The 55,824-nt window shown below is 63.4% G+C and carries 57 protein-coding genes and 2 tRNA genes (2 of these 59 running past the window's edge); 14 read left to right on the plus strand and 45 right to left on the minus strand.

Annotated elements, in window-relative coordinates:
* Positions 1–337 carry the start of an FIST signal transduction protein gene (locus AB7A72_RS19640; RefSeq protein WP_369460899.1) on the minus strand. It extends 917 nt beyond the left edge of the window, so 337 of the gene's 1,254 nt are visible here — the first part of the coding sequence; it begins with the start codon at positions 335–337; its stop codon lies off the left edge, out of view.
* Between the two features lie 80 nt (positions 338–417).
* Positions 418–1,410, minus strand: coding sequence for a PhaM family polyhydroxyalkanoate granule multifunctional regulatory protein (locus AB7A72_RS19645; RefSeq protein WP_369460900.1), 993 nt, complete (start codon positions 1,408–1,410; stop codon positions 418–420).
* 154 nt (positions 1,411–1,564) lie between these two features.
* On the opposite strand from AB7A72_RS19645, the gene AB7A72_RS19650 reads away from it, so the two are divergent.
* Positions 1,565–1,978, plus strand: a complete 414-nt coding sequence (locus AB7A72_RS19650; protein ID WP_369460901.1) for a VOC family protein — start codon at positions 1,565–1,567, stop codon at positions 1,976–1,978.
* 158 nt (positions 1,979–2,136) lie between these two features.
* On the opposite strand, the gene AB7A72_RS19655 is transcribed toward AB7A72_RS19650, so the two are convergent.
* The 20 genes from AB7A72_RS19655 to AB7A72_RS19750 all read right to left on the minus strand — a co-directional run bounded on the left by AB7A72_RS19655 (position 2,137) and on the right by AB7A72_RS19750 (position 13,253).
* A tRNA-Met gene (locus AB7A72_RS19655) sits at positions 2,137–2,213 on the minus strand.
* 209 nt (positions 2,214–2,422) lie between these two features.
* Positions 2,423–2,499 (minus strand) — tRNA-Met (locus tag AB7A72_RS19660).
* 167 nt (positions 2,500–2,666) lie between these two features.
* The gene (gene rplQ / locus AB7A72_RS19665; RefSeq protein WP_021028321.1) at positions 2,667–3,053 is read right to left on the minus strand and encodes a 50S ribosomal protein L17; all 387 of its coding nucleotides are present in this window, start codon (positions 3,051–3,053) and stop codon (positions 2,667–2,669) included.
* A gap of 104 nt (positions 3,054–3,157) precedes the next feature.
* Positions 3,158–4,153: a DNA-directed RNA polymerase subunit alpha gene (locus AB7A72_RS19670; protein ID WP_021028320.1), complete on the minus strand. Its 996-nt coding sequence runs from the start codon at positions 4,151–4,153 to the stop codon at positions 3,158–3,160.
* Positions 4,154–4,272: 119 nt separating this feature from the next.
* Positions 4,273–4,896, minus strand: a complete 624-nt coding sequence (rpsD, locus tag AB7A72_RS19675; RefSeq protein WP_021028319.1) for a 30S ribosomal protein S4 — start codon at positions 4,894–4,896, stop codon at positions 4,273–4,275.
* 82 nt (positions 4,897–4,978) lie between these two features.
* Complete coding sequence (gene rpsK / locus AB7A72_RS19680) at positions 4,979–5,380, minus strand: 30S ribosomal protein S11 (RefSeq protein ID WP_021028318.1); 402 nt, start codon at positions 5,378–5,380, stop codon at positions 4,979–4,981.
* Between the two features lie 18 nt (positions 5,381–5,398).
* The gene (gene rpsM / locus AB7A72_RS19685; protein WP_239810520.1) at positions 5,399–5,764 is read right to left on the minus strand and encodes a 30S ribosomal protein S13; all 366 of its coding nucleotides are present in this window, start codon (positions 5,762–5,764) and stop codon (positions 5,399–5,401) included.
* A 22-nt stretch (positions 5,765–5,786) separates the two neighbouring features.
* Entirely contained in the window at positions 5,787–5,900 is a 114-nt protein-coding gene (gene rpmJ / locus AB7A72_RS19690) for a 50S ribosomal protein L36 (RefSeq protein ID WP_003050535.1), read from the minus strand.
* 93 nt (positions 5,901–5,993) lie between these two features.
* Positions 5,994–7,313, minus strand: coding sequence for a preprotein translocase subunit SecY (gene secY, locus AB7A72_RS19695; protein WP_239810519.1), 1,320 nt, complete (start codon positions 7,311–7,313; stop codon positions 5,994–5,996).
* Positions 7,314–7,334: 21 nt separating this feature from the next.
* Positions 7,335–7,766 (minus strand): 50S ribosomal protein L15, encoded by a 432-nt coding sequence (rplO, locus tag AB7A72_RS19700; protein ID WP_239810518.1) that lies wholly within the window; start codon positions 7,764–7,766, stop codon positions 7,335–7,337.
* An 11-nt stretch (positions 7,767–7,777) separates the two neighbouring features.
* Positions 7,778–7,960, minus strand: a complete 183-nt coding sequence (gene rpmD, locus AB7A72_RS19705) for a 50S ribosomal protein L30 (RefSeq protein WP_066475638.1) — start codon at positions 7,958–7,960, stop codon at positions 7,778–7,780.
* 11 nt (positions 7,961–7,971) lie between these two features.
* Positions 7,972–8,490, minus strand: a complete 519-nt coding sequence (gene rpsE / locus AB7A72_RS19710) for a 30S ribosomal protein S5 (RefSeq protein ID WP_239810517.1) — start codon at positions 8,488–8,490, stop codon at positions 7,972–7,974.
* A gap of 15 nt (positions 8,491–8,505) precedes the next feature.
* Positions 8,506–8,871 (minus strand): 50S ribosomal protein L18, encoded by a 366-nt coding sequence (gene rplR / locus AB7A72_RS19715; RefSeq protein ID WP_021028312.1) that lies wholly within the window; start codon positions 8,869–8,871, stop codon positions 8,506–8,508.
* Positions 8,872–8,882: 11 nt separating this feature from the next.
* Entirely contained in the window at positions 8,883–9,416 is a 534-nt protein-coding gene (gene rplF, locus AB7A72_RS19720; protein WP_027011216.1) for a 50S ribosomal protein L6, read from the minus strand.
* A gap of 26 nt (positions 9,417–9,442) precedes the next feature.
* A complete protein-coding gene (gene rpsH / locus AB7A72_RS19725) occupies positions 9,443–9,838 on the minus strand; it encodes a 30S ribosomal protein S8 (RefSeq protein WP_021028310.1) in 396 nt (131 codons plus the stop codon).
* Between the two features lie 18 nt (positions 9,839–9,856).
* Complete coding sequence (rpsN, locus tag AB7A72_RS19730) at positions 9,857–10,162, minus strand: 30S ribosomal protein S14 (protein WP_021028309.1); 306 nt, start codon at positions 10,160–10,162, stop codon at positions 9,857–9,859.
* Between the two features lie 8 nt (positions 10,163–10,170).
* Entirely contained in the window at positions 10,171–10,719 is a 549-nt protein-coding gene (rplE, locus tag AB7A72_RS19735; RefSeq protein WP_133855838.1) for a 50S ribosomal protein L5, read from the minus strand.
* 10 nt (positions 10,720–10,729) lie between these two features.
* A complete protein-coding gene (gene rplX, locus AB7A72_RS19740; RefSeq protein ID WP_133855839.1) occupies positions 10,730–11,047 on the minus strand; it encodes a 50S ribosomal protein L24 in 318 nt (105 codons plus the stop codon).
* A gap of 12 nt (positions 11,048–11,059) precedes the next feature.
* Complete coding sequence (gene rplN, locus AB7A72_RS19745) at positions 11,060–11,428, minus strand: 50S ribosomal protein L14 (RefSeq protein WP_027016133.1); 369 nt, start codon at positions 11,426–11,428, stop codon at positions 11,060–11,062.
* A gap of 226 nt (positions 11,429–11,654) precedes the next feature.
* On the minus strand, positions 11,655–13,253 hold the full coding sequence (locus tag AB7A72_RS19750; protein WP_369460902.1) for a glycerol-3-phosphate dehydrogenase/oxidase: 1,599 nt from the start codon (positions 13,251–13,253) through the stop codon (positions 11,655–11,657).
* 347 nt (positions 13,254–13,600) lie between these two features.
* Here AB7A72_RS19750 and AB7A72_RS19755 point away from each other — a divergent pair, with 347 nt between their 5' ends.
* Positions 13,601–14,374 (plus strand): DeoR/GlpR family DNA-binding transcription regulator, encoded by a 774-nt coding sequence (locus tag AB7A72_RS19755; RefSeq protein WP_239810515.1) that lies wholly within the window; start codon positions 13,601–13,603, stop codon positions 14,372–14,374.
* A gap of 67 nt (positions 14,375–14,441) precedes the next feature.
* Positions 14,442–15,935, plus strand: a complete 1,494-nt coding sequence (gene glpK, locus AB7A72_RS19760; RefSeq protein ID WP_239810514.1) for a glycerol kinase GlpK — start codon at positions 14,442–14,444, stop codon at positions 15,933–15,935.
* Between the two features lie 70 nt (positions 15,936–16,005).
* On the opposite strand, the gene aqpZ is transcribed toward glpK, so the two are convergent.
* Complete coding sequence (gene aqpZ, locus AB7A72_RS19765) at positions 16,006–16,707, minus strand: aquaporin Z (protein WP_239810513.1); 702 nt, start codon at positions 16,705–16,707, stop codon at positions 16,006–16,008.
* Positions 16,708–16,853: 146 nt separating this feature from the next.
* On the opposite strand from aqpZ, the gene AB7A72_RS19770 reads away from it, so the two are divergent.
* The 3 genes from AB7A72_RS19770 (at position 16,854) to AB7A72_RS19780 (ending at position 20,529) form a co-directional block, all read left to right on the plus strand.
* A complete protein-coding gene (locus AB7A72_RS19770; RefSeq protein WP_369460903.1) occupies positions 16,854–18,116 on the plus strand; it encodes an esterase-like activity of phytase family protein in 1,263 nt (420 codons plus the stop codon).
* 136 nt (positions 18,117–18,252) lie between these two features.
* Positions 18,253–19,086, plus strand: a complete 834-nt coding sequence (gene proC, locus AB7A72_RS19775; protein WP_312416895.1) for a pyrroline-5-carboxylate reductase — start codon at positions 18,253–18,255, stop codon at positions 19,084–19,086.
* Positions 19,087–19,248: 162 nt separating this feature from the next.
* A complete protein-coding gene (locus AB7A72_RS19780; protein WP_133855846.1) occupies positions 19,249–20,529 on the plus strand; it encodes an aspartate carbamoyltransferase in 1,281 nt (426 codons plus the stop codon).
* Between the two features lie 257 nt (positions 20,530–20,786).
* On the opposite strand, the gene AB7A72_RS19785 is transcribed toward AB7A72_RS19780, so the two are convergent.
* The 6 genes from AB7A72_RS19785 to AB7A72_RS19810 form a co-directional block, all read right to left on the minus strand.
* Positions 20,787–25,850 carry an ExeM/NucH family extracellular endonuclease gene (locus AB7A72_RS19785; protein ID WP_369460904.1) on the minus strand — a complete coding sequence of 1,688 codons (5,064 nt, stop codon included), beginning with the start codon at positions 25,848–25,850 and terminating at the stop codon, positions 20,787–20,789.
* A 118-nt stretch (positions 25,851–25,968) separates the two neighbouring features.
* Complete coding sequence (gene ubiA, locus AB7A72_RS19790) at positions 25,969–26,853, minus strand: 4-hydroxybenzoate octaprenyltransferase (RefSeq protein ID WP_312416890.1); 885 nt, start codon at positions 26,851–26,853, stop codon at positions 25,969–25,971.
* A 45-nt stretch (positions 26,854–26,898) separates the two neighbouring features.
* The gene (locus AB7A72_RS19795; RefSeq protein ID WP_369460905.1) at positions 26,899–27,819 is read right to left on the minus strand and encodes a phosphatase PAP2 family protein; all 921 of its coding nucleotides are present in this window, start codon (positions 27,817–27,819) and stop codon (positions 26,899–26,901) included.
* A gap of 74 nt (positions 27,820–27,893) precedes the next feature.
* Entirely contained in the window at positions 27,894–28,862 is a 969-nt protein-coding gene (locus AB7A72_RS19800) for a LysR substrate-binding domain-containing protein (protein WP_021028298.1), read from the minus strand.
* A gap of 501 nt (positions 28,863–29,363) precedes the next feature.
* Positions 29,364–31,553 (minus strand): ATP-dependent DNA helicase RecG, encoded by a 2,190-nt coding sequence (gene recG, locus AB7A72_RS19805; protein ID WP_312528947.1) that lies wholly within the window; start codon positions 31,551–31,553, stop codon positions 29,364–29,366.
* Between the two features lie 156 nt (positions 31,554–31,709).
* A complete protein-coding gene (locus AB7A72_RS19810; RefSeq protein WP_369460906.1) occupies positions 31,710–33,266 on the minus strand; it encodes an ABC transporter permease/substrate-binding protein in 1,557 nt (518 codons plus the stop codon).
* Positions 33,267–33,424: 158 nt separating this feature from the next.
* Here AB7A72_RS19810 and queA point away from each other — a divergent pair, with 158 nt between their 5' ends.
* Positions 33,425–34,570, plus strand: coding sequence for a tRNA preQ1(34) S-adenosylmethionine ribosyltransferase-isomerase QueA (gene queA, locus AB7A72_RS19815; RefSeq protein ID WP_369460907.1), 1,146 nt, complete (start codon positions 33,425–33,427; stop codon positions 34,568–34,570).
* Positions 34,571–34,667: 97 nt separating this feature from the next.
* On the opposite strand, the gene AB7A72_RS19820 is transcribed toward queA, so the two are convergent.
* The 4 genes from AB7A72_RS19820 to AB7A72_RS19835 are packed head-to-tail and all read right to left on the minus strand — an operon-like array spanning position 34,668 to position 38,466.
* Positions 34,668–35,423 carry an iron ABC transporter ATP-binding protein gene (locus AB7A72_RS19820; RefSeq protein ID WP_312416877.1) on the minus strand — a complete coding sequence of 252 codons (756 nt, stop codon included), beginning with the start codon at positions 35,421–35,423 and terminating at the stop codon, positions 34,668–34,670.
* A gap of 15 nt (positions 35,424–35,438) precedes the next feature.
* Positions 35,439–36,437, minus strand: a complete 999-nt coding sequence (locus AB7A72_RS19825) for an iron chelate uptake ABC transporter family permease subunit (RefSeq protein ID WP_407065006.1) — start codon at positions 36,435–36,437, stop codon at positions 35,439–35,441.
* Positions 36,438–36,447: 10 nt separating this feature from the next.
* The gene (locus AB7A72_RS19830) at positions 36,448–37,479 is read right to left on the minus strand and encodes an ABC transporter permease (protein WP_369460909.1); all 1,032 of its coding nucleotides are present in this window, start codon (positions 37,477–37,479) and stop codon (positions 36,448–36,450) included.
* 36 nt (positions 37,480–37,515) lie between these two features.
* Positions 37,516–38,466, minus strand: a complete 951-nt coding sequence (locus AB7A72_RS19835) for a siderophore ABC transporter substrate-binding protein (protein WP_312416872.1) — start codon at positions 38,464–38,466, stop codon at positions 37,516–37,518.
* A gap of 470 nt (positions 38,467–38,936) precedes the next feature.
* On the opposite strand from AB7A72_RS19835, the gene AB7A72_RS19840 reads away from it, so the two are divergent.
* On the plus strand, positions 38,937–39,881 hold the full coding sequence (locus AB7A72_RS19840; RefSeq protein WP_369460910.1) for a DMT family transporter: 945 nt from the start codon (positions 38,937–38,939) through the stop codon (positions 39,879–39,881).
* An 83-nt stretch (positions 39,882–39,964) separates the two neighbouring features.
* Here the strand turns inward: AB7A72_RS19840 and AB7A72_RS19845 are convergent, their stop codons facing one another.
* Both AB7A72_RS19845 and AB7A72_RS19850 read right to left on the minus strand, forming a co-directional pair.
* Entirely contained in the window at positions 39,965–41,566 is a 1,602-nt protein-coding gene (locus AB7A72_RS19845) for a gamma-glutamyltransferase family protein (protein WP_369460911.1), read from the minus strand.
* 74 nt (positions 41,567–41,640) lie between these two features.
* Complete coding sequence (locus AB7A72_RS19850) at positions 41,641–42,660, minus strand: Bug family tripartite tricarboxylate transporter substrate binding protein (protein WP_373450934.1); 1,020 nt, start codon at positions 42,658–42,660, stop codon at positions 41,641–41,643.
* A gap of 238 nt (positions 42,661–42,898) precedes the next feature.
* On the opposite strand from AB7A72_RS19850, the gene AB7A72_RS19855 reads away from it, so the two are divergent.
* On the plus strand, positions 42,899–43,828 hold the full coding sequence (locus tag AB7A72_RS19855; protein ID WP_369460912.1) for a LysR family transcriptional regulator: 930 nt from the start codon (positions 42,899–42,901) through the stop codon (positions 43,826–43,828).
* An 8-nt stretch (positions 43,829–43,836) separates the two neighbouring features.
* On the opposite strand, the gene AB7A72_RS19860 is transcribed toward AB7A72_RS19855, so the two are convergent.
* Positions 43,837–44,529 carry a uracil-DNA glycosylase gene (locus AB7A72_RS19860; RefSeq protein ID WP_239810502.1) on the minus strand — a complete coding sequence of 231 codons (693 nt, stop codon included), beginning with the start codon at positions 44,527–44,529 and terminating at the stop codon, positions 43,837–43,839.
* 34 nt (positions 44,530–44,563) lie between these two features.
* A complete protein-coding gene (locus AB7A72_RS19865; RefSeq protein ID WP_369460913.1) occupies positions 44,564–46,345 on the minus strand; it encodes an enterochelin esterase domain-containing protein in 1,782 nt (593 codons plus the stop codon).
* 175 nt (positions 46,346–46,520) lie between these two features.
* On the opposite strand from AB7A72_RS19865, the gene AB7A72_RS19870 reads away from it, so the two are divergent.
* Positions 46,521–46,913, plus strand: coding sequence for a YfeK family protein (locus AB7A72_RS19870; RefSeq protein ID WP_369460914.1), 393 nt, complete (start codon positions 46,521–46,523; stop codon positions 46,911–46,913).
* A gap of 40 nt (positions 46,914–46,953) precedes the next feature.
* On the opposite strand, the gene trpC is transcribed toward AB7A72_RS19870, so the two are convergent.
* The 8 genes from trpC to gph all read right to left on the minus strand — a co-directional run bounded on the left by trpC (position 46,954) and on the right by gph (position 53,301).
* On the minus strand, positions 46,954–47,754 hold the full coding sequence (gene trpC / locus AB7A72_RS19875) for an indole-3-glycerol phosphate synthase TrpC (RefSeq protein WP_239810494.1): 801 nt from the start codon (positions 47,752–47,754) through the stop codon (positions 46,954–46,956).
* A gap of 26 nt (positions 47,755–47,780) precedes the next feature.
* Positions 47,781–48,812, minus strand: a complete 1,032-nt coding sequence (trpD, locus tag AB7A72_RS19880; protein WP_239810493.1) for an anthranilate phosphoribosyltransferase — start codon at positions 48,810–48,812, stop codon at positions 47,781–47,783.
* A 23-nt stretch (positions 48,813–48,835) separates the two neighbouring features.
* The gene (locus AB7A72_RS19885; protein ID WP_369460915.1) at positions 48,836–49,495 is read right to left on the minus strand and encodes a LysE family translocator; all 660 of its coding nucleotides are present in this window, start codon (positions 49,493–49,495) and stop codon (positions 48,836–48,838) included.
* Entirely contained in the window at positions 49,495–50,067 is a 573-nt protein-coding gene (locus tag AB7A72_RS19890) for an anthranilate synthase component II (RefSeq protein ID WP_369460916.1), read from the minus strand. Before AB7A72_RS19890 ends, AB7A72_RS19885 begins: the two co-directional genes overlap by 1 nt.
* 2 nt (positions 50,068–50,069) lie before the next feature.
* The gene (locus tag AB7A72_RS19895) at positions 50,070–50,399 is read right to left on the minus strand and encodes a chorismate mutase (RefSeq protein WP_369460917.1); all 330 of its coding nucleotides are present in this window, start codon (positions 50,397–50,399) and stop codon (positions 50,070–50,072) included.
* Complete coding sequence (trpE, locus tag AB7A72_RS19900) at positions 50,396–51,895, minus strand: anthranilate synthase component I (protein WP_239810489.1); 1,500 nt, start codon at positions 51,893–51,895, stop codon at positions 50,396–50,398. The genes AB7A72_RS19895 and trpE overlap by 4 nt, the downstream gene beginning before the upstream one ends.
* A gap of 273 nt (positions 51,896–52,168) precedes the next feature.
* Positions 52,169–52,579: an adenosylmethionine decarboxylase gene (gene speD, locus AB7A72_RS19905; protein ID WP_369460918.1), complete on the minus strand. Its 411-nt coding sequence runs from the start codon at positions 52,577–52,579 to the stop codon at positions 52,169–52,171.
* Between the two features lie 11 nt (positions 52,580–52,590).
* Positions 52,591–53,301 carry a phosphoglycolate phosphatase gene (gph, locus tag AB7A72_RS19910; RefSeq protein WP_369460919.1) on the minus strand — a complete coding sequence of 237 codons (711 nt, stop codon included), beginning with the start codon at positions 53,299–53,301 and terminating at the stop codon, positions 52,591–52,593.
* Between the two features lie 137 nt (positions 53,302–53,438).
* Here gph and AB7A72_RS19915 point away from each other — a divergent pair, with 137 nt between their 5' ends.
* From AB7A72_RS19915 to AB7A72_RS19930, 4 genes are all read left to right on the plus strand, one after another.
* Positions 53,439–54,035: a GspH/FimT family pseudopilin gene (locus tag AB7A72_RS19915; protein ID WP_369460920.1), complete on the plus strand. Its 597-nt coding sequence runs from the start codon at positions 53,439–53,441 to the stop codon at positions 54,033–54,035.
* Between the two features lie 65 nt (positions 54,036–54,100).
* The gene (pilV, locus tag AB7A72_RS19920; RefSeq protein WP_239810485.1) at positions 54,101–54,730 is read left to right on the plus strand and encodes a type IV pilus modification protein PilV; all 630 of its coding nucleotides are present in this window, start codon (positions 54,101–54,103) and stop codon (positions 54,728–54,730) included.
* Positions 54,731–54,761: 31 nt separating this feature from the next.
* Positions 54,762–55,709 carry a PilW family protein gene (locus AB7A72_RS19925; RefSeq protein WP_369460921.1) on the plus strand — a complete coding sequence of 316 codons (948 nt, stop codon included), beginning with the start codon at positions 54,762–54,764 and terminating at the stop codon, positions 55,707–55,709.
* A 21-nt stretch (positions 55,710–55,730) separates the two neighbouring features.
* Positions 55,731–55,824: the beginning of a pilus assembly PilX family protein gene (locus tag AB7A72_RS19930; protein WP_239810484.1), read on the plus strand. The gene runs 704 nt beyond the window's last position; the window shows 94 of its 798 coding nt (coding positions 1–94); it begins with the start codon at positions 55,731–55,733; its stop codon lies beyond the right edge, outside the window.

The raw sequence follows: 55,824 nt of genomic DNA on the forward strand, positions 1-55,824 counted from the left end.
CAATGCCGGAAAACAGGCGGTAGGAATGGGCAGGCAGCTCCAGCAGCATGACCGACAGCGCCGGCTCGTTCAGGTATTCCGCATGCGAAGCCATCACGCCCGTGCCCACCGCGCCGCTCCAGTCGCCAATCTGCGGGAACTCATCCTGCAAAGCTTCCAGCAGTTGCGGCGCATGGCGCGCATAGGCATCGGTGAAATACACCAGGCCGAGATTGGGCGCGCTGGCATAACCCGCCTGGGCCATGCGTCCGCGCAGTTGCGCCACCACCAGCGCCACGGCCATCCGCCAGTCGGGATGGGTCACATGGCCATAGGGAAAAAGCTTTGTGCCTGCCATTGTCAAAAAACCTGCTGCTGCGGGACTGCCAGCCCAGTCCCGCACTCAAAAATCACGATCGCTCAAAGGGGGAGCCCGACTCAGCGCTGGCCGGGAGCCGAGGGCTTGCGAGAGCCAGCCTGACGCGGCGCGGCCTGACGCGGCCCGGCTTGACCTGAGGCGGCGGGGCGGGAACCACGGTTGCCGGCACCGGCACCGGCGCCTTTGGTTGATGCCGCCTTGCGCGCCATTGGCTGCTTGCCAGTGTTGTTCTGTGCACTGCGCGGACTACTCTCGGGCTGGCGGGCAGATGGCTTGGCAGCGTTTGCATCGCCTGCAGAAGCGGCACTGCGTTTGGCCGCGGTCTGCCGGCCCATCGCGGCTTGGGCCGCAGTCTTGCCCGCTTCCGCCATCCCTTCTGCCGTGCTGCGCACGGCCTCCGCTGCCGAGGCCGCTGCCTGCTGGGTGCTGGCGGCATGCGCCATCGCCTGCTCGGTGACATCCTGCACGGCCTGCTGCGCGATATGCTGGAACTGCTGTGTCAGCGCGCCCCACCATTGCATCGGGTCGGTCACTGGAGAGGCTTTGGCTTGCCCGGCTTGTTCCGGCGGTTCTGTGGCAGCCTCAGGTGCCGGCGAGGCTGCGGACGCTGCGGGCGGCGGTGTCGATGCCGCTGCAGGGGCGGGGCTGGGGGCTGCCGGGGGCTTCGCAGCCGCCTGGGGCGCGGCAGTCTCGGCCGCGTCTTGCGCCTGCGCTGCCGCGTTCTGGGCAAATTGCTGCCAGCTTTGCACCATCGTGCTGGCCCAGTTCTCCACTGGCACGTTCATCGTCTGCAGCGCCGACAAAGTCATTTTCTGCACTTCCATCGCCTGGATGGTGGCCTCCAGCGCCCGCTGGTTCTGCTCCAGCCAGAACAGCACGGTCTTGAGCTCCTGGATGCGTTTTTCCAGATCCGGCACGCTCATCGTCGGCGCCACCCATTCCTGCCATTGCGCAAAGGCCGCAACGGGCTTGGACGTGCTGCCTGCCGCAAGCTTTTGCAGAAAATCGAAACCAGGGGCGAAAGGGTTGAAAGTCTGGGCGGCGTCCTGCATGGTGGTGTCTCCGGTGGTGGGGGCCGTTGGCCGCGCGAGCAATGCCACGGTGTATGCTGCACAGCTTAGCGGATTGTGCAGGCCCTGCCTATGTGATAAATCGCATGCAGCGGTGTACGATCCCTCTTGCAACCCGCCTTTTGAGCCCGCCACCATGCAGAGCCTTTTCCATCTCGCCTTCCATGTGCACGACCTGGATGCTGCACGCCACTTCTACCGCGACACGCTCGGCTGCGCCGAGGGCCGCAGCACCGACAGCTGGGTGGATTTTGATTTCTTTGGCCACCAGATCTCCTGCCACCTGGGCAAGCCTTTCGAGACCAGCAATACCGGGCTGGTGGGCAACCACAAGGTACCCATGCCGCATTTTGGCCTGGTGCTGAAACTGGAGGACTGGAAGCAGCTGGCCGAGCGCCTGCGCGCTGCCAACACCCGCTTTGTGCTGGAGCCCCAGGTGCGCTTTGAAGATGAGCCCGGCGAGCAGTGGACGATGTTCTTCTATGACCCCAGCGGCAACCCGATCGAGGTCAAGGGCTTTCGCTCGCTGGAGCAGTTGTACGCGCATTGATCGCGCGCGGCGGCCCCGCCAAAGGCCCTCGAAGGCGGAGAAGGTGCTGTCTCCGCCCGGCCGCTGGGCCGATACCGCGCCCCATCCCGCGCTGTTTAAGCCCAACACCAGTGAAGCGGACACAAAAAAGCCAGCTCGAAAGCTGGCTTTAGGTGTTCTGGTTGCGCGAGAAGGATTTGAACCTCCGACCTTTGGGTTATGAGCCCAACGAGCTACCAGACTGCTCCATCGCGCACCGCAATTATAGCGCGACTTTGGGGCTGCATTTTGGCGGGGCGCGCTTTTAGCGCATATTTTTCGCGCTTCGACTTTTATAGCAATCTTGGCCGGCTCGAACCTGCAGCCATCGGGGGCCGCCTTGCAGGCTGGCCCGGCTGCTCCAGCAGGGCTGTGCCCGGCACCCGGCCACAAAAAAGCCAGCTCGAAAGCTGGCTTTTGGTGTTCTGGTTGCGCGAGAAGGATTTGAACCTCCGACCTTTGGGTTATGAGCCCAACGAGCTACCAGACTGCTCCATCGCGCACTAGCATTATAGCGCGGGTTTTCCTTAATACGAAGCGCTTTGTCATCATTTGGAAAACTATTTGTGCCATCTGGCCTGGAGAGGGGTGTGGCAACGGCGGCCAAGACCTCGCGACCATAGAAAAAGCCCACCGAAGTGGGCTTTCTCAACGTGAACCTGCAGAGGGCTTATTCAGCTGCGGCATCACCGGCTTCTTCAGCGCGGTCCACCAGTTCAACATAGGCCATAGGCGCGTTGTCGCCCACGCGGAAACCCATCTTCAGGATACGGGTGTAGCCGCCAGGACGGTTGGCCGAGCGAGGACCCAGCACATTGAACAGCTTGGTCACGCTGTCGCGGCTGCGCAGACGGTCAAATGCCAGACGGCGGTTGGCAACGGTGTCCACCTTGGCCAGCGTGATCATGGGCTCGATCACCTTGCGCAGTTCCTTGGCTTTAGGAACGGTGGTCTTGATGGCTTCGTGCTCGATGAGCGAATTCATCATGTTTTGCAGCATCGCCTTACGGTGAGACGAGGTGCGGTTCAGTTTGCGGAGGCCGTGTCCGTGACGCATGGTGCTTTTCCTTTTAGATTGGTTCAATCAAACAGCCGTATCAGGTACTGTTCGACGCACTACGATTGAGCTCCCCCACCATTGGGAGAGCTCTCCATTATAACTTAACGCTTTTCCAAACCGGCTGGTGGCCAGTTTTCAAGCTTCATACCCAGGGTCAGACCACGGGAAGCCAGAACTTCCTTGATCTCGTTGAGCGACTTGCGACCCAGATTCGGGGTCTTGAGCAACTCATTTTCGGTGCGCTGGATCAGGTCACCGATGTAGTAGATGTTTTCGGCCTTCAGGCAGTTGGCAGAACGCACGGTCAACTCCAGCTCGTCCACAGGACGCAGCAGGATCGGGTCGAACGTGGCGTTGTTGCGCGCCTGGCCGCCTGGCTGGTCGAACACATCCAATGCGCCGCCTTCGAGCTGCGCAAACACGGCGAGCTGTTCCACCAGGATCTTGGCCGACGAGCGCACTGCATCTTCTGCAGCGATGGCGCCGTTGGTTTCAATCTCGAGAACCAGCTTGTCCAGATCGGTACGCTGCTCCACACGGGCGGATTCCACCGTGTAGCTGACGCGCTTGATCGGCGAGAACGATGCGTCCAGCACAATGCGGCCGATCGACTTGGTCGACTCGTCACCGTAGCGGCGCACGTTACCGGGCACATAGCCACGGCCTTTTTCCACCTTGATCTGCATGTCCAGCTTGCCGCCTTGCGACAGGTTGGCGATGACATGATCAGGGTTGATGATTTCTACATCGTGAGGCGTCTGAATGTCAGCTGCCGTCACTACGCCTTCGCCATCCTTGCGCAGGCTCAGCGTCACTTCGTCACGGTTGTGGAGCTTGAACACCACGCCCTTGAGGTTCAGCAAGATGTTGACCACATCTTCCTGGACGCCGTCGATAGACGAGTACTCGTGCAGCACACCTGCAATGGTCACTTCCGTCGCTGCATAACCCACCATCGAGGACAGCAGAACACGACGCAGCGCATTGCCCAGCGTGTGCCCGTAGCCGCGTTCAAACGGCTCCAGCTCTACCTTGGCGCGATTGTGGCCCAGCTGTTCTACGTTAATTGTCTTGGGTTTCAGCAAATTGGTCTGCATGCAAACTTCCTCTCAATACCCCCGGCTCGTTACACCGGTAAGGCTGGTGAAGCACCAGAACCGCGATGCCTCGCGGTTCTGGGACGGATACACTTTCGCAGTCGAAAACGACCGGGAAATTAACGAGAATACAATTCGACGATCAGCGATTCGTTGATGTCAGCACCGAATTCATCGCGGTCTGGAGACTTCTTGAAGACGCCTTCAGCCTTGTCAGCCGACACGTCCACCCAAGCGGGGAAACCCACTTGACCGGCCAGTTGCAGCGACTCAACGATACGGGCTTGCTTCTTCGACTTTTCGCGCACAGCAACCACGTCGCCTTCCTTCACGGAGTACGAAGGGATGTTGACGGATTGGCCGTTCACGGTGATGGCCTTGTGGGACACCAGCTGACGCGCTTCGGAGCGGGTCGAGCCAAAGCCCATGCGGTACACCACGTTGTCCAGACGGCTTTCCAGCAGGCTCAGCAGGTTCGCGCCGGTGTTGCCACGGCGACGATCGGCTTCAGCGAAGTAGCGGCGGAATTGCTTCTCCAGCACACCGTAGGTGCGCTTGACCTTTTGCTTTTCACGCAGTTGCAGACCGTAGTCCGAGGTACGCGTGCCGGAGGTACGGCCGTGTTGACCTGGCTTGGTGTCCAGCTTGACCTTGTCCGCGATCGAGCGACGTGCGCTCTTGAGGAACAGGTCTACGCCTTCGCGGCGGGAAAGTTTGCCCTTGGGGCCAATAAAACGTGCCACTTGAATATCCTTTTTTCAGCTACCGCAAAAATGCGGGAGCCGCCAGAGCACCATGCACTGGCGGCGGTGGGCTTATGGTGAGTTAGATGCGACGACGCTTTTGAGGGCGGCAGCCGTTGTGCGGGACTGGCGTCACGTCGGAGATCGACGTGATGCGGATGCCCAATGCACCCAGAGCACGCACCGAAGACTCGCGACCTGGGCCTGGGCCCTTGATCTCGACGTCCAGGTTCTTGATGCCCTGTTCCATGGCAGCACGGCCGGCCACTTCGGAAGCAACCTGGGCTGCGAAAGGCGTCGACTTGCGCGAGCCCTTGAAACCCTGGCCACCCGACGAAGCCCAAGACAGGGAATTGCCTTGGCGGTCGGTGATCGTGATGATGGTGTTGTTGAACGAAGCGTGAACGTGTGCAATGCCGTCAGAAATGTTCTTGCGAACTTTCTTACGTACACGTGCAGCTGCATTGTTCTGAGACTTAGCCATTGTGTACCTTCAATCTCTTTATTTCTTCAAAGCCGCTGCGCCTTTGCGCGGACCCTTGCGGGTACGGGCATTGGTGCGGGTACGCTGACCACGCATGGGCAGACCACGACGATGACGGAAACCGCGGTAGCAGCCGATGTCCATCAAACGCTTGATGTTCATCGTGGTTTCACGGCGCAGGTCACCTTCCAGGGTCAGGTGAGCGATGGCGTCGCGGATCTTTTCCAGATCAGCGTCCGAGAAATCCTTGACTTTCTTGGCGTAGTCGATACCAGCAGCTTCGCAGATCTTGCGAGCGGTGGTGCGACCGATGCCATAGATAGCGGTCAGGCCGATCTCCGCATGCTTGTGCGGAGGGATGTTAATACCAGCAATACGTGCCATTTGTGTCCTCTAATACTTTAGATTAACCTTGGCGCTGCTTATGGCGCTGGTCGGTGCAGATCACGCGTACGACACCCTTGCGACGGATGATCTTGCAGTTACGGCAAATCTTCTTTACCGAAGCTGAAACTCTCATTTCATTCTCCTAAAACTTCCATCCGCTCCAGTCTGTGACGGCATTTCAAATATTTAGCCCGAACAGACTGGAGGGCACACTTTCCTGTCGATCTCAGTTTTTGGCTGAGGCCTTGAAGTTCGCCTTCTTCAGAAGCGACTCATACTGCTGAGACATCATGTAATTCTGGACCTGGGACATGAAGTCCATGGTCACCACCACGATGATCAACAAGGAAGTGCCACCGAAATAGAACGGAACGTTGTACTTCAGGATCAAGAACTCTGGCAGCAGACACACGAAGGTGATGTAAACAGCACCCGCAAGCGTCAAACGCACCAAAATCTTATCAATATAACGTGCTGTCTGATCCCCTGGTCGAATCCCGGGAATAAAGGCACCACTCTTCTTCAGGTTATCGGCCGTCTCGCGGCTGTTGAAAACCAAGGCCGTATAGAAGAAGCAGAAAAAGATGATCGCTGCGGCATAGAACATCACATAGATCGGCTGACCGGGGGTCAACGTGCTAGCAATGTCCCTGAGCCAACGCATCGATTCGCCAGCGCTGAACCAGTTCACAACAGTGGCAGGCAGCAAGATGATCGACGAAGCGAAGATGGGAGGAATCACACCAGCCATGTTCAGCTTCAGTGGCAAGTGCGAAGACTGGCCACCATACACCTTGTTTCCAACCTGACGGCGCGCATAGTTCACCAGGATCTTGCGCTGTCCACGCTCGACAAACACGACGAAGTACGTCACGGCTGCCACTACGAGAACAATGAAGATCGCGGCAATGATGCTCATCGCACCAGTACGCACCAATTCGAGCAATCCACCGATGGAGCTGGGGAGACCCGCAGCGATACCGGCGAAGATCAGGATCGAGATCCCGTTGCCCAAACCACGCTCGGTGATCTGTTCACCCAGCCACATCAGGAACATCGTACCGGCGGTCAGGCTGACCACAGCGGTAAGACGGAACCCGAAACCAGGGCTGAGGACCAAACCGGCAGTGCCTTCCAGTGCCACGGCAATGCCGAGCGACTGAAACAGCGCAAGCGCCAGGGCACCGTAACGGGTGTACTGGGTAATCTTGCGACGGCCGGCTTCGCCCTCTTTCTTCATCTGTTCGAATGTCGGGACGACGTAGGTCATCAATTGCATGATGATCGATGCCGAGATGTACGGCATGATCCCCAGTGCAAACACGGTGAAGCGCGAGAGCGCTCCGCCCGAGAACATGTTGAACAGGTTGAGGATGCCACCCTGTTGGCTATTGAACAGCTGCTGCAACTGGTTGGGATCGATACCAGGCACCGGAATGTGAGCTCCGATGCGGTAGACGATCAGCGCCAGCAACAGAAAAACCAAACGACGACGCAGATCGCCGTATTTACCGGTCTTTGCAATAGTTGCGGTGTTCGTAGCCACTGATGAATCTTTCAGAAAGGGTTAGGCGAGGCTACCGCCAGCAGCTTCGATCGCAGCCTTGGCACCAGCGGTGGCGCCAATGCCGTTCAGCTTGACAGCCTTGGACAGTGCACCGGTGTTGATCACCTTGACGACCTTGGCGCGTTGGCCAACCAGACCAGCTTGCTTGAGCACTGCCAGATCCACTTCCGCAGCACCCAGCAGCTCGAGAGCAGCCAGGGACACTTCGGCGTTGAACTTCAACGTGGTGGACTTGAAACCGCGCTTGGGCAGGCGACGCTGCAAAGGCATCTGACCGCCTTCGAAGCCTACCTTGTGGTAGCCACCCGAACGCGACTTCTGACCCTTGTGACCACGGCCGGCGGTCTTACCCAGACCCGAACCGATACCGCGACCCACGCGACGCTTGGCGTGCTTGGCACCTGCTGCAGGCTTGATGCTATTGAGTTCCATCATCAATCCTTTCAGAGAACCTTCACCAGGTAGGCGATCTTGTTAATCATACCGCGCACTTCGGGGGTGTCCTTCAGTTCGCTGATGCTGTTCAGCTTGCGCAGACCCAGACCACGCACAGTGGCGCGGTGGTCTTGCTTGGTACCAATCGGGCTACGCACCAGTTGGACCTTCACAGTTTGTTGCGTTGTCATAGTGACTCCGATCAGACGAACAGGTCTTCAACCGACTTGCCACGCTTTGCAGCCACTTCCGCAGGGGTCGTGGAATTGTTCAAAGCGTCGAAAGTGGCGCGAACCATGTTGTAGGGATTCGACGAACCATGGCTCTTGGCCACGATGTCGGTGATGCCCAGAACTTCGAAAACGGCGCGCATGGGGCCGCCGGCGATGATACCGGTACCCTTGGGAGCAGGAGCCAACATCACGTTGGCAGCGCCATGGTGACCCATCACGGTGTGATGCAGGGTGCCGTTCTTCAGCGACACCTTGATCATGTTGCGACGGGCTTCTTCCATAGCCTTCTGCACGGCAGCAGGCACTTCCTTGGACTTGCCCTTGCCCATGCCAACGCGGCCGTCACCGTCGCCAACCACGGTCAGTGCAGCGAAGCCGAGAATACGACCACCCTTCACAACCTTGGTGACGCGGTTGACCGCGATCATTTTTTCGCGCAAACCGTCGTCACGACCTTCGTCTTGCACTTTGGGGGAAAATTTAGCCATTTCTATCCACTCCGCTTAGAACTGCAGGCCGGCTTCGCGGGCTGCATCAGCCAGAGCCTTGACGCGGCCGTGGTAGGCAAAACCTGCACGGTCGAATGCAACCTTCTCAACGCCAGCTGCCTTCGCCTTTTCAGCGATGCGCTTGCCGATGAGAGTAGCTGCGGCGGTGTTGCCACCCTTGCCAGCTGCGCCCAGGTTGCTGCGCACTTCGGCTTCTGCCGTAGATGCGGTTGCAATCACCTTGGTGCCGTCGCCGGAAATGATCGTGGCATAGATATGGAGGTTCGTACGGTTCACCGTCAAACGCGCAACGCCTTGGTTGGCAATGCGGATACGGGTTTGCAGGGAACGACGAAGACGCTGCTGTTTCTTGTTCAACATGATGCAGCTCCTTATTTCTTCTTAGTCTCTTTGATCGTGACCTTCTCATCCGCATAACGGATGCCCTTGCCCTTGTAAGGCTCGGGAGGACGAACGGCACGAATCTCGGCTGCCAGCTGACCAACGCGTTGGCGGTCAGCACCCTTGATCACCACTTCCGTAGGGGTAGGGGTGGCCACGGTGATGCCAGCAGGCATTTCAAAGTTGACTGGGTGGGAATAACCAACGCTCAGGTTCAGCTTGCTGCCAGAAGCAGCGGCCTTGTAACCCACGCCGACGAGCGACAGCTTCTTCTCGAAGCCCTTGCTCACACCAACCACCATGTTGTTCACCAGCTGACGCATGGTGCCGCTCATGGCATTGGCTTCACGGGAGTCATTCACCGGCTCGAAAGCCAGCTTACCGTCGTTGTTGGAAACCTTGACCAGGGCGTTGGGGGTCAGCAGCAGCGTGCCGCCGGCGCCCTTGACGCTGATTTGGTCTTCCTTGATGGAGACATCCACACCTTGGGGGATGCTCACAGGCATTTTTGCTACACGGGACATGTCAGTATTTCTCCTTCAATGCCGCGTTAAGCCACATAGCAAAGCACTTCACCGCCGACACCGGCAGCGCGCGCTTTACGATCGGTCATCACACCCTTGGGCGTGGTCACGATTGCAACACCCAGACCGTTCTGGACTTGAGGAATTGCAGTGCAGCCCTTGTACACACGCAGGCCAGGACGGCTCACGCGCTCGATACGCTCGATCACTGGACGACCAGCGTAGTACTTCAAGGTAATTGCGAGTTCAGACTTGCCATCTTCGGTCTTCACTTCGAAGCCATCGATGTAACCCTCGTCCTTCAAAACCTGTGCAATGGCAACCTTCACTTTGGACGAAGGAACCAGCACGGTGGCTTTGGACACCATTTGTGCGTTACGGATACGGGTCAGCAAGTCAGCGATTGGATCACTCATGCTCATGTTTAATCTCCTGACTGCTTACCAGCTGGCCTTGGTCACGCCAGGGATGGCGCCGACGAATGCCAGTTCACGAATCTTGGCGCGGCCCAGACCGAATTGACGGAAAGTGCCACGGGGACGACCCGTGATTTCGCAACGTGCACGTTGACGAGTGGGGTTTGCATTGCGAGGCAGCTTTTGCAGGCCCAGACGGGCTGCATCACGCTCTTCGTCGGAACGCTTTGCGTCGCCGGCGATGGCCTTCAGTTCTGCATACTTGGCTGCGTACTTGGCAGCCAGCTTTTCACGCTTCAGTTCGCGTTGGATCAGTGCTTGTTTAGCCATGCATCACCTCAGTTCTTGAACGGGAAGCGGAAAGCCTGCAACAGTGCCTTGCACTCGTCGTCATTCTTCGCAGTCGTCGTAATGCTGATGTTGAGACCACGCAGTGCGTCGACTTTGTCGTACTCAATTTCAGGGAAGATGATTTGTTCTTTGACGCCGATGTTGTAGTTGCCACGGCCATCAAAGGCGCGGCCAGAAATACCACGGAAGTCACGCACGCGGGGCAGAGCCACGGTCACGAAACGGTCCAGGAATTCATACATCTGAACGCCACGCAGGGTCACCATGCAGCCGATAGCTTGGCCTTCGCGGATCTTGAAACCGGCGATAGCCTTCTTGGCCTTGGTCACCACAGGCTTCTGACCAGCAATCTTGGTCAGGTCAGCCACGGCGTTGTCCATCACCTTCTTGTCGGAAACGGCTTCGCTCACACCCATGTTCAGGGTGATCTTGGTCAGGCGAGGCACTTCCATCGAGGAGGTGTAGCCGAACTTCTTCATCAGTTCGGGAGCAATTTGCTCACGGTATTGTTTTTGCAGTCGTGCAACGTTTGCCATGTCTTACTCCTTAGGCTGCGATATCAGCGCCATTGGACTTGAACACGCGAACACGTGCGCCGTCGGCGTTCACCTTGATGCCCACGCGATCAGCCTTGCCGGTTGCCGCATTGAAGATAGCCACGTTGGATTGGTGGATAGGCATGGCCTTTTCCACGATACCGCCGTTGGTGCCCTTCATGGGGTTTGGCTTGACGTGCTTCTTCACCATGTTGATGCCTTCGATCACCAGGTGGGAGTCGTCCGCACGCAGCGTCACAACGCCACGCTTGCCCTTGTCACGGCCGGTCAGCACGATAACTTCGTCGCCCTTGCGAATCTTGTTCATAGTGCTATTCCTTTAGAGAACTTCGGGGGCCAGCGACACGATCTTCATGAACTTTTCGGTACGCAGTTCACGGGTCACGGGGCCAAAGATGCGGGTGCCGATAGGCTCCAGCTTGGCGTTGAGCAACACAGCGGCGTTGCCATCGAATTTGACGAGCGAACCGTCAGCACGGCGAATACCCTTTGCGGTACGCACCACCACAGCACTGTAAACCTCGCCTTTTTTGACGCGGCCACGTGGAGCAGCTTCTTTCACGCTCACCTTGATAATGTCACCAACGCTCGCATAGCGACGGTGCGAACCACCCAGCACTTTGATGCACTGGACAGACTTCGCGCCGGTATTGTCGGCAACCTCGAGTCGAGATTCTGTCTGGATCATTTCAATATTCCCAACTTGCACCAGCAGACCAGACAGCCCAATAAGAATTAATCTTCATGGACAGCCAAGCAGCCAGTCAGTCTTGGGCCCGTCGTCCACACCGCAACCATTTACGATGCTTCTCCTGGGCAGAAACCTCGCGCATTAAACGCGAAGCCCTCTATTCTGGCAGAGCTAGCACACTCCGTCAAGAGTGCGCAACCAAACCAGTGGTAAATTGGTATTTTTACGCCACTTTTTCGCCGGCGTACTGCTGCGCCAGCACCAGAAAGGCCGTCAGCGCCGTATCCGACCCCAATTCTTCCTGCAGGATGGCAGCCACGCGCGGTGCCAGCTTGGCCGCCAGGCGCGCATCCAGAAACAGCAACCGGCTGCGGCGGGCCAGCACGTCTTCCACCGTGCGCGCATATTCATAGCGTGCAGCAAAGCGCACCATCGCCTCGCTCAGGCCATTGGCCAGCCAGACATCGGCGCCTGGCAAGGCTGCAACGAATTCCGCCTCGCTGCCATAGGAATGCATGCCCTGGGCCATGTGCATGCTGTGCTGGGCGCGGCCCGACGCTGGCGTGCCGACCAGCGGCAGCTTGACCGTCACCCCACCGGGCTTGCGTGGCAGACGCTGGGCATCAAAGCAGGCCTCCAGCACGTCTTCGGCCATCGCGCGGTACGTGGTCCACTTGCCGCCGGTCACCGTCACCATGCCGGACTTGCTGGTCAGCACCGTGTGCTCCCGGCTGATGCCCTTGGTGTTCTCGCCATCGTCATCCTGCGGCTTGACCAGCGGGCGCAGGCCGGCCCACATGCTGCGCACATCGGCCATGGTCGGCGCACGGCTGAGGTACTTGCTGGCTTCGCTGAGAATGAACTTCAGCTCTTCGTCAAACGGACGGGGTTCGCGCGCCAGGTCATGGCGCGGGGTGTCGGTCGTGCCCAGGATCACCTTGCCCAGCCACGGCACCGCGAACAGCACGCGCCCATCGGCGGTCTTGGGCACCAGCAGCGCGTGGTCGGACGGCAGGAAATCCCGGTCCACCACCAGATGCACCCCTTGGCTGGGCGCCACCATGGGCTTGACGGGCTTGCCCATCAGCTCCGCATCCTGCTGGCGCAGGTGGTCGACCCAGGGCCCGGTGGCATTGACCACGCAGCGGGCGCGCACGGTATAGCGCTGGCCGGACTCCGCATCCTTGCAAATGACGCCGGCGACGCGGCCATCCTCCTGGATCAGCTCCATCACCGGACAGTAGTTGACCAGCAAGGCCCCCTTGGCTGCAGCGGTGCGGGCCAACGCAAGGGCCAGGCGGGCATCGTCGAACTGGCCATCCCAGTATTTGACCCCGCCCTTGAGGCCCTTGTCCTGCACGGTCGGCAGCAGTCGGCGCGTGGCGCCTGCCGAGAGGAACTGGGTGGAGCCCAGGCCCGCCTTGCCTGCCAGCGCGTCATACATCTTGAGGCCGACGCCATAGAACGGCGTATCCAGCAGCTTGTACGAGGGCATCACAAAGGCCAGCGGCTGGGCGATATGCGGCGCATTGTTCAGCAAGGTGGTGCGCTCGTGCAGCGCCTCACGCACCAGCGCGATATTGCCCTGGGCCAGGTAACGCACGCCGCCATGCACCAGCTTGGTAGCCCGCGACGAGGTGCCCTTGGCGAAGTCCATCGCCTCGAGCAGCGCCACCTTGAAGCCGCGCGCAGCGGCATCCAGCGCCACCCCCAGGCCGGTGGCCCCTCCTCCGACCACCACCAGGTCAAACACCGGCGTGGCGCCCAGACGGGCCAGCAGATCGGTACGGTGAACGGACAGCGGTGCAGCAGCAGTGGACATGCGAAATTGAAATGTAGGTCTGAGAGTTGCCCCGCTCCTGAACCGGCCAGGCCTGGGGCAAGGTGCCAAAGCCTGGAAGCGGGATTCGCTTTTGCGCTTTTGTCTCTCAATTTTATTCGTTTTTGATCTTTTTTGTTCGTTATCGCCAAATTTGCTGGCGCGGAACGCCCGGATATCAGCGCTGCAGCATGCCAGCGTGTCGTGCCAGCTTGATGACAAAACCTCGCGCCAGCCATGGGCTGCTGCGGTAGCTCCACACGGTGCAGGCGGCCGCCATGCTGCCGACCTGTTGCGTTTTGCACTATATTGGCGGGAGTTTTCGTTTTCATTCGTTTCGGATCTACGCCATGACGGAGCTCAACAACAGCAACCCGCGCCAACTGCTGCTCTTGCAGGAAGTGCAACGCCGCAGCGCGGCCACCGTCGAGGAGCTGGCCGCTTTCCTGGGGGTGACCTTGCAGACCGTGCGCCGCGATGTGCAGCGGCTGTCCGAGGCAGGGGTGCTCACCCGTTTTCATGGCGGCGTGCGCGTGCCCAACTCCACCACCGAGAACCTGGCCCACCAGCAGCGCGAAGCCCTCAACGCCGATGGCAAGACCCGCATTGCGCAGGCCGTCGCTGCCCAGGTGCCGCACAACTGTTCGCTGATCCTGAACATCGGCACCACCACCGAGGCCATTGCCCGCGCGCTGATGCAGCACCGGGGTCTGCGCATCATCACCAACAACCTCAATGTGGCAGCCACGCTCAGCAGCAACCCCGATTGCGAAGTCATCGTCGCCGGCGGCGTGGTGCGCGGCCGGGACCGGGGCATCATTGGCGAGGCGGCGGTGGACTTCATCCGCCAGTTCCGCGTGGACATCGCATTGATCGGCATATCCGGCATTGAATCCGATGGCAGCCTGCGCGACTATGACTTCCGCGAAGTGAAGGTAGCCCAGACCATCATGGACCAGGCACGCGAAGTCTGGATGGCCGCTGACCACAGCAAGTTTGGCCGCCCGGCGATGGTGGAAGTCGGCCCGCTGTCGCGCATCGACCGGCTGTTTACCGATGCGCCGCCGCCCGACCCCTTCCCCCGGCTGCTGCAGGAAGCCCATGTGCGCTGCACCGTCGCCTGACGGCCAGGCACCTTCCGAAGCATTTTGTTGAACTGACTGATCTACCGGCTCAGACCGGCTTTGAGACATGACCTATCTGCTCGCTCTGGACCAGGGCACCTCCAGCTCCCGCACCATTGTGTTTGATCGCCACGGCGCCATCGTGGCCCAGGCGCAGCGCGAACTGCCGCAAATCTACCCGCGCCCCGGCCATGTGGAGCACGACCCGATGCAGATCTGGGGCACACAGCTGGCGACGGCGCAGGAAGCGCTGAAAACCGCAGGCATCAGCGCCAGCCAGGTGACCAGCCTGGGCATCACCAACCAGCGCGAGACCACCATCGTCTGGAACCGCAAGACCGGCCAGCCCATCCACAACGCCCTGGTCTGGCAGGACCGCCGTGCCGAGCCCGTCTGTGCCCAGCTGCGCGCCGACGGCCATGCCGAGCGCATCCAGCAAAAGACCGGCCTGCTGGTCGATGCCTATTTCTCGGGCACCAAGCTGCAGTGGCTGCTGGACCATGTACCGGGCGCCCGCGCCGCTGCCGAGCGTGGCGAGCTGGCTTTCGGCACGGTCGACACCTGGCTGGTCTGGCAGCTGACGCAGGGCCAGCGCCACGTCACCGACGTGAGCAATGCCAGCCGGACCATGCTCTTCAATGTGCACAGCAACACCTGGGACCAGGATCTGCTCGATCTGCTGAACATCCCGCGCTCGCTGATGCCCGAGGTGCAGCCCTCCGCCAGCCATTTTGGCGATACCGCCGCCCAGGTGCTGGGCGCTGCGATACACATCGGTGGCATGGCCGGCGACCAGCAAAGCGCGCTGTTCGGCCAGGCCTGCTTTGCGCCGGGCATGGCCAAGAACACCTATGGCACCGGCTGCTTCATGCTGATGCATACCGGCACCCAATTCCACCCCTCGCGCAATGGCCTGCTGAGCACCAGCGCCGCGCAGACGGACCGCCAGCCCCAGTTCGCGCTCGAAGGCAGTGTCTTTGTCGGCGGCGCGGTCGTGCAATGGCTGCGCGATGGCCTGCGCGCGATCGAGCACAGCGGTCAGGTGCAACAGCTGGCCGAGAGCGTGCCTGACAGCGGCGGCGTGATGATGGTGCCCGCCTTTACCGGCCTGGGCGCCCCCTACTGGGATGCCGATGCCCGCGGCACCATCACCGGCCTGACCCGGGGCACCACGGTGGCCCATATTGCGCGGGCTGCGCTGGAATCCATTGCCTACCAAAGCGCGGCACTGCTGCAGGCGATGAGCCTGGATGCCGTCGCCAACGGCGGCCAGCCGGTGAGCGAGTTGCGGGTCGATGGAGGCGCCAGCGTCAACAACCTGCTGATGCAGTTCCAGGCCGATTTGCTGGGCATTCCGGTGGTACGCCCCGCCTGTGTGGAGACGACGGCCCTCGGCGCCGCCTACCTGGCAGGCCTGACCACCGGCATCTACCAGAACAGCGAAGAGCTGTCGGCGCTGTGGAAGGCCGAGCGCCGCTTCATGCCCACGCAGGACAAGGCGCGCGCCGATGCGCTGATGGCGCGCTGGGAGCAGGCGGTGCGCCAGACCACGGCACGATAAAACCGCCGCGCTTCAAAACGACAACAGGGGCCGCAGCCCCTGTTTCTGTCTATGCCTTCAAGGCGTTGGCTCAGTCCTCATCGCCACGCAGCAAGGCGCGGTGGATCAGTGCACCAATCACGGCACCCACGATCGGGGCCAGCCAGAACAGCCACAGCTGCTCCAGTGCAATCGACGGGCCAAACAGCGCCGGGCCCGTGCTGCGGGCGGGGTTGACCGAGGTATTGGTGACCGGAATCGAGATCAGGTGGATCAAGGTCAGGCACAGGCCAATGCTCATGCCGGCAAAGCCCACGGCCGCCTTCTTCGTGGTCGAGCCCAGAATCACCAGCAGAAACACGGCCGTCAGCACCACTTCGGTCAGCAGCGCTGCCAGCATCGAGAACTTGCCTGGCGAGTGCTCACCAAAGCCATTGGTCGCCAGATCGGTCACCTGGGCACCCGCCTTGCCGCTGGCAATCAGGTACAGCAGGCCAGCGGCCACAATCGCGCCCAGCACCTGGGCAATGATGTAGCCCGGCAGGTCCGATGCCTTGAAGCGCCCGGCCACCGTCAGGCCCACCGAGACTGCTGGGTTGAAATGGCCGCCCGAAATCGGACCAAAGGCATAGGCACCCGTCAGCACCGTCAGACCAAAGGCCAGCGACACGCCCAGCAGGCCGATACCCACCTCGGGAAAGGCAGCGGCCAGCACGGCGCTGCCGCAACCACCAAACGTCAGCCAGAACGTACCGAGGCACTCCGCCGACCATTTCTGCAGGTTGGATGTCATTGTGTTTACCCCTTCATCAGTCAGACCCGCGGCATGCAACGCACACACATACAGGTCTCAGTAGCCGAGATGATAAGGAGCGAGTCGCGTTTGAAAATGTCAACAATTGCCGGTGCAACAGGCGCGCTACACTTGCAAAAAATGCTATGAAAATCAATATCCAAATACATTATTCGTTCGGTCTATTCAAGGCCCTGTCACTCTCCGTTCTGGTGCTGTTGGTAGCGGGCTGCAAGACCTCTCCGGAACCCGCCCAGGCACCGCTCTCCCCCTCGATCCCGTCCCCCGGCGCCGCCGCCTGCCACACCCCGGACCGCCCGGCCCTGCAACTGCTGGGCGAGCAGCGCTGGCCGCTGGATACGCTTTGGGCCGGCACGCAGGTCGGCGGCCTTTCGTCGATTGACTACCGTCCAGCCGATGACAGCTACTACTTGGTGAGCGACGACCGCTCGGCCAAGGACAGCGCCCGTTGGTACCGGGCCCGCATCCGCTATGACGCCAGTGGCCTGCAGCAGGTCAGCATCGTCGAGCAGCAGTACCTGCGCACGCCGGCGGGCGCGCCCTACCCCAGCAGCCGCACTGCCACGGCCGATACGCCGGTGCCTGACCCCGAGGCACTGCGGCTGCTGCCGGGCGGGCGCAGTGTGGTCTGGAGCAGCGAAGGCGACTTTGCGCGGGGCTTTGGCCCCTCCTTGCAGCAAGCCGGGCTGGATGGCAGCTGGCAGCACACCTGGCCCCTGCCCGCACTGCTGCAAGGCCCGCTCCAGCCAGAGACGGGCCGGGGCCCGCGCAACAACATGACCTTGGAAGGCATCGCGATCAGCGAGGACCAGCGCAGCCTGTGGCTATCGATGGAGGGCGCGCTGCGCCAGGACGGCCCGCTACCGCGCCGTGGCCAGATCGGCGGGCCGCTGCGCATCACCCAGTACGACCTGGCCAGCCAGCAGCCGATTCGGCAGATTGCCTACATCCCCGACGCGCTGCCCAAGGACAACCTGCTGCTGCCGCTCATTGCCATCAATGGCGTCAGCGAGATCCTGGCCGATGGGCCCGACCATTTGCTGGTGCTGGAGCGCGCCTATGTGCTGGGAGCCGGTTTTTCCGCGCGCCTCTACCGCATCAACACCCAGGAGGCCAGCGACACCTTGGCGATCGATGCGCTACACGGCGCCGCATACACCCCCGCCCACAAAGAACTGCTGCTGGATTTTGCGCAGCTGGGGCTGCGAACGGTGGACAACCTCGAAGGCATGACCTGGGGGCCGCGCCTGGCCAGTGGCGAGCGGGTGCTGCTGCTGGTCAGCGACAACAACTTCAACCCGGCCCAGGTCACGCAGTTCCTGGCGCTGGTCGAAACACCGGCCTGCGCGGCCCCTGCGGGCAACGCAGGCCAATCGCATCGCAATTGAAATTGATAGCAAAACCTGTGCGCCCCGTATGGCTTGCCATGCAACCGGTTTGAGCTTTGGGCAGGCCGCCGCTATAGTGGCAGCCACGCCAGCCGCGCTGGCTCTGCCCACCCTTTCTTTGCTTGCACCTGCCGCCATGTCCACTACCGATCTGTCCCAATTCCCCGCCATCGCCTTCATCGGCGGTGGCAACATGGCCAGCGCCATCATCGGCGGCCTGATTCGCCAGGGCCTGCCCAAAGACCGCATCCAGGTGGTCGAACCCTACGAACCCCAGCGCCAGACCCTGCAGCAGCAGTTTGGCATCACCGCGCTGCCGGCCGCCGACAGCAGCCTGGCGCAGGCCCAGGTGGTCGTCTGGGCCGTGAAGCCGCAAACCTTCGCCCAGGCAGCGGCCGCCGTCGCCGACCACAGCCGCCATGCGCTGCACCTGAGCGTGGCCGCCGGCATCCGCAGCGACAGCATTGCCCAGTGGCTGGGCAATGACCAGATCGTGCGCGCCATGCCCAACACCCCGGCCCTGGTCGGCCAGGGCATGACGGGGCTGTTTGCCCGCCCGCAGGTCAGCGCCGCCCAGCAGCAGCTGGCCGAGCAGATCATCACCACCACGGGCCAGCTGGTCTGGGTGCAGCAAGAATCGCAGCTCGATGCAGTCACGGCCCTGTCGGGTTCGGGCCCCGCCTACGTCTTCTATTTCCTCGAAGCCATGCAGCAAGCCGGTGTCGAGATGGGACTGCCCGCCGAGCAGGCACTGCAGTTGGCGATTGGCACCTTCAGCGGCGCCTCCGCGCTGGCGGCGCAGTCGGGCGAAGCGCCAGCGGTGCTGCGTGAGCGCGTCACCAGCAAGGGCGGCACCACCTTTGCCGCGCTGGAGCATATGCGCGGCGCCGATATCGCCGCCCACTTCATCGGCGCGATGCACGCTGCCGAGCGCCGCGCCAAGGCGCTGGGCGACGAATTCGGCGGCTAGGCCAGCGCCGTAGCGCCTGCCCTCAGCGAGAGGCAGGCGCCGCCGGTCCTTCGGCTGCAACTTTGCACAAATGCAATCACGCATTGCGTATATTTCACACAAAAGTCAAACGCAAAGCGTATAATTCGGCCGCATTCATTCCTCTGCATCGGAGCACGGCCCATGGACAGCCAACAGGATTTTCTTCGCGACGCAATGCGCCGTTTGAACTTGACGCGCGACGCATTTGCCGAGCGCCTGGGCGTGCGCCGCCGCACCCTGGATACCTGGTTGCTGCCCGAGGCTTCTGGCGAAGCGCGCGCCATGCCCGATATGGCGCAGAAGTTCGTCTCCGAGATTCTGTACCGTGAAGCCGCAGGTCACGATGCCCAGAAACACCACCGTCCGCTGGCCGAGCGCATGTCTGCCGATGGCCGTCCGCAACTGCTGTCGGTGGCCCAGCTGGAGCGCGAAAGCCTCGAAGAGCTGTTCCGCATCGCCGATGTGATGCAACCCATTGCCCGCCGCCACAAGGTCTGCCGCGTGCTCGAAGGCGCCGTCATGGGCAGCCTGTTCTTTGAGGCCAGCACCCGCACCCGCGTGAGCTTTGGCGCCGCCTTCAGCCGCCTGGGCGGCTCGGTCTGCGATACCACCGGCTTTACCTTCTCGTCGATGGCCAAGGGCGAATCGATCTATGACACCAGCCGCGTGATGGCCGGCTATGTCGATGCGCTGGTCATCCGCCACCCCGAACAAGGCTCGGTGGCCGAATTTGCACGTGCGACGAATATCCCCGTCATCAACGCGGGCGACGGCCCCGGTGAGCACCCCAGCCAGGCGATCCTGGACATGTACACGATCCAGCGCGAGTTCTCCCGCCTGGGCAAGCTGATGGACGGCGCGCATATCGCCATGGTCGGCGACCTCAAATATGGCCGCACGGTGCACTCGCTGATCCGCCTGCTGTCGCTCTACAAGGGCATGAAGTTCACCCTGATCTCGCCCAGCTCGCTGGAGATGCCTGCCTACCTGATCGAGCTGGCCTCGACCAATGGCCATGTGGTGGAGGTTTCCACCTCGCTGCAGGACCTCAAGGGCGCCGACGTGGTCTATGCCACGCGCATCCAGAAAGAGCGCTTTGCCGGTGAGAACATCGAGGGCTACACGCCGGAGTTCCAGGTGCAGAAATCGCTGGTCGATGCCGTCTGCAAACCCGACACCATCATCATGCACCCGCTGCCGCGCGATGCCCGGGCCGGCGCCAATGATCTGTCGACCGATTTGAACCTGGACCCCCGCCTGGCCATCTTCCGCCAGACCGACAATGGCATCCCTGTGCGCATGGCTTTGTTTGCCGTTTTGATGGGTGTGGAGAACCAGATTGCCCGCAATTTGCGGGATGTCACCTGGCGCTCTCCGGCTTTTGTAGGCCCGGATGATGCAGTGTTTGACACTTTGGATTAAACTCTACCTTACACAACACCATGATTTGAGACATTTTTTCGAAGCAGTCCACCCTGCTTCGGAAAATTGAACGTTTTTTTCCTGCGACTCCAGTGTTAGCGGCCATCTATCGATGGCCGCTTTTTTGTGTGCCGCTCTCCCGCTGCACCCCGGCCTCCGCCTCACACAGGCCTGCAATCGGGCATCAAAAAAGGACCTGCAAGCAGGTCCTGGAAGGAGAGCAACGTCCTGCTCCGCGCTGCAACGGCGCGCTGCGCTTAACGCGCCAGACCGAGACGGCGGCGGCCGGCAGCCAGCCAACCCAGCAGCCCGCTCAGACCCAGCAGGCTCCACAGGCCCATCGCCGGCACGGGCCGTGCCTGGCCCACGCCCGGAGTGCCTGGATCCACCGGCACATCGGCCAGCCAGCCGGCGCCACCGGGATCGCTGATCTGGCCGTTGGCAATCATGTCGTCATCGCCATCCCCACCGTCTACGATCTGCACGGACAGCGTATTGCCGTTCACCGTCGATGGCAGGCTGTACCAATGTGGGGTCGTGTTGGCCTTGGTGGGACCGAACTTCCAGTACTTGGCATGGGCCGGCAGGGCCGATGGGTAACTGATGCGCATCGTGCCATTGCCACCCATGGCGCAGCCCGTGGCTGTCCACTGCAGAGCGCCGTAAGGCACGCTCAGGCCTTGGGGCAGCGCACCCAGCGATGCAGCAGCCACGGCCACGGGGGCCTGGGCCAGACGGCAGGCGTCGGCACTGCTCCACTGCACTGCAGCACTGCCGCCACCGCCGGACGCTGGCAGCGCCACATCAAAGTTCTGCTCGGGCTCCGGACCGACCGGCGCGCCTTCCAGGTTCAGGCCCAGCACAATCGGATTGTGGTCGCTGGAGCGGTAGGCATCGGCCGCATAGAACGACGAGACCTGCGCGGCGCTCTTGAAGTTGGTGTTGTAGTCGAGGACCGGCGGCTCTTCTGCGTTGATCTGCCACTTCACCACCTGGCTCACCTGGCTGGCGAGCGCCGAGCTGACCAGCACATGGTCCAGCGATCCCCACAGGGTCTGGAAGCCGTAGGAATACTGGCCAGCGCCCAGCTTCTGGTAGCCATGGCTTTCCAGGAAGGAGATCGGCTCTTCCTTGGCATAGGCGTTGAAGTCGCCCATCAGCACGTTCTTGCCATTGCCCGCTTGCGTCGGGTTGCCCGCCAGCCAGGTTTGCAGTTGCTCGACGGCACGCTTGCGCGACTGGTTGTTGGCACCCTGGCCGTCACCAATGTCCGGGTCATTGACGCTGCCCTTGGACTTCAGGTGGTTGACCACCACGGTGAACTGGTCCTTGCCGCCGCTCGCCAACGTCTTCTCGAAGGTCTGGGCCAGCGGCACGCGGTTGCCATAGGTGGCATTGAAGGCATCGTACTGCGCCTCATCGGGCACCGCAGGCACGCCCACGGGATTGACACGGTCCTTGCGGTAGATGACAGCCACCGAGATGGCATCATGGCCAGCCGCCACGGCCGTCTTGGCGCCACCGGCATTGAAGGGGCCCTTCACATAGTCATAGACCTCGCTGCCATGCTTGGCGTTCAGGGCCCGGGTCAAGGTCGCCAGCGCGCTGGTCGTGTCAAAGCCATTGTTCTGGATTTCCATCAGCCCGTAGACATCGGCGTCCAGACCCAGCAGGTTGCTGACGATCTTGTCGGTCTGGCGGGTCAGCTCGGCCGCATTGTCGGCACCACGGCCTTCCAGCGAATCGCCATAGGGGTTGTTGAACTTGGCCGTGCCCAGGGTGCTGAAGAAGTTCAGCACATTGGCCGAAGCAATCTTGACCGTCGGGCTGCCAATGGCCTGCTGGAGGTCGGCTACCGTCGGGCGCGCTGCACCGGTAAAGATCGGCTTTTGCAGCGGTTGCACGCGGTAGCTGGTCTGGTGTGCGCCAGCCGCCGTATCGATGAACTGGTCCAGAATGCCTTCGATCGCGGCGGTGCTGTCACCTGCCCGCAAGGTGTTGCCGGCGCTTAGGTCCTGGCCGCCCCGGCCCAGCAAGGCGTCCGGGTTTTGCTTGCTGCTGCCATCGTCGAGAATGATTTGGCTGCGCTTGACGGTGTCCAGGTAGGCGGCGTTACCCGTCATGCTGGGCACATGCAGCTCGGTGTACTGCACCAGCTTGTCCTTGTCACTCAAGGTGACCATGCCATAGCGACCGAGGTAGTAGTTGTCCGTCACCACCAGCGGGCCGGTGCTGCCGGTGATGCGCACACGCATGCCTTCGTAGCGTTCCCAGTTCGCATAGGCGGGCATCGGCAGGCTCAGCGCCACCACGGCAGGCAGCGCCTGCTTGGCGCCACCATGGAGCACGCTGAAGTTCAGGATGCTGCCGCCCAGCTGGGTCAAGCCCTTGTACTCGCTGACCGTGGCGGTCAGCTGCACAGCCTGGCCCACGCTGTCGGCACTGATGCCGGCAATGGGCGTGCTGCCGTAGTACACAAACACGGCCTCGGAGGTCTCGGCGTTGTGGTCGTCGTCTTCGGGCAGCGACTGGATGTAGAAACCGCTGAGGTCCGGAAGGTAGGCGGTCACGATGCCGCGCACCGTCACGCTCTGGCCCACCAGTGGCGAGGCGTCACCCGAACCCTGCACGGCCGAGATGGGGGTGGTGGCGACCGGTGCCAGGTTCTGCGCCAAGCCGGGCGAGCCGATATTGGCACCATTCGAGGGCTGGGCAAAGCCATCGAGCACACCGACCGCCGCAGCGGTGTAGCGCGGCTCTGCAGTGGACTTGCCATCCCAGACGGCGGACACGCCATTGCCCACCGTTGTGCCGGCATTGCGCACCGCAGCGCCCGCGTGGTCGCTGGTGGATACCGCTGTGCCGCTCGGGTTCTTCGCCGGCGCCACGGTCGAGCCATCGGTCGCCGTCAGCGCCTTGCTGCCATAGTTCATCGCCGCAGCCAGGTAGCCATTGGCGTCATACACCAGCACCGCATCGCCCTTGCCCAGGCCTTGGCCGGCCACCAGGATGACGGCAGTACTGGCCTGCAGACCCCAGGCCGTGCGGAAGGCTTCCGGCGTGGTCTCGTTCAGCACCACCAGACGCGCACCTGCTGCCAGGCTGGTGCCCGCAGGGAAGGCGCTGGGCAGCGCGCCGCTGCTGTCGGTCCAGCCCCAGCCACTCAGGTCCACGGGGGTCGTGCCGTAGTTGAACAGCTCAAAGAAATCGCCGCCATCGGCGTTGGAGTTGACCTCGGAGACCAGCACCTTGGCGCTGGCTGCCACCGCGCTGCTGACGGTAAAGTCCAGCTTTTGCTCGGCCGCCAGTGCGTTGCCAGCCATGTCCAGCACCGCAGCGGCGGGCAGCACCAGGCTGTAGCGCTTGCCGGGTTGGTAGCCACCGCTGCGCGTAAAGCGCACTGCGCTGCCATCGATGGCCACTTGCGCATCGGTCATCGGCACGGTGGCGATCAGGTTGCCGTCTTCCAGCAGCGACAGGCTGCCGCTGCCGCGCTGCACCGTTTCGCTGAACTGCAGGCGCACCACGGCGGTCTTGCCGACGTCCACCGCGTTCTGCAACGGGCTGCTGCTTTGCAGCACGGGGGCGGTGGTGTCGGCAGCGGCGGGGCCGCCGAGCTTGACGGTATTGCCCTGGAACTGCTGGTCCGCAAAAGGCAGGTCCTTGGACACCGAGCCCTTGCCAGGCCAGATGGTGTCGCCGTTGTCCTGCAGCAGCTGGACGGTCGTGCCCTTGGCCGTGCTGAGGGGGCTGACCAGGGTCTCGAAGCTGCCACCAGTGGTGCGCAGCAGGTTGTCCAGCACATTGTCCAGTTGCTGCACATCGGTGGTGCCCGGGCCGTTCCAGACAAAGAAGGCAAAGTTGGTGTTCACGGCCGCATCGGCCTTGCCGGGTGGGCCCGCCAGGATCAGGAACTTGCCATCCTCGGTGCGCTGCATGTCGCGAATGCCGCGCCCGCCCAGGTTCAGCTCAATGGCGGCACCCAGTACCGGCGCGGTGCCCGCCACCATCGCAGCAGGGTTGGTGATCGGGATGACGAGCGCGCGGTTGCGCAGCTGCGCACTGGCCAGCGGCGCACGGAAACCCAGCAGCAGCTGGCCGTCTGCGGTCGCCGCCATGCCTTCGATCGAGAAGCCGGCTGGCGACTCGGGCGGCACCTTGTCCGCCGACGAAGCCACGAAGCCGTAGTAGTTGGCACCTTTGCCATGGGCATTGCTGCTGTCCCAGGTGTTCAGCAAGCCCTCCAGACCGCCGTAAGACCCCTTGAAGCTGAATTCCGTCGTGGCGCCGGTGCCCGCCACATCGACGGCAAACAGGTGCTCGCGGTTGTCTGCCTCGCTGCCATCGGACTTGTTGCTGTGCGAACCGGTGAAATACAAGGTGTTGCCAATGCGGGTGCCCGCCTCCAGGTCGAGCTCCTTGCTCAAACCCAGCAGGCTGCCAAATTCCCATTCCTTGACCGCCACGCCGCCGCCGCGGGGGTAGACGCGCAGCACATTGCCTTCGTCATCGCCGACGACCATGTAGCGGTCGTCGAGCGCGACGGCGGCAGAGGCGTCCGAGCTGCCCGCCTGGGTCGCCGGCAGCGGGGTGAACATCGCCGTCTCGCCGGCACCTGGATCGATGACGGTCAGGGCCGCCGGTGCGGTGCCATTGCCCGTCCAGTTGGCAGCTTGGCTGATCGCTGCCAGCAGCTCGGCCGCCGTGCCCTCAATGGCGCCCTTGGTGCTGTCGTAGGCGACATTGTTTTGCTTGACCAGCGCAATGGCGGTACTGCCGTTGACCAGGCCAGGCGGCAACGCCGAGGTGTTGGAGTTGCTGGCATTGCTGTCCCAGCTGCCAGCGGTCACATTGTTCAGCGCGAACACGAACTGCGGTGCCGCTTCTGAGCCCTGGTAGACCAGCACACTGTCGCCGCCGGCGGCCAGATTGAAGCTGCCCGAGGCGCTGACCGTGCCATGGTTGGCCGCAGGCTTGGTGTCAGCCGCGCTGATCTTGACGACCGTACCGGCAGACAGCGCCTCCGTGGCCTGCCAGATCAGCACACCTTCACCGGTGCGAAACGCGCCCGCATTCGTCCAGCCATTGTCGGTGACGCGAATCTCGGTGCCCGCTTCGATATCGCGCAGCAACACCAGGCTGACGGAGTCCGGCGCGTCCGAGGCAAAGCCGACGACAGCGACGTCTCCGGCCGCCAGCGTGGTCTGGGCCGACGCGGGCAGCACGCTGGCCGCCAGCAGCAAGGCAGCTGCCAGTGACAGACCCTGGGACGCCCGCACGCTGGCGCGGCAGGCAGACGAAATGGAGCGAAGAGCAAACATGGCAGCAGTAGAGGGAGTGGCAAACAACCCCTCTTTGTCGCCGCTGCCGATGAAAGCTCCGTGTCAGAATCTGTAAGCGTTCCCAAAAACCGACACCGCCGCCACTGTCACAGCCCGGTCACAGCGCAAAGGCAAGCGCCACACCGGCAAACAGGCTCACGCCAATCCAGTGGCTTTTGCTGAACGCGGTAAAACAGCCTTCGCGCGTGCGCTGGCGGATGAGGCTGTAGTGCCACAGCATCTGCGCTGCAGCCGCAGCCACGCCCAGCCACCAGGGCCAGGCCAACTGCAGCGGCGCCAGCGCCAGCACTGTCAGAACCAGGCACACCCCAAAGAAAGCCATGATCGCGGCAACATCAAAACGGCCCAAGGTGATGGCCGAGGTCTTCATGCCGATCTTCAGATCGTCATCGCGGTCCACCATTGCGTACTCGGTGTCATAGGCCAGCACCATGCACATATTGGCCAGCCACAGCAGCCAGGCCATCATCGGCACCTGGCCCTGCACCGCGGCAAATGCAATCAGCACACCAAAGTTGAACGCAATGCCCAAAAACGCCTGCGGCATTGCAAAAAAACGCTTGGTAAAGGGGTAGAGGATGGTGAACAGCACCGCAGGCACCGACCAGGCCACCGCCTCCCAGCGCGTGGTCAGCACCAGCGCCAGCGACAGCAAGGTCAGAACCACGCCGACCATCGCCGCCTCGAACACCGAAATCTTGCCCGTCGTGATGGGGCGCTGCGCGGTGCGTTTGACATGGCGGTCGAACTTGCGGTCGGCAATGTCATTGATGCAGCAGCCGGCGCTGCGCATCAAAAAGGTACCCAGCACAAACACCAGCACCAGGTGCCAGCCCGGAAAGCCCCCCGACGCCGCCCACAGCGCCACCAGGGTGGGCCAGACCAGCACCAGCCAGCCGGCAGGCCGGTTGAAGCGAATCAGATCCAGGTACAGCGCAAAGCGCTCGGACAGAGAGAGGGAGGGATGGGCAGCAGCTGACATGGCAGCAAGCATAGCGTCACAGCGCTACCCTGTGCCCTCTCTTTGTCAATTTGCACGCCCGCGCGGCCCCAGCACCAGGGCCGCCAGTGCACACCAGGCCAGGCCCAGCAGCGCGCCGGCCAGCACATCGCTGGCAAAGTGCGCCTGCAGCAGGATGCGGCTGAGCGCAATGACGGCGACCAGTCCCCCACAAAGCCAGGCGAGGACGCGGCGCGCAGCGGGCGAGAGCCGGCCGCGCAGCACCAGCCATAGCAGGCCATAGACAACGACGGCCCCAGAGGTGTGGCCGCTGGGGAAACTGGCACCCGACGTCAGCATCTCATGCAGCACCTCGGGGCGGGCGCGGTCCAGCAGATTCTTCAGCAGGCGTACCGCCAGGCCATTGAGGCCGATAAAGAACACCCAGGCCCACAAGGCCTGCCACCGCCCACCCAGCGCCAACCCGCCCGCCACCAGCAGCACCAGGACCGCCAGCCAGCGCACATCGCCGGCAGCGGTCAGCACATGCAGCAGCTCCCGCCCCGGCGCCGAGACATGGTCTTGCGCCCATTGCTGGGCCGCTGCATCGGCGGCCAACAAGCGGGCATGGCCCGAATGCTCCGGGTAGACGACCACCCAGGCCAGCATCGCAAACAGCAGCAAGCAGCCGGCAGCCACCACCAACGGCACCCCCACAGGCTGCTTGGCGGCATACAGCACTGCCGTCTGCCTGCGCGGCAGCCAGCGCCAAACCAGTACCCCCGCCAACAACCAGGCAAGCAGCAGCACCGGCATCCAGGCATCCAGCACGGCCAACGCTTGAAAGACGATGCTCGATCCTCCAGCCAGGTCCCGGCTTTGCGCCAGCGCTTGTTCCGTACCCAAAAGCCCCAGCACAACCCAGCACAGACCCTGGCGGCACAGGTCCCGGCCCGCCGCCAACGGCGGCAGCCGCCGCAGCGGCAACAACACAGACAACACGTTCACAACACCCCAAAAAATACAAAACCCCATGCAGGCATGCCATGCATGGGGTCCAAAAAGAAACCTTGCAGCGAGACTTAGGCTTGCAGCATCGTCACGCCGGGCAGGTTGCAGGCGAAGATCGCATTGCGCAATGCGGCGATGGCTTCGTAGCGGGTAAAGCTGCGGCGCCATACCAGCACCACGCGGCGCTTCGGTGCTTCGTCGTTGATCTCGTCAGTCAGCGGAATGTAGCGGATGTGGGTCTCGTCCGACTTGCGGCGGCGCACACCCTTTTCCAGCGCATCCTTGGGCACCGACAGGCGGGGCACCAGGGTCACACCCATGCCGGCGGCCACCATGTGCTTGATGGTCTCGAGCGACGAGCCTTCAAAGGTGCGGCGGATGCCTTCGGTGTTGCTGGAGTAGCGGGCGAACTCGGGGCAGACTTCGAGCACATGGTCACGGAAGCAGTGGCCAGCGCCCAGCAGCAGCATGGTTTCGTTCTTCAGCTCGCTGGCCGAGATGCTGTCACGCGTGGCCAGCGGGTGCACGCTGGGCACGGCCGCAAAGAAGGGCTCGTCATACAGAGGGGCCATCGCCAGTCCGGTATCGGGGAAAGGCTCGGCCACGATGGCGCAGTCGATCTCACCGGTACGCAACATCTCCAGCAGCTTGGCGGTCATGTTCTCGTTGATCATCAACGGCATCTGCGGCGTGCGCTCGATCGACTGGCGCACCAGCTCAGGCAGCAGATAGGGACCGATGGTATAGATCACACCCAGGGTCAGCACACCTGCCAGCGGGTCCTTGCCGCGCTTGGCAATTTCCTTGATCGCAGCGGCCTGGTCCAGCACGATTTGCGCCTGGCGCACGATCTGGTCACCCAGACTGGTGACCGACACTTCCGAGGCACTGCGTTCAAACAGCTTGACCTCGAGTTCTTCCTCCAGCTTTTTGATGGCGACAGACAAGGTAGGTTGCGACACGTAGCAGGCATCAGCGGCGCGGCCGAAATGCCTTTCACGGGCGACAGCAACAATATATTTGAGCTCTGTAAGTGTCATGTCAGTTTTTAGTGCGAATCGCGTATTGTGCATGGCCTGTGGACCACCTGGCTATAGCGCCAGAGGCCAAAGTGCCACACTGTGTTTCATCAGAACCGCAAGCTATGAGTTGTACTCTATTCCGAAGCACCATGGGTGCCAATGCGCGACTACAAAAATAGGATTAATCTATTATGCGTCAAATGCAAGCGCTCGCTCACCGGGAATGTAGGTAAATATGGATGCGAGCATTTACACAAAGCTACATAATTATCGACGCCTCACTCCGCTACCTCCCTGTTAAATAAGGCTTATTTGCCATTTGGGTGGCCGCAACAAGCTATAAATCTAGTTACAGAATGCGTTTTAAATCCTCTATTTGAACAACACGATTAACATTCTGCGCAACAGCCATAGCACGAATCAATCGATATTTACCAAGATTTCGTATCATTTTTGCAACTTTTAAATCTTGTTTGCAATGCTGCCATGCAACGTGGCGGTGAGCTATGCGCTAGTTTTTCAGGCCTTGAGGTATTCCGCCTTGCCGCCCAGCCAGCGCAGCACATGGCTGGCAGCCAGGTCTGGCCAGCGGTCCAGCATCGGCGGCGCCAACTCACGCGCCCATTCCAGCAGGTGCTTGTCGGCTTCCAGATCGGCAAATCGCAACAGCGCCGCACCCGACTGCCGCGCCCCCAGAAACTCGCCGGGCCCGCGAATTTCCAGATCGCGCCGGGCGATCTCGAAACCATCGGAGGTCTCGGCCATCGCCCGCAGCCGCTCCTTGGCCGTCTCGCCGAGCTTGCCGTTGTCACCTACCGCATACAGCAGCACACAAGCCGATGCTGCAGCGCCCCGCCCCACCCGGCCGCGCAGCTGGTGCAGCTGGCTCAGGCCAAAACGTTCGGCATGCTCGATCACCATCAGGCTGGCATTGGGCACATCAACGCCCACTTCAATCACCGTGGTGGAGACCAGCACGCCCATTACCCCTTCGGTGAACAAGGCCATGACGGCCTTTTTCTCAGCCGTGGGCATGCGCGAGTGCAGAAGACCGACCATGACCCCGGGCAGCGCCTCGCTCAAGTCCGTATGGGTGGCCGTGGCGTTGGACAGATCCAGCGCCTCGCTCTCCTCGATCAGCGGACAGACCCAGTACACCTGGCGCCCCTGGGCAATCTGGTCGGCAATGCGCGAGACCACCTCATCGCGCCGGCTGTCACTGATGAGCTTGGTCACCACCGGCGTGCGTCCAGGCGGCAACTCGTCGATGGTGGAGACATCCAGGTCGGCGTAATAGCTCATCGCCAAGGTACGCGGGATCGGCGTGGCGCTCATCATCAGCATATGCGGCTCCATGCCGGTGGAGAGCAGCTTTTGCCGCAGCGCCAGGCGCTGGGCCACACCAAAGCGGTGCTGCTCATCGATGACGGCCAGCCCCAGCTGCTTGAACTGCACCTGGTCCTGGATGACCGCATGCGTGCCGACCACCAGCGCGGCCTCGCCACTCTCAACCAGCGCCAGCATCTCGGTGCGCTGCTTCTTCTTTTGCGCACCGGCCAGCCAGGCGACCTTCAGGCCGCGCGGCGCCAGCAACGGCTCCAGCCAGCCCACCAGCTTGGCAAAGTGCTGCTCGGCCAGAATTTCGGTCGGCGCCATCAGCGCGCACTGCCAGCCCGCATCAATAGCGATCACCGCCGACAGCGCCGCCACGATGGTCTTGCCCGAGCCCACATCGCCCTGCAGCAGGCGGTGCATCGGTATGTGGCGCCCCAGATCCCTGGCAATTTCCTCGCAGACCCGGCGCTGCGCCCCGGTCAGCGCAAAAGGCAGGGCGGCCAGAAACTGCTCATGCAGGTTCAGGCTGCCGTCGGGATGGCGCTGCGCTGCCAGCGCGGGCGCGCGCAGGCTGTCGCGCTCGCGCTTGGCCGTCAGCTGCGACAGCTGCTGGGCCAGCAGCTCTTCGGCCTTGAGGCGCTGCCAGGCCGGGTGGCTGTGGTCTTCCAAGGTGGCTACCGCGACATCGGGCGTGGGGTGGTGCAGAAACTGTAGCGCTTCGCGCAAGGTGTAGGCCCTGCCCAGGCCGCCCGCTCCCAGGTACCGGGCATAGGGCAGGTCCACGCCGGGTGGCAGGGTTTCGCTCAGATCAGCACGCTGCAAACCGCCGATCACCGCGCGGCGCAGATAGGGCTGGGGCAGCCCGGCGGTGGTGGGGTACACCGGCGTCAACGACTGGGGCAGTTCGCCACCCGCCAGCCGGAAGGCCGGGTGCAGCATTTGCCGCCCCCAGAAGCCGCCCTTGACCTCACCGCGAATGCGCAAGGTGTTGCCCACGGACAGGGTCTTCTGGTGGGAAGGGTAGAAGCTGAAGAAGCGCAGTTCGCAGCCGTCTCCGTTGGCATCTTCGACCCGCACCACCAGTTGCCGGCGAGGCCGCAGCTGCACATCGGCAGACACCACGGTGGCTTCGATCTGCGCCACCTCGCCATCGCGTGCATTGCGCAGCGCAATGATGCGCGTCTCATCTTCATAGCGCAGCGGCAGATGCAGCGCCAGATCGATGTCGCGCGTCAGCCCCAGTTTGACCAGCGCTTGCTGGGCCGGGTTCTTGGCGGCAGTCTTTGCTGGCGCGGCGCCAGCGGCAGGGGCCGCGCCCGTTGCCGCCCCGCTCGCCTTGCGCGGGCGGCCAGGTTTGCGCCCCTTCGAGGGCATCGCATCATCAGCAGAAGAAGCAGGCGTGGCAGCAGACATGGAGGCAGTTTCAGCAATGCTGCATTCTGGCATGCTTTGCCGCACGACTGGTTAAAAAGACAGTGCCTGCCAAAACCTGTCCAGCCTCTCTACGCAGCCGCGCTGGAGCCCGCCGCATCAGCGCCGCACGCGGCGCCGGCGCAGATAGCGCTCCCAGAGCTCAAACAGCAGCTCGGACAGCAGTGCCAGCGCGGCTGCCGGCAACGCGCCCGCCAGCATCAGCGCGCTGTCGTTCAGCGCCAGACCGGTCACAATGCGCTCGCCCAGGCCTCCTGCGCCGATGAATGCGGCAATCGTCGCGGTGCCGATGCCAATGGCGCAGGCCGTGCGGATACCGGCGACCACGGTGGGCATTGCAATCGGCAGCTCCACCCAGCGCATGCGCTGGGGCCGGGTCATGCCCAGCGCAGAGCCGGCGCTGCGCAAGCCCGGCGACACCTCGGCCAGGCCCGCACAGGTATTGCTCAGAATCGGCAAGATCGAATAGGCCGTCAGCGCCACCAGGGCCGGCAGCCGGCCGATCACGCCGAACCAGGCAATCAGCACCGCCAGCAGGGCGAGGGACGGAATCGTCTGCAGCACGCCGGCCGCGCCCAGTGCCAGCGCGCGCGAGCGAGGATGCGGAAAGAGCAGAATGCCGGCAGGCACCGCGATCAGCGCCGCCACACCGACGGAGACCAGCACCAGCGCCAGGTGCTGCGCAGTCAGCCGCCACAGGTCAGGCGCCACCAGGCGCGTCCACAGCCGCGCGCCCAAGCTCGCCTGGTTCGCTGCCTTCGCATCCACTGCGGCCTTGCCATTGGTCTGCGCAGCCCCGCCTGCCAGAAATTGCTTGGCAATCTCGGCAAAGCCCCGGCCCTGCAGCTCGGCCTGGGCATTCATGCCAATCATTGCCGCTTCGCTGATGCGGCCCTGCAGCTGTTGCAACGCGGCCCAGGCCACCGGTTTCTGTGTAGGCAGGTCCTGCCGGTAGAGCAGCAGCGCGTCATAGCGCGGAAAATAGGCCTGGTCATCCTCAAGTACCAACAGCCCCAGGTGGTCGATCTTGGCATCGGTGGTGTAGATGTCCATCACATCGATGTGCTGCTGGGTGATGGCCTCATAGGCCAGCCCATGGTCCAGCCCCTGGGGCTTGGCCTGCAGGTTGTAGCGCTTGGCCAGGCCGGGCCAGCCATCGCCCCGGCCGATGAACTCGTTCGACAGGCCAAAGCGCAGTTCGCTGTGGCGCGCCAGATCGCTCAGACTGCGAATGCCCAGCGCCTCGGCCTGCTGGCGGCGCATCGCCAGCGCATAGCCGTCGTTGAAGCCCAAGGGCACACCGACGGCCAGGCCCAACGGCGCCAGCGCCGCATTCAGCGATGCCAGATCGCTGCCTTGGGCATGTTTGGCAATCTCCAGCGCAATGGTGCCGCTGTATTCGGCATAGACATCGATCTGGCCGGATCGCAACGCTTCATAGACGATGGCCGTGTTGCCCAGGCCCTGGCGTACCTGGGTCTTGACCCCGGCGGCCTGTGCTTGCTGCGCCATGATCTCGGCCAGCACATAGGATTCGGTGAAACGCTTGGAGCCCACGCGCAGGGTTTCCTCCTGCGCGGCCCCGGCAGCGGAGGCGGCCAAGAGGCCCAGAACCCAGACCAACGCGAAGCGCATCAAGTGGTGAAGACGTAGCATCGGGCCACTATAGCAACTGCGCTTCCCAGGCACGTAGGAGGCGGCCCCCAACCGCGCCAAGCCCGCGCGGCCTGCTGCGCCTCTGCCACAGTGGCACAATCGCCCCCTTGTTTTGATCCCTGTGAGCTGCAGGTGTGTTCCGCCTGCATGAGCCAACGATGACTGCCTTCTCCGGTGCCCGCCGTACTTTTCAACTGAGCGATTTCGATTTCGAACTGCCCGAAGCACTGATTGCCCAACACCCGGCTGCCGAGCGCAGTGGCTCGCGCCTGCTGGATGCGCGGGAGCTACATCTGGCAGACCGCCGCTTCCACGAGCTCCCCGATCTGCTGCAAGCAGGCGACCTGTTGGTCTTCAACGACACCCAGGTGATCAAGGCACGCGTCTTTGGCGAAAAATCGAGCGGCGGCAAGATCGAGCTGCTGATCGAGCGCGTGCTGCAGGACAACGAAGTCGTCGCCCATATGAAGGTCAGCAAGAAGCCGGCCGTGGGCGGCGTGCTGCACATGGCAGGCGGCAGGAAGGCCGGTGGCTTTGATGCCACCTTGCTGGGCCGCTGGCCCAATGAGATGGGCGCGCTGTTTCGCCTGCGCCTGACAGGCCCCCAGGGGGAGTCACCGTGGGAGCTGATGCAGCAGCACGGCCACATCCCCCTGCCCCCCTATATTGAGCGCGAGCAGCAGACCGGCCAGGACCCCAACCAGGCGGAAGACGAGCAGCGCTACCAGACCGTGTTTGCCAAGAACCCCGGCGCCGTGGCGGCGCCGACCGCCGCGCTGCATTTTGACGAGAAGGTGCTGGCTGCGCTGGAGGCCAAGGGCGTGGAGCGCGCCAGCGTGACCTTGCATGTGGGTGCAGGCACGTTTCAGCCTGTCAAGACCGAGAACCTCAAAGACCACCAGATGCACAGCGAGTGGTACAACATCCCGCTGCCCACCCTGGCCGCGCTGGAGCGCTGCCGCCTGCGCGGCGGCCGGGTCATTGCGGTGGGCACCACCACCGTGCGCACGTTGGAATCCTGGGCCCGCACCGGCCAGCTCTCGGACGACACGAACATCTTCATCACCCCCGGCTTCCCGTTCCGCGTGGTGGACATGCTGGTGACCAATTTCCACCTGCCCAAAAGCAGCCTGATGATGCTGGTCAGCGCCTTCGCCGGCTACGAGCACATCATGGGTCTGTACCAGCATGCCATCGCACAGGGCTACCGCTTCTTCAGCTATGGAGATTCGATGCTGCTGCAGCGCCTGAAGGAGCCGGCCGCAGCCGATGCGGCGGCCGACCAGCCAATGGCCGCGTCCTGAGGCTTTCGCCGGTGCCGGCACTGCATAGCTGCTCGGGGCAATGGCAGCGCACAGGCAGGCGGCCGCCCGCCGCCAGCCTCAGCCAACCAACCAGCGATCAGAAATAGTCGCAGAAGCGCCGGCCACCCACCTCGTGCACCTGTACGGGAATTTCATACAGGTCGCTGAGGACCTCATCGCGCACCACCACCTCGGGCGGGCCTTCGCAGTACAGCGCGCCGGCCTTCATCGCGATGATGTGGTCGGCATAGCTGGCGGCAAAGTTGATGTCGTGCAGCACCACCACCACGGTCTTGCCGGCATCGCGCACTGCCTGGCGCAACAGCTTCATCATGCCCACGGCATGGGCCATGTCGAGGTTGTTGAGCGGCTCGTCAAACAGGATGTAGCGCGTGTTCTGGCATAGCACCATGGCGATATAGGCGCGCTGGCGCTGGCCGCCAGACAGTTCGTCGAGAAAGCGCTCGCTGAGCGGCTGGAGCTTCAAGTAGTTCAGCGCCGCATCCACCTGCACACGGTCCTCTTCGGTCAGCCTGCCCTTGGAATGCGGAAAGCGTCCAAAGGCCACCAGATCGCGCACCGTCAGGCGCAGCGCACTTTGGTTGTCCTGGCGCAGGATCGCCATCACGCGCGCCAGCGCATCGCTGGCCGTGGTGGTGATGTCCTGGCCCTCGATGCGCACCGTGCCGGAGGTCATCGGCATCAGCCGGCTGATCAGGGACAGCGCCGTCGATTTGCCCGCGCCGTTGGGGCCGATGATGGCGGTCAGCCGGCCCTGGGGAATGCGCAGGCTCACGTCATGCAGCACCGTCGTGGTGCCATGGGTCTTGCGCAGCTTGTCGGTTTCAATCATGGCTGGTCACCGCGCTCAGCTCTTGGCCTTGCGCACTAGAAGATAGATAAAGGTCAGTCCGCCCAGGAACTCCACGACGATGGACAGCGAGGTATTGAAGCCAAACAGGCGCTCCAGCACCATCTGGCCGCCCACCAACAGCAAGCCCCCCAGCAGCACCGAGCCGGCCAGGGTGTAGCGGTGCTGGTGGCTGTGCATCAGCTGGTAGGCCATGTTGCTCACCAGCAGGCCGAAAAAGGTCACCGGCCCGACCAGCGCGGTCGAGATCGACACCAGAATGGCCACCACCACCAGCACGCCCATCACCGAGCGCTGGTAGTTCACCCCCAGGTTGATGGCCACCTCACGCCCCAGCGCCAGCGCATCGAGCAGATGGCGTTGGCGCCAGACCCAGACGCCCACCAGCGCAATAACGGGCAGTGACAGCAGCAGCAACGGCAGCGAGACGGTGTTGAAGTTCGCAAACAAGCGGTCCTGCAGCACGGTGAACTCGTTGGGGTCCATCACGCGCCAGACAAAGTTGTTGAGGCTGCGAAAAAAGATGCCCGCGACAATGCCCACCAGCAGCAACAGATGCAGGTTGCTGGCCTGGCCCCGGAACAGCCAGACAAACAGGCTCGTCGACAGCAGCACCATCAGCCCCACATTCATGCCAAAGCGCGACAGCTCAGGGATCTGCATCGCCGCCACCCCCAACGTAAAGGCCAGCACCGACTGGATCAGCTGGAACAGCGCGTCGAACCCCATCACCGCCGGCGTCAGGATGCGGTTGTTGGTCACCGTCTGGAACAGCACGGTGGACACGCCGATCGCAAAGGCCACCGTCCACATGGTTGCCAGCTTCTTGCCGCGCAACGGCAGCACAAAGCTCCACTCGGCCTGCACCTGGCTGGTCATGAAGTAGAGGCTGGTCAGCAGCGCCAGCGCCAGCAGCAGCCACAGGCGCCGCGCCGGTGTGCCCAGCCAGGAGACGGGTGCAGGTGCAGGCGCCGCTGCGGAGGGCGAGGTCGACAATGTGTTCATCTCAGCCCCCCATGCGCTTGCGGCGCGACAGCAGCAGCGCCAGGAACATTGCACTGCCCAGCACCCCCATCACCGTACCAATGGGTATCTCGTACGGGGCGATCACCACGCGCCCGATCAGGTCGCAGGCCAGCGCCATCAAGGCCCCCGCCCAGGCCACCCACAGCACCGATTTGCGCACGTTGTCGCCCACCACCAGGCGCACCAGGTTGGGCACGATCAGCCCGACAAAGGGAATGATGCCGACGGTGACGATCACCGAGGCGGTGACGACCGCCACCACCAACACGCCCTGCGCCACCAGGCGCTTGTAGTTGAGCCCCAGGTTGGTGGCAAATTCCTGCCCCATGCCGGCCACCGTGAAGCGGTCGGCCGCCAGCATCGCCAGCACCGTGATGCCCAGCGACAGCCAGAGCATTTCATAGCGGCCCTGCACGATGGCCGAGAAATCGGCCGTCATCCAGGAGCGCGCCGCCTGCATCAGGTCAAAGCGGTAGGCGATGAACGTGGTGGCCGATTCGATCACGCCCGACAGCACCAGGCCGACCAGGGGCACGATCAGCGCCGAGCGCAGCCGTATGCGGCGGAGCACCGCCAAAAACAAGGCCGTGCCCGCCAATGCAAACACTGCCGCCAGGCCCATCTTGCCGAACACCGGCATATCGGGCCACCACAGGATGCCGATCAGCATGCCCATGCCCGCCGATTCGGCTGTGCCCATCGTCGTGGGCTCGACATAGTGGTTGCGCGCCAGCATCTGCATCAGCAGGCCGGCCACCGCCATCGCACTGCCGGCCAGCAGCAGCGCCAGGGTACGCGGCACGCGGCTGGCCACCAGCACCTGGGTGGCCAGGTCATCGTCGTTGTGGGAGAACAGGCGCAGCAAGGTCGTCACCGACACATCGCTGACGCCCACCAACAGGCTGACAAAGCCCAGCAGCGCCAGCAAGGCGATGGCCGGCAGCACAAAAGCCAGCGGGCGCAGCGCAAGGCCGCGCCTGCCGCCTGGCACTTTCTCAATCATGGTCGTCATGCTGTGGCTCGCAACAGGGGCTGGCTCAGCAGCTCATTAAGCTTTGGAGAAGGCGTTGATCAGCTGCGTCACATCGTCATGCAGCGAGCCGGGGCTGGCATTGCCCAGCAGGTACCAGTTGGCCGAGTTCAGGTAGACGATCTGCTTTTTCTTGGCCGCCTTGGTGGCGTTGACCAGCGGGTTGTCCAGCAGCTTGGCGGCGGACGCGCCTTCGCGGCCGATGGCGGCATCGCGGTCCAGCACAAACAGCCAGTCCGGGTTGGTCTTGAGGATGAACTCGAACGAGATCGCCTGGCCATGGCCGGCCACCTTGATGTCCTTGTTGGCGGCCGGGATGCCATAGACATCGTGCAGCATGCCAAAGCGCGAGCCCGGGCCATAGGCACTGAGCTTGCCGCCATTGGTCATCACCATCAGGCCGGTGCCCTTGTTGGCCGTCAGGCCCTTGAGCTTGTCGATATCGGCCTGCATCGCGGCCATCAGGGTCTGGGCCTGGGCTTCGTTGCCGACCATCTCGCCCAGGATCTTCAAGTGCTTGAAGGCGCTGGCCACCGGCTGGGTGTTGTCCACCGTCAGGTCCAAGGTGGGCGCAATCTTGGCCAGTTCGGCCACCTTGGCCGCCGAGCGGCCCCCGGCCACGATCACATCGGGCTTGAGCCCCTTCACCACCTCGTAGTTGGGCTCGAACAGGCTGCCGATGCGGATGTAGTCCTTGCTGGCGTACTGCTCCAGCACCGGTGGGAACTTCACCACTTCGGGCACGCCCTTGACCTCGGCGCCCAGCGCGCGCAGGCAGTCGAGTGCGGCCAGATCGAACACCAGGATGGTCTTGGGCTTGACGGGGATCTGCACCGTGCCGCCCGCTTGCTGCACCGCCAGAGTCTGCTGCGCCAGTGCGGAGCCTGCCGCCCAGGGCAGGGTCACCAGGGCACCCAGTTGCAGCAGCGACTGGCGGCGGTTGACGGTGGAGCGAGCGGAGCGCGACATGGAACATCCTTTGGTCGGAAAGCTGGCAGCCCCTGCATGCACCCGACCCAAGACCGTATCGCTACATTCTTCTTGTGCCCGCAGCGGAAGCCCCAGCGGTTGATGGAATGGAAACTTCGCCTGATGGATGCCAGGCTGCAGCACCCGAAGGCTTTACAGAGCTGACACATTTGCGAATCGTTCTCATTTGAATGGTAACACGCAGCTTTGTTCCCCTCGGTAGCAGGCGGGTACAAATCCGGAGATGCCTCCAGCTGCCACCCGCCTGTCCCTGATCGGACAGCCGGGCAAAAAAACTGCAGCCGCCAAGCCACGCGGGGGCCTGCAAGCGGCTGCAGCTTTCTACAATGGAGCCACACCCCCGCCAGCCCTTCGACTCCGCAGGAGACCGGCCGCCGCAGGGTGACTTTGCCCGCGTGACTCCCCCGACAGCCCCTGACCCTGCCTTGGCCCTGCCCGCCAGAGGCCTGATGCATTCCCCTGCCCTTGCACCGGACAGCGCCAGCCGCGTGCCCGCGACTCCCAGCACACCTGCTCCGCGCCGCCCCGGCCAAGGCTCGGCACTGACGGGCATTGTGCTGACGGTGCTGGCCTGTGCCTGCTTTTGCCTGCTCGATACCGGCTCCAAGTACGCGGGTGCGCTGTTGCCACTGCTGATGGCGCTGTGGCTGCGCTACATGCTGCAGTCGGTGTTCACCGTCGGCTGGGGCGTCTACCAGTACGGCGCCGGTGTGTTCCGCACCACGCATCCGCGGTTTCAGATGGCACGCGCCGCGCTGTTTTGCAGCAGCAATGCCTGCGCGATGATGAGCCTGCGCTACCTGCCGCTGGCAGAGTTCACCGCCGTCGTCGCGATGACGCCGCTGGCGATGACCCTGGTGGCGGCGCTCTGGCTCAAGCAGCCGGTCAGCCCGCTGCGCTGGGTGCTGGTGGCCATGGGCTTTCTGGGCACGGTGGTCATCATCCGCCCGGGCGGGGCCAATTTCAGCGGTGGCGCGCTGGTCTGGCCGCTGCTGCAGCTGGCGGCCAACACCGCCTACCAGATCGTCAGCAGCCAGATGGCCGGCAAGGAGCGGCCAGTGACCACGCAGATCTACACCAGCCTGCTGGCGCTGGTGCTGACCAGTGCCAGCCTGCCCTGGTTCTGGCAAATGCCCAGCACCATGGCCCTGTGGCTGGCGGCGCTGGCGATGGGCGTGGGCAGCACCATTGGCCACCTGATGCTGCTCAAGGCCTATGAGCATGCCAAGCCCGCCACGATCTCGCCGTTTCTCTACAGCCAGATCCCCTTTGCCGTGTTCTCGGGCTGGCTGCTCTATGGCCATATCCCCGACCACTGGGCCGTGCTCGGCATGGTCTCAATTGCGGTGGGTGGTGCGCTGAGCGCCTGGCTGTCGGTGCGCGAATCGCGCTGACCGGGCCGCTCGCAGACAGACGAAAAAAAGCGCCACCGGCACAAGTCCGGTGGCGCCCTGGGTGTATTGGTTCGACCGGCGCGTCAGTAGGCGGCCGCCTGGCCATCCTTGCGCGGATCGGAGCCGGCCACATAGTGCCCGCCTTCACGCAAAATCAGCTGCGCACCGCCGAACGCAAACACGCCATGGCCTTCCTCAATGGTCACCTCATGGCCCAGCGCGCGCAATGCGGCAATCACCTGCGGGTCAAAACCCAGCTCGACGGAGACCTGGTTGCCACCCGTCACGCGCCAGCGCGGCGCGTCTGCAGCGGCTTGCGGGTTCTGGCCATAGCGCAGCACGCGCACGGCCATCTGCAGATGGCCCTGGCTTTGCATCGGGCCGCCCATCACGCCAAAGGCCATCTGCGGTGTGCCATCGGCATGCATCGCAAACGCGGGGATGATGGTGTGCGAAGGGCGCTTGCCCGGCGCCACCTGGTTGGCGTGGCCCGCCTCGGTGGTGAAGCCGGCGCCCCGGTTCTGCAGGCTGATGCCGGTGCCCGGCACGACCACGCCCGAGCCAAAACCCATGTAGTTGGACTGGATGAAGGACACCATCATGCCGCTCTCGTCGCAGGCCGCCAGGTAGACCGTGCCGCCCGGCTTGGGCGCGCCGTAGCGGGCAACCTGGGCCTTGCTGCGGTCGATCAGCTGGGCACGCTCGGCCAGGTAGGCGGGGTTCAGCAGGTCTTGCTGGGGGTGGACGCGCATGTGGTCGATATCGGCGTTGTACTGGGCCAGGTCGGCCAGCGCCAGCTTCATCGCCTCGATCTGCAGGTGCACGGTCTCGGCACTGTCGAGCGGCTGGTCGCCAATGCCGATGGCATCGAGCAGACCCAGCGCGATCAGCGCGGCAATGCCCTGGCCATTGGGCGGAATCTCATGCACCACCGACTCGCCAAAAGACTGGGCCACCGTGCCCACCCAGTCGCAGCGGTGGGCGGCCAGGTCCTCGGCCGTCATCACGCCGCCGTTGGCCTGGCTGTGGGCTGCCATCTTTTGCGCCAGTGCGCCCCGGTAAAAGGATTCGCCCAGGGTCTCGGCAATCTCTTCCAGGGTGCGGGCATGCGCCTCGCTTTGGAACCAGCTGCCCGCCTGCGGCGCCTGGCCCTCGGGGGCAAAGCATTCCTTGAAGCCGGGCTGGTCGCCCAGCTTGGCCAGGCCCAGCGCCCAGAGCTTGGCAATCGTCGGCGATACCGCAAAGCCATGGCGCGCATAGTCGATCGCCGGTTGCGCCACCCGCGCAAAAGGCAGCTTGCCAAAGCGCTTGGAGAGCTCCACCCAGCCCGAGACCGCACCGGGCACGGTGACCGCATTCCAGCCTTTTTCCGGGATGCCGCCGAGCTTGCCGAAGTACTCCGGCGTCCAGCCGGCCGGGGCGCGGCCCGAGGCGTTCAGACCATGCAACTCCTGGCCGTCCCAGACAATCGCGAAGGCATCGCTGCCAATGCCGCAGCCGGTGGGCTCCACCACCGTCAAGGTCATCGCCGCGGCCAGCGCCGCATCCACCGCATTGCCGCCCGCTTGCAGCATGCGCAGGCCCGCCTGCGCGGCCAGTGGTTGCGAGGTGCTCACCACATTGCGGCCCAGTACCGGCGAGCGCTGCGAGGCATAGGGCTGGGCCCAGTCTTTCACGGTAGTCATGTCTTGTCTTTCTGAATGCAATCGAGAGGGCAGCCGGGGCGGCAACGACCGCCCCGGTCTGGTGGTGGCAACGCTTATTCGAGCGTGATGTGGTTGTCCTGGATCACCTTGGCCCAGCGGGCGCTGTCGGCCTTCACCAGGTCCGCAAACTGCGCCGGCGTGCCGGGCTTGGCCACATCGGCGCCCAGCTTGGCCAGGCTGGCCACCACCTCGGGATTTTGCACGGCCTTGTTGAAGGCGGCATTGATCCTGGCGGTCAGCTCGGGCTTGAGGCCCGCAGGCGCGTAGACGCCAAACCAGGTCACCGATGCGTAGCCGGGCAGGCCAGATTCGGCCACCGTGGGCAGCTGCGGCGCCAACTGGGTGCGCTCGGCGCTGGTCACCGCCAGCGCACGCAGGCGGCCGCTGGCCACATGGGGCATGCCGGTGGGGATGGAATCAAACAGCATATGCACCTGGCCGGTGGCCAGATCACTGATCGACTGCGCCGTGCCCTTGTAGGGCACATGGGTCAGGGTGATGCCCGCCTGGGCCGCAAAGGCCGCGGTGTTCAGGTGCACGATGGTGCCATTGCCGCTGGTGGCGTAGTTCAGCTTGCCGGGGTTGGCCTTGGCATAGCTGATCAGCTCCTGCACGGTCTTGACCGGCAGCGCGTTCGTGACCAGCAGCACGCTGGCGGCATCGGCTACATGGGCGATCGGCGTGAAGTCCTTGTCCGCACGGTAGGCCAGCTTGGGCATCAGGTGCGGCGAGATCGCGTGGGTGCTGCTGGTGGTGAACAGCAGGGTATAGCCATCGGCCCCGGCCTTCGCGGCCTCGGCGGTGCCGATGGTGCCGCCCGCGCCCGGGCGGTTGTCGATCACCAGCGACTGGCCCAGCTCCTGCGACACCTTTTGCGCCACGACGCGGGCCACCAGGTCGGTCGCGCCGCTGGGCGGGAAGGGCACGATGACACGGATCGCGCGCTCAGGCCATTGGCCGCCTTGGGCTGCGGCAAACGGGGACAGCATGGCCAGCGCCGTGCCGGCTACCAGGCCGGCGAGCAACGGCCGGCGGCCTGGCATGCGAGAAAGAAGAGAAGGGGTAGTTGGCATGGTGGTGAGCGAGTTGCATAACATCTGCGAAGCACTCTGCGCTTGTGGCGCGGGCCAGAACAAACCGGTTCTTGTGCGCCCACAGCGGGTGTGCCATGCGCGCGGGGGCAAAGGCGCCTGCGTGAAGCCTTGCATATTAAAAGCCTGTGACAGCAGGCGCCACCACCGATTTGGCAAGGTAGGTTTGCCGATACGGCAATGGGTTTATGCTTATGCGATTCTTTTGCGCAATACCACCATGCCCCACCGCCCGCCCACGCATCTGCAGGACACCGCGCTGCGCTACTTCCATGAGGTGGTGCAGTGCGGCTCGGTCAGCGCCGCATCGCTGCGCCTGCATGTGGCCAGCTCGGCCGTCAGCCGCCAGATCAGCGGGCTGGAGGCCCAGCTGGGCACGGCACTGTTCGAGCGCCATGCGCGGGGCATGCAGCCCACGGCGGCCGGGCAGATTCTGGCCGAGCTGGCGCGCCGCATCAGCCTCGATGCCGAGCAGGCCATCGATGCCATCCATGCGCTCGACAGCCTGCGCGCCGGCCTGGTGCGCATCGCCACCTCCGATGCCTTTGCCAATGAGCTGCTGCCCCAGGCCTGCGTGGCCTTCCAGCGCCGGCACCCAGGCCTGCGCTTTGAGGTGAGCATGGTGCCGACCTTGCAGGTCTCGGCCAAGCTGCTGGCCGGAGAGGCCGATATTGGCCTGCGTTTTAGCATGTCCCCGCTCAAGAACATTGCCGTGGTGCACCGCCAAAGCGCGCCGGTGCTGGCCGTGTTGCCGCCCGGGCATGTGCTGGCGCGCCAGCCGTCGCTCACGTTGGCCGAGCTGGCCCGGTATCCGCTGGCCCTACCGCCAGCCGAGACGGCGATCCGCCAGATGATCGACCTGGCCTGCAGCCGCCAGGGGCTGCAGCTGGACCCGGTGCTGACCACCAACCATGCCAAGACCTTGCTCCATTTTGTGGTGCATGGCGGCGGCGTCACCGTCTCCAGCGAAGTGGGGGTGCGCCATATGCTGGCAGCGGGCAGCCTGGTCGCGCGCCCCCTGACCGATGCCGGCCTGGACCTGCGCGATATCGAGGTGCAAACCCTGGCGGGCCGCCAGTTGCCTGCCGCTGCGCAGGCCTTTTTGGCGCTGCTGGTGCAGGAGCTGCAGGCGATGCCGGGCCCGTGCTGAGCGCTGTCTTACAGACCCAGCTGCTTGCGGAACGCCTGCGCCTGGCTGAAATGCCCATTGCCGATGAACGGCACCGGCGGGCGCAGCGCTGACAGCGGCGAGGGGTGGTTGCTGGTCAGCACCAGATGGCCCCGGTCCTGCGGGATCAGCGCACGCTTGCTTTGCGCATGGCTGCCCCAGAGCATGAAGACCACCGGCTTGTCCCCCTCGGCCACCTGGCGGATGATCGCATCGGTGAGCAGCTCCCAGCCCTTGCCGCTGTGGCTGGCGGCCTGGCCCTCTTCCACCGTCAGGCAGGTGTTGAGCAGCAATACGCCATGCGTGGCCCATTTGACCAGGCTGCCACCTGGATCGGGGAAAGGCGGGAACGGCACGCCCAGGTCGCGCTGCATCTCCTTGAAGATGTTCTGCAGCGACGGGGGCAGGCGCACGCCGGGGGCGACGGAAAAAGCCAGGCCCTCGGCCTGCCCGCGCCCGTGGTAAGGGTCTTGCCCGAGGATGACCACGCGCACGCTCTCGGGCGGGGTCAGGCGCAAGGCGCGCAAAGGCTCGGGGGGAAAGATCACCGCGCCGGCGTCCAGGCGCTGCTGCAGGTACTGCGACAGCTGCTGGCCCTTGGGGCTGTCAAAGAATTGGTCCACCGTGGCTTGCCAGCCGGCAGCCACCTGGTGGTCATGGAGCGCTTCAGATGTCAGTTGCATGCCCGCATTGTGCACGCTGCGCGGCGCCGCTGGGCTATCGCCCTTTGCACTCGGCTTGCAGCGTAGACAGCGCTGCCGGGTTGAGCAGCGCCACCAGCCCACAGGCGAGGGCGCCCTGCCAGTGCACATAATCATGCCCCGTGCTGTGCTCCCGCTGGGTCACCGGGTAGCCTTGGGCCCGCAGCACTTCGCCCAGCTCGTGGCTGGTTTCCAGAATGCCGGCCTGGCCACCGCGTGCGCTTTCATAGCGGCCCGCATCCAGGTAGAAGCGGACATCCTTGCGGGGCGCTGCCGCCCACCAGCGCGCCATCGCATTGGGCGCTTCGGCCTCTGGTGCCCACCAGTAGGAGCCGGACAGGCTCAGCACATTGCCAAAGCGCTCCGGATGGCGCAGCGCCATATAGCTTGATGCCAGACCGCCATAGCTGGAGCCGGCAATCACCGTGCGCGCAGCGGGCACATCCAGCCCCTGCTTGGCCAGCCAGGGCATCAGCTGCAGGCCCATGAAATCGGCAAATGCCGGGTTGGGCGGCAGCTCGGTATTGCGCAGTTCGCTGCTGGCATTGGCCACCAGCACCACGGCCGTGGCGGGGATCAAGCCCTGCGCCTGCAGCCGCTCAACGATCTGCGGCGTGGGCACCTGGCGCAGATAGGCATGGGCATCGAACAGCACCAGCAAGGCGCGCTGGTCCTGCGCGGTCTGGGCCCAGCCCGCAGGGCGGTAGATCCAGACATCGCGGCCATGGCCCAAGGCCGCCGAATGCAGCCAGTGGCGCTGCAGATCGCCCGGCAACGGCGCGTTCGCCGGCTGCGACCAGGGCTGCGCCGGCGCATCGGGCAGCTGCAGCACCGAGCGGCCCTGGTAATTGTCCACCGCTGCAGCGCCATCTTCCGACGCGGCCCAGCTGCGCGGGTTCAACGGGTCGCGCTGCAAGGTCGCCAGAATGCTGCGGCGCTGCTCGGTCGCCGTGCCGTCGATGCCGGGGACATCGGGCGCCATGCCATAGCTCAGGCGCGCATCGCTGGGCATCACAAAGCTGCTCCACCACACATCCGAGCGGCCCAGGCGCTGCAGCGATTCATGGTTGCCCGAGGGGCTGCCAAACAGGCGCACGCTGTGCTGCGCGCCGCGCCACAGAAAAGTCACCAGCCGCTCCTGGCCGCTCCAGGGCTCCACCAGCGGCGTTCCGCGCTGGGCCATCTGCTGCCAGAACGCATCAGTGGTGCCGCCACGTTCCAGATCGTGCGCCAAGGCCTGCAGGCGCGGGCTTTGCAGCGGCTTGTTGGGCAAGGCCACCGGTGGGCCGGCACGTGGGGCCCAGGCGCGTTGGATCTCTAGGCGGTAGTGGCCTGCGGCCGCCTGCGCAGGCAGCTGGCCGGCCTCTGCGCTGCTGCTGGCATAGTCCACCGCCGGCTGCGCATTCCAGTGCAACAGCAACTGCTCGCCCGCCTGGGCCTGCCAGGTGATGCCCTCGCCCACGCCATCACTGCGCAGCAGGCGGCGCAGATGCCGGCCTGCCGCATCTTGCAGATCCAGCTGCACACCACGGCCATCGACCTCCGCGCGCACCACGCTGCCGGCGGGCACCTGCAGCGCGTCGAGCTGCCAGCGCTGCTCTGCGCCAGGGGCCAACTGGCCTTGCACCATCTGCCCGATGCGCAGCAGCTGCGCAGGTGCTGGGCGCTCGGGTGCGCTGGCGCAGCCGCCCAGCACGATCAGCGCCAGCGCTGCGCTGGCAGCGAGCCCGCGCAGACGCGATGGTGGCAGTACAAAGGCGCTGGGCGCTTGGGGAGCATGGCGATCATGGATACTCATGGACAAACAACGGCAAACAGGCCGGCGGCCCTTGCTGGGCATGGGCCGCTGGCCGGGGAAGAAGGGGAAGATGCGAAGAAAAAACCCACTCCTAAAATATAGAAATGGGAATTATTCGTAATTGATACTAGCACAGCGCCTGCGCTGCCAGACCCACCAACTTGCTTGACGAGCCATGTCCTACCAACGATACCCATGGACCCCGGCCCTCGCCGCGGCCTGTTTGCTGTGCAGCCTGGCCGCCGGCGCGCAGACCGCCAGCAGCGGAACCAGCACCACCGAGCGCGAGATTCAATCGCTGTTCAAGGCCTTGCAGCAATCGGACTGTGAATTTGCCCGCAATGGCCAGTGGTACAGCGCCAGCGAGGCCAGCGCGCATTTGCAGCGCAAGTACAGCTACCTGCAAAAAAGAGATTTGGCGCCCACCGCCGAGGCCTTTATTGCGCGCGCGGCCAGCCAAAGCAGCATGTCGGGCAAGCCCTATCTGGTGCGTTGCCCGGGCCAGCCGGAAGTGCGCAGCCAGCAATGGTTTGAGGCCCAGCTGGCCCAGGCACGCACGGCGCAGTAGCGGCATTGCGCCGCTACTCGTTTTTTCTTAGCTGCTTTGCTTAAGCGAACAGCTTGGCCAGTGCTTCGCCCGGTTCATCGGCGCGCATAAAGGCCTCGCCCACCAGGAAGGCGTGGATGCCGGCATCGCGCAAGGTCTTGACATCGTCCGGGCTGGCAATGCCCGACTCGGTCACCAGCAGGCGGTCGGCAGGCACCTGCTTTTGCAGATCCAAGGTGGTCTGGATGCTGACTTCAAACGTGCGCAGATCGCGGTTGTTGATGCCAATCAGCGGCGTCTTGAGCTTGAGCGCACGCGCCAGCTCGGCGCCGTCATGCACCTCGACGAGCACGGCCATGTCCAGGCTGCGCGCAATCTGTTCCATCTCGGCCATCTGGGCGTCGTCCAGGCAGGCGGCGATCAGCAGCACGCAGTCAGCGCCCATCGCGCGCGATTCATAGATCTGGTAGGGATCGACCATGAAATCCTTGCGCAGCACCGGCAGCAAGGTGCTGGCGCGGGCCTGCTTCAGAAAATCCGGCTCGCCCTGGAAGAACTGGCGGTCCGTGAGCACCGACAGGCAGGCGGCGCTGGTCTTGCCGTCGCCCACCATGTAGCTCTGGGCAATGTCGGCCGGGTCAAAATCGGCACGGATCACGCCCTTGCTGGGACTGGCCTTTTTCACCTCGGCGATCACCGCGGCCTGGCCTTGGGCGATCTTGGCGCGCAGCGCGCCGACAAAGTCACGGGTCAGCACACGGCTTTCGGCGTCGCGGCGCATCACCTCGAAGGGGCTGCGCTTCTTGGCCTCGGCCACTTCGATGCGCTTGGCCTCACAGATTTTTTTCAGAATATCGGACATGTGTTTTCCTTGGTTGGGAGGCCGGCTCAGGCGGCAAGCCGGCGCGTCAGGGCCACCAGGTCCTGCAGCTTTTGCAAGGCCGCGCCGCTGTCGATCGCAGCGCGGGCGCGCTGCAGGCCGTCTTCGATCGAACTGGCCACATTGGCCGCATAGAGTGCCGCACCGGCGTTGAGGCAGACGATATCGCGTGCGGGGCCTTGCTCGCCTTGCAGGATGCCCATCAGCATCGCCTTGGACTGCTCGGCATTGTCGACGCGGAACGCGCGCGTGCCCACCATTTGGATACCGAAGTCTTCCGGATGGATCTGGTACTCGCGTACCACGCCGTCCTTGAGCTCGCCCACCAGGGTGCTGGCGCCCAGGCTGATCTCGTCGAGGCCATCACGGCCATAGACGACGATCGCATGCTCGGCGCCCAGGCGCTGCAGCGCGCGCACCTGGATACCGACCAGGTCTTCGTGGAAGACGCCCATCAGGATATTGGGCGCGCTGGCCGGGTTGGTCAGGGGCCCGAGGATATTGAAGATGGTGCGCACGCCCAGTTCCTTGCGGACCGGGGCCACGTTCTTCATCGCCGGGTGGTGGTTGGGCGCAAACATGAAGCCGATGCCCACCTCGGCAATGCTCTGGGCGATCTGCTCGGGGCTCAGCTGAATGTTGACACCCAGTGCTTCCATCGCATCGGCACTGCCCGATTTGCTGGAGACGCTGCGCCCGCCATGCTTGCTGACCTTGCCACCGGCAGCGGCAATGACAAACACGGAGCAGGTCGAGATGTTGAAGGTGTTGGCACCATCGCCACCGGTGCCAACGATATCGACCAGGTGCTGGCGATCGGCCACATGGACCTTGTTGGAGAACTCGCGCATCACCTGGGCGGCAGCGCTGATCTCGCCAATGGTTTCCTTCTTCACGCGCAGGCCGGTCAGAATGGCGGCAGTCATCACCGGGGAGAGCTCGCCCTGCATGATCATGCGCATCAGGTGCAGCATCTCGTCGTGGAAGATTTCGCGGTGCTCGATGGTGCGCTGCAGCGCTTCTTGGGGAGTAATCGACATGGAGTTTCTCGCTGTATCAGGGGTCAGGCGCCGGGCTTGTCGGTCAGCGCCAGCTTGAGGCCAAAGCCAATGAACATGGCGCCGGCCGCGCGGTCGAGCCAATGCAGGCGCTGGCGCAACCCGCCCGCGCGCCGGGCCATTCCGGCACCCATCCAGACCCAGAGCATATTGACGGGGATGGCGTTCAGGTTGAAGAGCAGGCCAAGCGCGGCAAAGGCCAGGCTCTTGTGGGCGTAGTCCGCGGCGATGAACTGCGGAATAAAGGCCAGAAAGAAGATCGCAACCTTGGGGTTGAGCACGTTGGTCCAGAAGCCGCCCCAGAAGATGCGCGCCAGAGGCGTGCCCGGCTCTGCCAGAGCCGGTGCGTTACCGGCAGGCGACAGCGGCTTGCTGTTGTTTTTGCTGCGCAGCATCTGCAGGCCCATCCACAGCAGGTAGGCCGCGCCCAGCCACTTGAGTACGCCAAAGGCGGTGGCCGAGGCGGCCAGCAATGCGCCAACACCCAGCGCAGCAGCCGTCACATGCACCATGCAGCCAGCGGTGATACCGGCGCTGGCCACCAGGCCGGCACGCCAGCCCTGGCGCGCTGCATGGCTGAGCATGTAGAACACGTCCGGGCCCGGGGTGAGGTTGAGCAGCCAGCCAGCTGCGATGAACATCAGCAACTGGTGCGGCTCGACCATCAGCGCTGCTCCAGAAAGTTCTTCAGCATCGCATGGCCATGCTCGGTGAGGATGCTCTCGGGATGGAACTGCACGCCCTGGATCGGCAGGCTCTTGTGGCGCACGCCCTGGATTTCGCCATCTTCACTGGTCGCCGTCACTTCCAGGCAATCGGGGCAGCTGCTGCGCTCGATCACCAGCGAGTGGTAGCGGTTGACGGTGAATTGCGCCGGCAGACCGGCAAACACGCCTTCTTGCGCGGTCGTGATCACGCTGGTCTTGCCATGCATTTGCTGCACGGCACGCACCACCTTGCCGCCAAAGGCCGCGCCAATGGCCTGGTGGCCCAGGCATACGCCCAAAATAGGCAGCTTGCCGGCAAAGTGCTGGATCGCCTCAATGGAGATACCGGCTTCGGCCGGCGAGCAGGGACCGGGCGAGATGACCAGCCAATCGGGCTGGTGGGCGGCGATGGCCTCGAGCGAGGTTTCGTCATTGCGCACCACCACGACCTCGACCCCCAACTCACCGAAGTACTGCACGATGTTGTAGGTGAAGCTGTCGTAGTTATCGACCATCAACAGTTTTTTCATCGTCACTCCCGGGGTTTGCCACCCGCTTGCAAGCGGGCCAGTTCGCGGTGTTCGTAGGCGATGTAGGCTTCCATCATCGCGCGGTAGATGGTCTCGATCACATCGGGTTGGCCGCCTTCGAGCGCCGCGCGTTCGCGCACGCGGCTGACGATGGTCTCGATGCGCTCTTCATCACGCACCAGCTCGGGGTTGTTCTTGACCTTGGCAGCCTGGGTCATGTAGCCGCCGCGCTCCACCAGCAGGGGCACCAGGATGTCGTCGAGCGCATTCACATTGCGGCGCACGTCGGCCATGGTGTTGCAGTCTTCTACTTTGTCGATAGCGCGGGTCATTCCAGTCCTTCCTCAACGAGTTCGGCCGCGCGCAGCAGTGCGCGGGCCTTGTGTTCGGTCTCTTTCCATTCCAGCTCGGGCACCGAGTCGGCGACCACGCCAGCCGCCGCCTGCACATAGAGCATGCCGTCCTTGATAACGCCAGTGCGGATCGCAATGGCCAGGTCCATGTCGCCGGCAAAGCTCAGGTAGCCGCAGGCACCACCATAGATACCGCGCTTGACCGGCTCGAGCTGGTCGATGACTTCCATCGCATGCACCTTGGGCGCACCCGACAGGGTGCCGGCCGGAAACGTGGCCTTGAGCACGTCCATGCTGGTCATACCGTCCTTCAGAATGCCCTCGACATTGCTGACAATGTGCATCACATGGCTGTAGCGCTCCACCGCGAAGGCCTCGGTCACCTTGACGGAGCCGGTCTTGGCAATGCGGCCGATGTCGTTGCGCGCCAGGTCGATCAGCATCACATGCTCGGCGCGCTCCTTGGGGTCGTTCACCAGCTCCTGCTCGGTGGCCTTGTCCTTTTCCGGCGTTGCAGCGCGCGGCCGCGTGCCGGCCAGCGGGCGGATGGTGATCTTCTGCCCTTCCTCGACCTGCTCCTGGCGCACCAGAATCTCGGGGCTGGCCCCTACCACCTGGAAATCCCCAAAGTGGTAGTAGTACATATAGGGGCTGGGGTTGAGCGAGCGCAGCGCGCGGTACAGCGACAGCGGGTTCTCGGTATAGCGCTTCTGGATGCGCTGGCCCACCTGCACCTGCATGAAGTCGCCGGCGGCAATCATCTCCTTGGCCTCCAGTACAGCCTGGAGGTAATCGGCCTTGGCAAAGCTGCGCTCGGAGGGGTAGCTGTCACCGGCCTTGATTTGCGGCACGCTGACCGAGTAGCGCAGCTGCTCCTTGAGCTGGCGCACGCGCTTCTTGGCCTTGGAATAGGCCTCGGCCTCGGCCGGGTTGGCGTAGACGATCAGGTAGAGCTTGCCCGACAGGTTGTCGATGACAGCGACCTCTTCGCACTGCAGCAGCAGGATGTCGGGCGTGCCCAGGGTGTCGGGCGGGCAGCTGTTCTCGAGCTTTTTCTCGATGTAGCGCACCGCGTCATACCCGAAATACCCCGCCAGACCACCGCAAAAGCGCGGCAGACCGGGCGACAGCGCGACCTTGAAGCGCTTTTGGTAGTCGGCAATGAAATCCAGCGGATTGCCTGCATGGGTCTCGACCACCTGGCCATCGGTCACCACCTCGGTGCGGGCATCGGCGCCAAAACCGCTGGCGCGCAGCAGGCTGCGGGCAGGCAGGCCGATAAAGCTGTAACGGCCAAAACGCTCGCCCCCGACCACGGATTCGAGCAGAAAGCTGTGCTTGCCATCGTCATGCGTGTGGCAGAGCTTGAGGTACAGGGAGAGAGGGGTTTCCAGATCCGCAAACGCTTCTGCGACGAGAGGAATGCGGTTGTAGCCTTGGTTGGCCAGACTTTTGAATTCGAGTTCGGTGATCACGAAGAACCATCCCCAGCTTGAGCAGCGCACGCTGGATGTGTGCGTATCGTGCGCTGCAGTTCATCTTTGGTGGGCTGGCCTTGCAACCAGCCCTCGGGCGCACGCTGGGGCGTGTTACCCAGCGGCAATCAAACAGGCATAGATACAGGCTTACGCCAGGGCCAAGCTCCCCGGTCGGAACGACCTGTAATGACTGCGTGATGGATGAACATGGCGCCTAGTGTAGCAAACGAAACCACAAACGACGGTGTAAAAACCAGAAAACCGGGGATTTCAGCGCGGCAAGCCCGCCGCCGTCCCCTGCCCGGTCTGCAGACTGCCCCGCTGCAGCCGCTGGTGCTGGCAGCGCCTGGGCTGCAAAGCGCCCACCAAGGTATCGACGACCTGCTGCGCCTTGGCCGAGTTGTCGTCCGAGAAGTTGCAGACGTAGACATCGAGCGTGACATGGCCCAGCTCCGGCCAGGTGTGGATCGCCACATGCGACTCGGCCAGCAAAACCACGCCGGTCACACCACCGGGCAGGCCGTTGTGGCCGGGAAACGGCACCCAGCTGTCATGCATGCGCGTCAGCCCCGCATCGGCCACCGCCTGGTTGCACAGCGCAGCGAGCGCCTGCGCATCGACCAGCCAGGCCGCTGGGCACTGGCAGTCATACAGGTCGGCGGTCAGGTGCAGTCCGTCCACAGAAAACAGCCTCAGGCCTGCAGCTCGCTGAGCGCATCGACATAGCCGGCCGCTGCCACCTGGCGGATCGGCTGGCCGTGGTTGTAGCCATAGCTGACCAGTACCACCGGGCAGCCGGCGTTGTGCGCCGCCTCGGCATCGTTGCTGCTGTCGCCCACCATCAAGGTCTGGGCCGGCTTGCTGCCCAGCGCCTCGCAGGTCTTGAGCAGCGGCAGCGGATCGGGCTTCTTGCGCTCGAACGAGTCACCGCCAAACACATGGTCAAAATAGTCGCGCAGCCCCTTGGCGCGCAGCAGCGGCTCGGCAAACGACAGCGGCTTGTTGGTCAGGCACGCCATCTTCAGCCCCTTGGAGCGCCATTGCGCCAGCCCCTTCTCCACCCCGTCATACACGCGGGAGAAGCGGCCATTGATCGCCAGGTAGTGGTGCTGGTAGCGCTCCCAGGCCTGCGCATAGCGGTTGTCGATCTCGGTGGCCGGCACCGGCTGGCCGCTTGCTTGATGCACCTGTGCCAGCACATGGGTCAGCACCGCGCGCAGCAGATGCTCCGACCCCTTGCCCACCATCGGCTCGATGGTCTGCACATCGATCGCCGGCAGCTGCAGATCCGCCAGCATGCGGTTGAGCGCCTCGGCAAAGTCCCCCATGGTGTCGACCATGGTGCCGTCCAGGTCGACGATGACGGCTTCGCAGCGCTGCAGGGTTTTGTTTACATCAGTCATGACACATTCTTTCAGGCCCAGCCGGCGATTGTGCCGCAGATCCCGATCAGCTGATGCCGCGTTGAATGCGGTCCGCCGCTTGTCGCACGCGGATAGCCACTTGTCGTCCCGCCTCCCTTATTTGCAAAGTATTACTTATGATTCATTTCATGAATTATGGGCATTCGTCACTGCAGCGGCGGGCATCTGGCTTTACCGCGATAGAGCTTTTGGTGGTCATTGCCATCGTGGCGGTTCTCGCTTCGCTGGCAGCACCCAGCTTCAAGGGCTTGATGGAGCGCTGGCGGGTACGCAGCGCTGTGGAAGATCTGCAATCCACGCTCTACTTCGCACGCTCTGAAGCCATTCGGCGTGCAGGGGATGTCGTCATCGTCAAAAAGGCCAATGGCAGTGACTGCACGGCTGCGAGTGCTGATGCGCAATGGGGCTGCGGCTGGCTGGTATTTCCGGATGTCAATCGCGACGGCTCACAAAGCGGTGATGCCGAAACGACGCTCCGGCAGACCAATGCATCTCCCCGCACGGAGATTGAAGTGAGTGCTGCGGGCACCACGATGACCGGCAAGATCCGTGTAGATCGGTGGGGGAGTTTCAGCAATAACGGCGCATCTGCGCTCACTTTTCGCGCTTGGCCGCAAGGTTCGAGCAGCAGCAATTCCGCAGCCCAGACCCTATGCATCCAGGCCGGCGGCTTGATCAGGCGGTTGAACTCAGGGACTGCAAGCTGCTCCTGACCCTGCTTTTCCAACCTCGCTCAGCGCATGCAGCGCTTGCGAGCTCAGACACAGAAAGAAGTCCTATGCGCCGGTTGACGAGAATCTCTGCCGCACCCCGCCGCCAACGCGGCATCAGCTTGCTGGAATCGCTGATTGCCCTCGTGGTTGCCGCGCTGGGCATTCTGGGCATCGTGGGCGTGCAGTTGCGCACCCTCAGCGACACGCAGACCAGCGTGCGCCGAGAGCAGGCGATCCGGCTCATTGAGGACCTGAGTGAGCGTATGAAGGTCAATCCCAATGCGATGGCCAACATGAGCAGCTATATCAGCGATTGGGACGATACACCTACCCCCAGCAAAATATGCAGCAACGTTGTTTGCACGGGTGCGGAGCTTGCCGTCTACGATGTATCGCAATGGAAAGCTTTCGTCAGCAGAGCATTGCCGCTGGGGGATGCGAACCTCTTCACGTCTGCAGGCGAAGACGTCGCCGCCAACCGCCGTCAGTTAGGCGTGATGATCCGCTGGCGCGAAAACGAGAGAAAAGGCGCCGACAGTGACTACCGTTCGGCCATCAACGCCGCTGCCGACAGTGGAGCTACTGTTACCTGCGCAGAAGGCTATACCTGCCATCTGCAGTACATCCCCGTCAGCGCCCGCTGCGCGCCCTATAAGGGCACCAGCACAGCTCGTTATTTCTGCCCAGGTACCTGATATGCCTCACAAAACACCTCATGGTTTGCAGATGACGCCCGCAGCCAGCGCCTCTTTCATCGCAACGCGCAGCAAACAAAGCGGCCTCACGCTGGTGGAGCTGATGGTAGGCGTGGCCATTGGGCTGATGGTTGTGGCGGTAGCGGGAGGCGCGCTGATGGTGTCTCGTGGCACTTCGGGCACGGTCAGCGACGCCAGTGCGCTGCAGCAGCAGGCTGGCTATGCCTTTCGCGTGATCGGTCAGCAGCTGCGGCAATCGGGCTCGCTGTATCTCAACCTCAATGCCTCCAAAAATACCAGCACGGACATTGACCGGTATGCGTTGCCAGTGGCTTTCGAGGCCAAGGCCACTTCTTCCACTGCAGGAAGGGCTTTTTCCCCGGCGACCGACACCATCAGCGGTACAAACACCACGCTCAACCTGGGGTACCGGCGTTACAAGGAGCCAGTCTATCCCGTCAACGACACGTCCCCCGCTACGCAGTCGCTGTCACGCGATTGCCAAGGCGGTCCGCAAGACTCGGACACCGCCGACAACAACAGCTTCATGCGCATTTCCAGCGCGTTTGCACTCAACGCCAACAATCTGGTCTGCACCGGCACCACCGGTACGACCCAACCAGTGATTGGCAATGTGGCCAACTTCCGTGTTCGGTATTTGCGAATGACCGATACCGCCAGCGGCGCTCCCAAGATCCAGTATGTCAATGCTGCCGCCGTAGGCACCAACTGGGGGCAGGTCACCGGGGTGGAAGTCTGTCTTGTTCTGTATGGCAACGAACCCATGAACCTGCCCTCGGGCAACGGCAGCGCCACCTATACCGACTGTGATGGAACCACCTCGGTGGACTACACCAGCGCCTCCTCCACTGACATGAGCGGCAGCGCCATTGGAGCGGCCCGTGCCCAACGCATGCACATGGTGTTTCGCAGTGTCTACCAATTGCGCAGCCAGGGGCTGATTGGCAATGTGCTGTAACCCGAACCAAGAGCCCTAAACATGCAAGGCAGATTCTTCATTCGCGACCAACGCCCACCGCTCCGCCAGCAACGCGGCGTGGCCCTGTTCGTCGTCATCATCTTTGTCATGCTGT

It is taken from the genome of Comamonas sediminis (genome assembly GCF_041107495.1).
GTDB lineage: Bacteria > Pseudomonadota > Gammaproteobacteria > Burkholderiales > Burkholderiaceae_C > Comamonas > Comamonas sediminis.

Excerpts from the sequence above, each read along its gene's own strand:
- rplR (WP_021028312.1), bottom strand. The coding sequence starts at position 8,871 with ATGTTGAACAAGAAACAGCAGCGTCTTCGTCGTTCCCTGCAAACCCGT.
- trpC (WP_239810494.1), bottom strand. The coding sequence starts at position 47,754 with ATGTCCGATATTCTGAAAAAAATCTGTGAGGCCAAGCGCATCGAAGTG.
- rplQ (WP_021028321.1), bottom strand. The coding sequence starts at position 3,053 with ATGCGTCACGGACACGGCCTCCGCAAACTGAACCGCACCTCGTCTCAC.
- glpK (WP_239810514.1), top strand. The coding sequence starts at position 14,442 with ATGACCTATCTGCTCGCTCTGGACCAGGGCACCTCCAGCTCCCGCACC.
- rplF (WP_027011216.1), bottom strand. The coding sequence starts at position 9,416 with ATGTCCCGTGTAGCAAAAATGCCTGTGAGCATCCCCCAAGGTGTGGAT.
- pilV (WP_239810485.1), top strand. The coding sequence starts at position 54,101 with ATGCGCCGGTTGACGAGAATCTCTGCCGCACCCCGCCGCCAACGCGGC.
- rplE (WP_133855838.1), bottom strand. The coding sequence starts at position 10,719 with ATGGCAAACGTTGCACGACTGCAAAAACAATACCGTGAGCAAATTGCT.
- AB7A72_RS19785 (WP_369460904.1), bottom strand. The coding sequence starts at position 25,850 with ATGTTTGCTCTTCGCTCCATTTCGTCTGCCTGCCGCGCCAGCGTGCGG.
- AB7A72_RS19820 (WP_312416877.1), bottom strand. The coding sequence starts at position 35,423 with ATGATTGAAACCGACAAGCTGCGCAAGACCCATGGCACCACGACGGTG.
- rplX (WP_133855839.1), bottom strand. The coding sequence starts at position 11,047 with ATGAACAAGATTCGCAAGGGCGACGAAGTTATCGTGCTGACCGGCCGT.
- queA (WP_369460907.1), top strand. The coding sequence starts at position 33,425 with ATGACTGCCTTCTCCGGTGCCCGCCGTACTTTTCAACTGAGCGATTTC.
- AB7A72_RS19750 (WP_369460902.1), bottom strand. The coding sequence starts at position 13,253 with ATGTCCACTGCTGCTGCACCGCTGTCCGTTCACCGTACCGATCTGCTG.
- AB7A72_RS19885 (WP_369460915.1), bottom strand. The coding sequence starts at position 49,495 with ATGGTCGAGCCGCACCAGTTGCTGATGTTCATCGCAGCTGGCTGGCTG.
- AB7A72_RS19890 (WP_369460916.1), bottom strand. The coding sequence starts at position 50,067 with ATGAAAAAACTGTTGATGGTCGATAACTACGACAGCTTCACCTACAAC.
- AB7A72_RS19650 (WP_369460901.1), top strand. The coding sequence starts at position 1,565 with ATGCAGAGCCTTTTCCATCTCGCCTTCCATGTGCACGACCTGGATGCT.
- rpsN (WP_021028309.1), bottom strand. The coding sequence starts at position 10,162 with ATGGCTAAACAAGCACTGATCCAACGCGAACTGAAGCGTGAAAAGCTG.
- rpsM (WP_239810520.1), bottom strand. The coding sequence starts at position 5,764 with ATGGCACGTATTGCTGGTATTAACATCCCTCCGCACAAGCATGCGGAG.
- AB7A72_RS19810 (WP_369460906.1), bottom strand. The coding sequence starts at position 33,266 with ATGCTACGTCTTCACCACTTGATGCGCTTCGCGTTGGTCTGGGTTCTG.
- AB7A72_RS19845 (WP_369460911.1), bottom strand. The coding sequence starts at position 41,566 with ATGACTACCGTGAAAGACTGGGCCCAGCCCTATGCCTCGCAGCGCTCG.
- AB7A72_RS19855 (WP_369460912.1), top strand. The coding sequence starts at position 42,899 with ATGCCCCACCGCCCGCCCACGCATCTGCAGGACACCGCGCTGCGCTAC.
- AB7A72_RS19830 (WP_369460909.1), bottom strand. The coding sequence starts at position 37,479 with ATGACGACCATGATTGAGAAAGTGCCAGGCGGCAGGCGCGGCCTTGCG.
- AB7A72_RS19925 (WP_369460921.1), top strand. The coding sequence starts at position 54,762 with ATGACGCCCGCAGCCAGCGCCTCTTTCATCGCAACGCGCAGCAAACAA.
- AB7A72_RS19865 (WP_369460913.1), bottom strand. The coding sequence starts at position 46,345 with ATGAGTATCCATGATCGCCATGCTCCCCAAGCGCCCAGCGCCTTTGTA.
- trpD (WP_239810493.1), bottom strand. The coding sequence starts at position 48,812 with ATGTCGATTACTCCCCAAGAAGCGCTGCAGCGCACCATCGAGCACCGC.
- AB7A72_RS19860 (WP_239810502.1), bottom strand. The coding sequence starts at position 44,529 with ATGCAACTGACATCTGAAGCGCTCCATGACCACCAGGTGGCTGCCGGC.
- AB7A72_RS19870 (WP_369460914.1), top strand. The coding sequence starts at position 46,521 with ATGTCCTACCAACGATACCCATGGACCCCGGCCCTCGCCGCGGCCTGT.
- AB7A72_RS19780 (WP_133855846.1), top strand. The coding sequence starts at position 19,249 with ATGGACAGCCAACAGGATTTTCTTCGCGACGCAATGCGCCGTTTGAAC.
- AB7A72_RS19840 (WP_369460910.1), top strand. The coding sequence starts at position 38,937 with ATGCATTCCCCTGCCCTTGCACCGGACAGCGCCAGCCGCGTGCCCGCG.
- proC (WP_312416895.1), top strand. The coding sequence starts at position 18,253 with ATGTCCACTACCGATCTGTCCCAATTCCCCGCCATCGCCTTCATCGGC.
- rpmD (WP_066475638.1), bottom strand. The coding sequence starts at position 7,960 with ATGACAACGCAACAAACTGTGAAGGTCCAACTGGTGCGTAGCCCGATT.
- AB7A72_RS19755 (WP_239810515.1), top strand. The coding sequence starts at position 13,601 with ATGACGGAGCTCAACAACAGCAACCCGCGCCAACTGCTGCTCTTGCAG.
- rpsE (WP_239810517.1), bottom strand. The coding sequence starts at position 8,490 with ATGGCTAAATTTTCCCCCAAAGTGCAAGACGAAGGTCGTGACGACGGT.
- AB7A72_RS19895 (WP_369460917.1), bottom strand. The coding sequence starts at position 50,399 with ATGACCCGCGCTATCGACAAAGTAGAAGACTGCAACACCATGGCCGAC.
- AB7A72_RS19800 (WP_021028298.1), bottom strand. The coding sequence starts at position 28,862 with ATGACACTTACAGAGCTCAAATATATTGTTGCTGTCGCCCGTGAAAGG.
- gph (WP_369460919.1), bottom strand. The coding sequence starts at position 53,301 with ATGACTGATGTAAACAAAACCCTGCAGCGCTGCGAAGCCGTCATCGTC.
- AB7A72_RS19645 (WP_369460900.1), bottom strand. The coding sequence starts at position 1,410 with ATGCAGGACGCCGCCCAGACTTTCAACCCTTTCGCCCCTGGTTTCGAT.
- aqpZ (WP_239810513.1), bottom strand. The coding sequence starts at position 16,707 with ATGACATCCAACCTGCAGAAATGGTCGGCGGAGTGCCTCGGTACGTTC.
- AB7A72_RS19850 (WP_373450934.1), bottom strand. The coding sequence starts at position 42,660 with ATGCCAACTACCCCTTCTCTTCTTTCTCGCATGCCAGGCCGCCGGCCG.
- rplN (WP_027016133.1), bottom strand. The coding sequence starts at position 11,428 with ATGATCCAGACAGAATCTCGACTCGAGGTTGCCGACAATACCGGCGCG.
- rpmJ (WP_003050535.1), bottom strand. The coding sequence starts at position 5,900 with ATGAGAGTTTCAGCTTCGGTAAAGAAGATTTGCCGTAACTGCAAGATC.
- rpsH (WP_021028310.1), bottom strand. The coding sequence starts at position 9,838 with ATGAGCATGAGTGATCCAATCGCTGACTTGCTGACCCGTATCCGTAAC.
- AB7A72_RS19770 (WP_369460903.1), top strand. The coding sequence starts at position 16,854 with ATGAAAATCAATATCCAAATACATTATTCGTTCGGTCTATTCAAGGCC.
- recG (WP_312528947.1), bottom strand. The coding sequence starts at position 31,553 with ATGCCCTCGAAGGGGCGCAAACCTGGCCGCCCGCGCAAGGCGAGCGGG.
- AB7A72_RS19835 (WP_312416872.1), bottom strand. The coding sequence starts at position 38,466 with ATGTCGCGCTCCGCTCGCTCCACCGTCAACCGCCGCCAGTCGCTGCTG.
- AB7A72_RS19915 (WP_369460920.1), top strand. The coding sequence starts at position 53,439 with ATGATTCATTTCATGAATTATGGGCATTCGTCACTGCAGCGGCGGGCA.
- ubiA (WP_312416890.1), bottom strand. The coding sequence starts at position 26,853 with ATGTCAGCTGCTGCCCATCCCTCCCTCTCTCTGTCCGAGCGCTTTGCG.
- rplO (WP_239810518.1), bottom strand. The coding sequence starts at position 7,766 with ATGGAACTCAATAGCATCAAGCCTGCAGCAGGTGCCAAGCACGCCAAG.
- AB7A72_RS19670 (WP_021028320.1), bottom strand. The coding sequence starts at position 4,153 with ATGCAGACCAATTTGCTGAAACCCAAGACAATTAACGTAGAACAGCTG.
- rpsK (WP_021028318.1), bottom strand. The coding sequence starts at position 5,380 with ATGGCTAAGTCTCAGAACAATGCAGCTGCACGTGTACGTAAGAAAGTT.